We start from the raw sequence: 56385 nt of genomic DNA on the forward strand, positions 1-56385 counted from the left end.
CGGGCGGGTAGCAGCGCGGGTAGCGAGGCCGGTGCGGCGGTCGCTACGAGCGACCCCGATCCCGTTAAGTTATCCCCAGCCGGTTCGATGTCAGGCGCGCTAATCCGCTTGTGGATAAGGCGGGTGGGGGGAAGGGCGGCGCGTTGGGCCGCCTCTCGGTGTCGACAGAATTTCGGTAGAATATGGCTTTTCTTCATGGGCGTGGCTTCATGAGTATCGGTGAACTGATTCGGCTACTGAGCGATGGCCATTATCACTCTGGCCAGCAGTTGGGTGAGCGCCTAGGGGTTTCGCGGACGGCCGTCTGGAAGCAGCTCAAGAAGCTCGAGGCGATGGACCTGGCGCTCGAGGCAGTTAAAGGGCGTGGCTATCGTCTGGCCGACCCAATCGAGTCCTTGGATGGGGCGGCGATCGTCTCGTCGCTGCCGGCGGCTCCGAGGCGCCATCTGTCGCGACTGTTTATCGAAGATCAGCTGGACTCGACCAGTACCTTTCTGCGTGAGCGTTTCCGTCAGGGGGCCGGGCACGCAGAGGTCTGCCTGGCGGAGAGTCAGACGGCTGGACGAGGGCGGCGTGGCAAGGCCTGGAGCACGAGCTGGGGACGTAGCCTGATTTTTTCCCTGGGGTGGCGTTTCGAGGGTGGCGTTGCGGCTCTGGAAGGGCTGAGTCTCGCGGTCGGTGTCGTCATGGCCGAGATGCTCGAAGCCTTCGGTGCCGAGGTGGCATTGAAATGGCCCAATGACCTGCTGCTGTCGGTCGACGGCGAGTGGCGCAAGCTTGCCGGCATTCTGCTCGAAGTGACCGGCGATGTGGAGGGGCCCTGTGAGGTAGTCATCGGTATCGGTCTCAACGTGGCGCTGAGTGAAGCCGGCAGGGCGGCGGCAGGGCAGCCGGCGGGGGCGCTCGCCGACGTGCTGCAGCCCGTTCCCTCGCGCAATCAGCTGGCAGCTCGCCTGATCGATGCGCTGCTTTCCCTGTTGCCGGCGTTCGAACGGGAGGGATTCGTCGCCTGGCAGGCAGCCTGGAATCAGCGCCATGCCTATCGCGACCGACGCATACGGGTGCATCAGGGGCGTCAGAGTTTCGCGGGCGAGGCGAAGGATGTCGATGCCAGTGGTAACCTGCAGGTGGCAACGGAGAGCGGTATTCAGGCGCTGGCTGGTGGCGAGATCTCCATTCGGCCCGAGTGAACGCACCCAGGCTTCGGGCGTCGTAGCCTGCTCGAGAAAAAGATGGCAAAGGGGCTTGCATTCCCAACCTGCCTTTGCAACAATGCGCCCCGCTTTGAGCGCAAGGCCATCGTTGTGAAAGCCTGTAAATGTAGTAAAAACAGGTGCTTGACATCGATATGCGGCAGTGTAGAATCTGTCGCCGCATGGAGGGGTTCCCGAGTGGCCAAAGGGAGCAGACTGTAAATCTGCCGCGAAAGCTTCGAAGGTTCGAATCCTTCCCCCTCCACCAGATTTGGTGGTAGCAGTATCCGGTCTGTCTTGGCAAGCCGGGATAAGAGCGGGTAGGCGGGTATAGTTCAATGGTAGAACCTCAGCCTTCCAAGCTGATGGTGCGGGTTCGATTCCCGCTACCCGCTCCAATTCGGTGTTCGAATAAGCTCATGTAGCTCAGGGGTAGAGCACACCCTTGGTAAGGGTGAGGTCGACGGTTCAAATCCGTCCATGAGCTCCATTGTTGGCATCGTCTTGCAGTTGTGTGAAAAAGGCGAGCGAAGGCTCGCTTTTTTGGTGGCAAGAGAAAAATCGCGTGGGTTTGCTTTTACCTACCAATCTCCGCTATCATAGCGCCCTCCAAATTTCCGGGTGCTTCTCGGATGTTTAGATACAGGCCAGTAGCTCAATTGGCAGAGCAGCGGTCTCCAAAACCGCAGGTTGGGGGTTCGATTCCCTCCTGGCCTGCCAGTCTTCCCCAGGCTGGTAGATATTTGATACCTTGTCATGTTCGGTTTTCGCGCCTTGAGTCGAGGAGTTTTCATGAAGCACAACGCCGAGGTGCAGGAATCCCGCCACGATACCCCCAAATGGGTGCTCGTGGTGTTGCTGCTTGCCGTTGCGGTCGGTGGTAATGCCTGGTTTGCCGATCAGGCGCTGCTCTACCGTGTGCTGGGTGTCGTCGTTCTCTGCGGTGCTGCCGCTGCCGTTGCTCTGACGACCGCCAAGGGGCAGGCATTGATGGATCTGGCCAAGGGTTCCAAGCGCGAGATTCAGCGCGTGGTCTGGCCGACTCGGCAGGAAACCGTACAGACAACCTTGATCGTCCTGGCTGCGGTGCTGATCGTCGGTCTGTTGCTGTGGCTTATCGATACCGCCCTCGGTTGGGCGATGTCCGGAATCATTGGCTAGGAGTTTTCATGTCCAAGCGTTGGTACGTCGTTCACGCCTATTCCGGATTCGAGAAGCAGGTGATGCGTTCGCTCAAGGAGCGCGTCAAGCTCTATGACGTCGAGGACCAGTTCGGCGAGATCCTGGTGCCGACCGAAGAAGTGGTCGAGATGCGCGACGGCAAGCGTCGTCGCAGCGAGCGCAAGTTCTATCCCGGCTATGTGCTGGTCGAGATGGACATGAACGAGCAGACCTGGCACCTGGTAAACGAGACCCCTCGCGTGATGGGGTTTATCGGCGGCACGCCCGAGAAGCCGGCGCCGATCACCCAGAAGGAAGCCGATGCCATTTTGCGTCGGGTTCAGGACGGCACCGACAAGCCGCGGCCGAAGACGCTCTTCGAGCCGGGCGAGACAGTTCGCGTCGTCGACGGCCCGTTTGCCGACTTCAATGGCGTGGTCGAAGAGGTCAATTACGAGAAAAGTCGCCTTCAGGTCAGCGTGTTGATCTTCGGGCGTTCGACGCCGGTCGAGCTCGAGTTCGTCCAGGTGGTCAAAGACTGAATGGCATTCCGCTGCGTCGCGCCTTGAGTGCGTCGCGGTGTTCGTGCCGGCCGCTGGCCGGTTGAATATCGGGGAGCCGAAAGGCGTTCGTACCCTCTCAGGAGTCTCACATGGCTAAGAAAGTCCAGGCCTACATCAAGCTGCAGGTCGCAGCTGGCAAGGCCAATCCGAGTCCCCCCGTCGGCCCCGCGCTGGGTCAGCACGGCGTCAACATCATGGAGTTCTGCAAGGCGTTCAACGCAGCGACTCAGGATGTCGAGCCGGGTCTGCCCACGCCGGTCGTGATCACGGTCTACAGCGATCGTAGCTTCACCTTCGTCACCAAGACGCCGCCCGCTGCCGTGCTGCTGAAGAAAGCCGCTGGCATCAAGTCCGGTTCTGGCGTGCCGAACAAGACCAAGGTCGGCACCGTGACCCGTGAGCAGCTCGAAGAGATCGCCAAGACCAAAGAGCCGGATCTGACGGCTGCCGATCTCGACGCCGCCGTTCGCACCATCGCTGGCAGCGCCCGCAGCATGGGCCTCAACGTGGAGGGCCTCTGATCATGGCTAAGCTTTCGAAACGCGCTCAGATGATTCGCGAGAAGGTCGAGCAGGGCAAGGTTTACTCCCTCGAGGAAGCCGTCTCTCTGTTGTCCGACCTGTCGACCGTCAAGTTCAAGGAATCCGTGGAAGTCGCCATCAACCTGGGCGTCGATCCGCGTAAATCCGACCAGGTCGTGCGCGGTGCCACCGTGCTGCCCAACGGTACCGGTAAGGACGTTCGCGTCGCCGTATTTGCCCAGGGCACTGCCGCCGAGGCGGCCAAGGAAGCCGGTGCCGATATCGTCGGCATGGACGATCTGGCTGACGAGGTCAAGAAAGGTAATCTGGACTTCGACGTCGTCATCGCCGCACCGGACGCCATGCGCGTCGTCGGGCAGCTGGGTCAGATCCTGGGGCCGCGTGGCCTGATGCCGAACCCGAAGGTCGGTACCGTGACGCCGGACGTGGCGACTGCCGTCAAGAATGCCAAGGCTGGTCAGGTGCGTTTCCGTACCGACAAGAACGGCATCATCCATGCCTCCATCGGTCAGGTCGACTTCTCCGCTGATGCGCTCAAGGGCAACCTCGAAGCGCTGGTCAACGACCTCAAGCGTCTGAAGCCGAGCACGTCCAAAGGCATCTATTTCAAGAAGCTGACCCTGTCCAGCACCATGGGTCCGGGTCTGACCGTCGATCACAGCACCTACGCGTGATCGATCGCCGAGCAACAACTTTGCGGTCCCCGTGCGCTGTTTCGACAGAGTGGGGCGGGGCACCGTCAAAGACCGCAGGTGCCGATGTCTGAGTCGGCTTAATCTGTCCGGACCGCGTGTCCGGACTACCTGCGCAGATGGTGTGGCTCGCCGCTTGCGGTGTGCAGCCATCATCCAAGACTTCCGCTGCGGTTCGAGCGGAAGAGATGGTAACCACCGGGTAGCGACTATGTCGCCCCGGGCACGAAGGAGTAACCACTGTGCCACTAGCTCTCGAAGGCAAAAAAGCGATTGTTGCCGAGGTCAGTGACGCGGCCAAGGACGCTCTTTCCGTCGTAGTTGCCGACTCTCGTGGTGTCACTGTCAGCGCAATGACCGATCTGCGCAAACAGGCTCGCGAGAATGGCGTGCAGTTGCGTGTTGTCCGCAACACACTGGCACGCCGCGCCCTGGAAGGCACTTCATGGGAGTGCCTGAACGAGACCTTCACTGGCCCGACTCTGCTGGCCTTCTCCTACGAGCACCCCGGCGCTGCCGCGCGGCTGTTCAAGGAGTTCGCCAAGGGCGAGAAGGAATTCGAAGTCAAGGCGCTGGCCTACGAAGGCGAGATGATCCCGGCCGCCGATATCGATCGTCTGGCAACGCTGCCGACTTACGAGGAAGCACTGGCCAAGCTGATGTCCGTCATGAAGGAAGCTTCTGCCGGCAAGCTGGCTCGTACCCTCGCGGCTCTGCGCGACAAGAAGCAGGAAGAAGAAGCAGCCTGACCGGCACTTCGTTCCCGCTTTACGTCGACCGTTGAATCAACGAGCACCCCGCCATCTTGGGCTGGGGCTCCGCAAAGTTTAGGAAATTGAAAAATGGCACTTTCTCAAGAAGATATCATCAACGCCGTTGCTGAAATGTCCGTCATGGAAGTGGCAGAGCTGGTTTCTGCCATGGAAGAGAAGTTCGGCGTTTCCGCCGCTGCTGCTGTCGTTGCTGGCCCGGGTGCCGGCGGTGAAGCGGCCGCAGCCGAAGAACAGACCGAGTTCGAACTGGTTCTGACTGGCGCCGGTGACAAGAAAGTCAACGTCATCAAGGTCGTCCGCGAAATCACCGGTCTGGGCCTGAAAGAAGCCAAGGGTGCCGTCGACGGCGCGCCGGCCACGCTGAAAGAAGGCATGTCCAAGGACGATGCTGAAGAAGCCAAGAAGAAGCTGGAAGAAGCTGGCGCGTCCGTGGAGCTCAAGTAACTCCGTGTTCACGGCTTCACGCGCTGCGTAAGCGCCACGGCTGGTGGCGGGCCTACCCGCTGCCGGCCTTTTTCTGTTTTTGCTAGCCTGGCGTCAGGGCTTCTGGTCCCGCGTTACCGGTCCCAGGGCTGTAGCCACTAGATGAATTCCGACGGCGAGCTCCCACTTTGGGACGCTTGCCGTCAGCGCCTAACGGGGATGCCCCCGTTGGGGAGCGCCGACCACGCACCGGTCACCCATGGTGAACAAGCTGGGGAATACAGATGGCTTACTCATACACTGAGAAAAAACGCATCCGCAAGGATTTCGGCAAACTGCCTCAAGTAATGGATGTGCCCTACCTGCTGGCCATCCAGCTTGATTCCTACTACGACTTCCTCCAGCAGGACCGGGCGCCCGAAGAGCGTCTCGAGACCGGTCTCCATGCGGCCTTCAGGTCCGTGTTCCCGATCGAGAGCTTTTCCGGCAACGCGGCGCTCGAGTACGTGAGTTACCGCTTCGGCACCCCGGCGTTCGACGTCAAGGAGTGCCAGCTGCGCGGCGTGACCTACTCGGCACCGCTGCGCGTCAAGGTGCGCCTGATCATCTACGACAAAGAGTCGTCGAACAAGGCCATCAAGGATATCAAGGAGCAGGAAGTCTACATGGGGGAAATCCCCCTGATGACCGAAAACGGGACGTTCGTTGTCAACGGTACCGAACGTGTCATCGTCTCCCAGCTCCACCGCTCGCCGGGCGTGTTCTTCGATCACGACAAGGGCAAGAGCCACTCCTCCGGGAAGCTGCTTTACTCCGCGCGCATCATTCCTTATCGCGGCTCCTGGCTGGACTTCGAGTTCGATCCGAAGGACAACGTCTTCGTGCGTATCGACCGTCGCCGCAAGCTGCCGGCGACCGTGCTGATGCGTGCGCTGGGCATGAGCGCCGAAGAGATTCTCGAGACCTTCTTCGAGACCAGTACCTTCCACATCGAGCGCGACGGGATCTACGTCGAGCTGGTGCCTTCGCGTCTGCGCGGGGAAACCGCGACCTTCGATATCAAGGACAATGACGGCAATGTCATCGTCGAAGAGGGGCGTCGCGTCACCCAGAAGCACATCCGTCAGTTGGAAGGTGCCGGCCTCGAGCGCCTCCAGGTACCGATGGACTACCTGTTCGGCAAGACGCTGTCCAAGGATCAGGTCGACGCCAACACTGGCGAACTGATCTGCGAGTGCAACAGCGAGATCACGCCGGAGCTGATGGAAAAGCTGGGGCAGGGCGGCGTCACGCAGCTGGAGACGCTCTACACCAACGACCTGGATGCCGGTTCGTTCATCTCCGACACGCTGAAGATCGACACCACCCGCTCGCAGCTCGAGTCGCTGGTCGAGATCTATCGCATGATGCGCCCCGGCGAGCCGCCCACGAAGGAAGCCGCCGAGACGCTGTTCCACAACCTGTTCTTCACCGAAGACCGTTACGACCTGTCCGGCGTCGGTCGCATGAAGTTCAACCGTCGTCTGCGTCGCGAATCCGACACCGGTTCGGGCGTGCTCGACAACCAGGATATCCTCGATGTCCTGAAAGAGCTGATCAACATCCGTAACGGCTTCGGTGAAGTCGACGATATCGATCACCTTGGCAACCGTCGTATCCGCTGCGTCGGCGAGATGGCGGAGAACCAGTTCCGCGTCGGTCTGGTGCGCGTCGAGCGTGCGGTCAAGGAACGCCTCTCCATGGCGGAGAGCGAAGGCCTGATGCCGCAGGATCTGATCAATGCCAAGCCGGTGGCAGCCGCGGTCAAGGAGTTCTTCGGCTCCTCGCAGCTATCCCAGTTCATGGACCAGAACAACCCGCTCTCCGAGGTGACCCACAAGCGTCGTGTCTCCGCACTCGGCCCGGGTGGTCTAACTCGCGAGCGCGCCGGTTTCGAAGTGCGTGACGTTCACGCCACGCACTACGGCCGTCTGTGCCCGATCGAGACGCCGGAAGGTCCGAACATCGGCCTGATCAACTCGCTTGCGACCTACTCCAAGACCAACAGCTACGGCTTCCTTGAGACGCCGTACCGCAAGGTCGTGGACAGTCAGGTGACCGACGAGGTTGTCCATCTCTCCGCGATCGAAGAGGGCGATTTCATCATCGCTCAGGCTTCGGCTACCGTGGATGAAGGTAACAAGCTGGTCGACGATCTGGTCCAGGTACGTCACAAGGGCGAGACCACCTTCATGGCACCGGACAAGGTGACCCTGATGGACGTCTCTCCGCGTCAGGTGGTCTCCGTGGCCGCGGCGCTGATCCCGTTCCTCGAGCACGATGACGCCAACCGCGCCCTGATGGGGGCGAACATGCAGCGTCAGGCCGTGCCGACCCTGCGTGCCGACAAGCCGCTCGTCGGTACCGGCATGGAGCGCTTCGTGGCGCGTGACTCCGGCGTCTGCGCCGTGGCCCGTCGTGGCGGTGTGATCGATTCGGTCGACGCCAAGCGCATCGTCGTTCGTATCAACGAAGACGAGATCATCGGCGGTGAAGCCGGTGTCGATATCTACAATCTGACCAAGTACGTCCGTTCCAACCAGAACACGTGCCAGAACCAGCGTCCGATCGTCCGCCCCGGCGACAGCGTCGCGCGTGGCGACATCTTGGCCGACGGTCCGTCCGTCGACATGGGTGACCTGGCCCTGGGGCAGAACATGCGTCTCGCGTTCATGCCTTGGAACGGTTACAACTTCGAGGACTCCATCCTCGTCTCCGAGCGTGTGGTCGAAGACGATCGCTTCACCACGATCCACATCCAGGAACTGACCTGTGTCTCCCGCGATACCAAGCTGGGCGCGGAAGAGATCACCTCCGATATCCCGAATGTCGGCGAGTCGGCGCTGGGCAAGCTGGACGAGGCGGGTGTCGTCTACATCGGTGCCGAAGTCGGCGCCGGCGATATCCTGGTCGGCAAGGTCACGCCCAAGGGCGAGACGCAGCTGACGCCGGAAGAGAAGCTGCTGCGTGCGATCTTCGGCGAGAAGGCCAGCGATGTGAAGGACACCTCGCTGCGGGCGCCGACCGGCATGCGCGGTACCGTCATCGACGTACAGGTGTTCACCCGCGACGGCGTCGAGAAGGACTCGCGCGCGCTCTCGATCGAGCAGCAGCAGCTCGACGAAGTGCGTCGTGACCTGCAGGAGACCTACCGCATCGCCGAAGACGCGACGTTCGAGCGTCTTCAGCGCACGCTGGACGGCCAGGCGGTCAACGGCGGTCCGAAGCTCAAGAAGGGCGACGTGCTGAGCGAGGAGTACCTCGAGGAACTGCCGCGTCAGCAGTGGTTCAAGCTGCGCATGCAGGACGAGGCGCTCAACGAGCTGCTGGCCCAGGCCGACGAGCAGCTCGAAAATCGCCGCAAGGAGATGGACGAGCGCTTCGAAGACAAGAAGCGCAAGCTCACCCAGGGCGATGACCTCGCGCCGGGCGTGCTCAAGATCGTCAAGGTCTACCTGGCGGTCAAGCGTCGCATCCAGCCGGGCGACAAGATGGCCGGCCGTCACGGTAACAAGGGTGTCATCTCCGCGATCATGCCGATCGAGGACATGCCGTTCGACGACAACGGCCAGCCGGTCGACGTCGTGCTCAACCCGCTGGGGGTACCGTCACGCATGAACGTCGGTCAGATTCTCGAGACTCACCTGGGCATGGCGGCTCACGGTCTCGGCGTCAAGATCGACCGCATGCTGCGCGATGCCCGCGAACAGCAGCTGGGCGAGATCCGCGAGTTCCTGAAGCAGGTCTACAACACGCAGGAGACGCGTCAGGAGGATATCGACTCCCTCACTGACGACGAGATCCTGACGCTGGCCAAGAACCTGCGCGGCGGCGTGCCGATCGCGACACCGGTCTTCGACGGCGCCAAGGAGCACGAGATCAAGCATCTGCTCAAGCTCGCCGACCTGCCGGATTCCGGCCAGATGACGCTCTACGACGGCCGTACCGGCGAGTCGTTCGATCGTCCGGTGACCGTGGGCTACATGTATATGCTCAAGCTCAACCATCTGGTCGACGACAAGATGCACGCACGCTCCACCGGCTCCTACTCGCTGGTTACCCAGCAGCCGCTGGGCGGCAAGGCGCAGTTCGGCGGACAGCGCTTCGGGGAGATGGAGGTGTGGGCACTCGAGGCGTACGGCGCCGCCTACACCCTGCAGGAGATGCTCACCGTCAAGTCGGATGACGTCGAAGGTCGTACCAAGATGTACAAGAGCATCGTGGATGGCGACCACACCATGCAGGCCGGTATGCCGGAATCCTTCAATGTGCTGGTGAAGGAGATCCGCTCGCTGGGTATCGACATCGAATTGGAAAGCTGAGACCGGCACAGTCGATCGAAAGCGACGGTTTGCGGGGCCCGCGAGTGATTCGCGGCCCCGCTCATGACAACTCCGCAACGGAGCGATCCCATGAAAGATTTGGTGAAAGTCCTCAAGTCACAGGCGCAATCTGACGAGTTCGACGCGATCAAGATCACGCTCGCGTCGCCGGAAATGATTCGCTCCTGGTCATACGGCGAAGTTAAGAAGCCGGAGACCATCAACTACCGTACGTTCAAGCCAGAACGTGACGGGCTTTTCTGCGCCAAGATCTTCGGGCCGGTCAAGGATTACGAGTGCTTGTGCGGCAAGTACAAGCGCATGAAGCATCGCGGCATCATCTGCGAGAAGTGCGGCGTCGAGGTCACCAAGGCCGCCGTGCGCCGCGAGCGCATGGGCCACATCGAGCTGGCCTCGCCGGTCGCGCATATCTGGTTTCTGAAATCGCTGCCGTCGCGCATCGGCATGTTCCTGGACATGACCCTGCGTGACATCGAGCGCGTGCTCTACTTCGAGTCCTTCGTGGTCATCGATCCGGGCATGACCACGCTCGAGCGCGGTCAGCTGCTCAACGACGAGCAGTACTTCGAGGCGCTCGAAGAGTTCGGCGACGATTTCGATGCGCGCATGGGCGCCGAAGCCGTTCAGGCGCTGCTCAAGGATATCGATCTGGAAGAGGAGATCGATCGTCTGCGCGAGGAGATCCCGCAGACCAACTCCGAAACCAAGATCAAGAAGCTCTCCAAGCGTCTGAAGCTGCTGGAAGCCTTCTACAAGTCTGGCAACGCGCCGGCGTGGATGGTCATGGAAGTGCTGCCGGTGCTGCCGCCGGACCTGCGTCCGCTGGTCCCGCTGGACGGTGGTCGTTTCGCGACGTCGGATCTCAACGATCTGTATCGCCGTGTGATCAACCGCAACAACCGCCTGAAGCGTCTGCTTGATCTCAATGCGCCGGATATCATCGTGCGCAACGAGAAGCGCATGCTGCAGGAGTCGGTCGATGCGCTGCTCGACAACGGTCGTCGTGGTCGTGCCATCACCGGTTCCAACAAGCGTCCGCTGAAGTCGCTGGCCGACATGATCAAGGGCAAGCAGGGTCGCTTCCGTCAGAACCTGCTGGGCAAGCGTGTCGACTACTCCGGCCGTTCGGTCATCACCGTCGGTCCGACGCTGCGTCTGCACCAGTGCGGCCTGCCGAAGAAGATGGCGCTCGAGCTGTTCAAGCCGTTCATCTACTCCAAGCTGCAGGGCAGCGGCCAGGCGTCCACGATCAAGGCCGCCAAAAAGATGGTCGAGCGTGAGCTGCCGGAAGTGTGGGACATCCTCGCCGATGTCATCCGCGAACATCCGGTCCTGCTCAACCGTGCGCCGACCCTGCACCGTCTCGGCATCCAGGCGTTCGAGCCGCTGCTGATCGAAGGCAAGGCGATCCAGCTACACCCGCTGGTGTGTGCGGCCTACAACGCCGACTTCGACGGTGACCAGATGGCCGTCCACGTGCCGCTGACGCTGGAGTCCCAGCTCGAAGCGCGTGCGCTGATGATGTCGACGAACAACGTGCTGTCGCCGGCCAACGGCGAGCCGATCATCGTGCCGTCGCAGGACGTGGTGCTGGGTCTTTACTACATGACCCGCGAGCGCATCGGCGCCAAGGGCGAGGGCAAGGCGTTCGCCAACCTGAACGAGCTGGACCGCGCCTTCGCGACCCAGAACGTGTCGCTGCACGCGCGGGTCAAGGTCCGCCTGACCGAGCTGCTGTCCGAAGAGGATGACATCATCGGCGAGCTGGTCGAGCGTACCTCGATCAAGGAGACCACCGTCGGTCGCGCCCTGCTGTTCCGCATCCTGCCGAATGGCATGCCGTTCGAGCTGGTCGATCGCCCGATGAAGAAGAAGGCGATCTCCGGGCTGATCAACGAGGTCTATCGCCGTGCCGGCCTGAAGGATGCGGTCATCTTCGCCGACCAGCTGATGTATACCGGCTTCCGTCTGGCGACCTGGTCCGGGGCTTCCATCGGCGTCAACGACTTCGTCATCCCCGACGAGAAGAAGACGATCGTCGATGCGGCCGAGGAAGAGGTCAAAGAGATCGAGGACCAGTTCTCCTCCGGTCTGGTGACCGCGGGCGAGAAGTACAACAAGGTCATCGATATCTGGTCGAAGGCCAACGACAAGGTGGCCAAGGCGATGATGGCCGGTATCTCGAAAGAGACCGCCATCGATCGCGACGGCAACGAGGTCGAGCAGGACTCGTTCAACAGCGTCTTCATCATGGCCGACTCCGGGGCGCGTGGTAGCGCCGCGCAGATTCGCCAGCTCGCCGGCATGCGTGGCCTGATGGCCAAGCCGGACGGCTCGATCATCGAGACGCCGATCACGGCCAACTTCCGTGAAGGTCTGAACGTACTGCAGTACTTCATCTCGACGCACGGCGCGCGTAAGGGCCTGGCGGATACGGCACTGAAGACCGCCAACTCCGGTTACCTGACGCGTCGTCTGGTCGACGTGGCGCAGGACCTCGTCATCACCGAGGAAGACTGCGGTACCGAAGAAGGCCTGACGCTGCATCCGGTCATCGAAGGTGGCGACGTCATCGTCTCGCTGGCGCAGCGCGTGCTGGGTCGTGTCGTGGCGCAGGACGTGGTCGACCCGCAGACCGAAGAGGTGCTGATCGCCCGCGGTACGCTGCTCGACGAAGCCTGGTGCGAGCGGCTCGACACCATGGGTGTCGACGAGATCATCGTGCGCAGTCCGATCAGCTGTGAGACCGCTCACGGCGTCTGCTCCTCCTGCTACGGTCGCGATCTGGCGCGCGGTCACCAGGCCAATATCGGCGAAGCGGTCGGCGTCATCGCCGCACAGTCGATCGGTGAGCCGGGCACCCAGCTGACCATGCGTACGTTCCACATCGGCGGCGCGGCCTCGCGTGCCTCCGCGGTCGACAGCGTGCAGGTCAAGCATGGCGGTAGCGTCCGTCTGCACAATATCAAGTCGGTCGAGCGTGCCGATGGCAAGCTGATCGTGGTCTCCCGTTCCAGCGCCCTGGCCGTCGCCGACGACCACGGTCGCGAACGCGAGTATTACAAGCTGCCTTACGGCGCCGAGCTTTCCGTCAAGGAAGGCGACATCGTCGACGGTGGTCAGGTCGTCGCCAAGTGGGATCCGCATACCCACCCGGTCGTCGCCGAAGTGCAGGGTAAGGCGCAGTTCACGGACATGACCGAAGGTCTGACCATGACGCGCACCGTCGACGAGATGACGGGACTGTCGAACATCGAGGTGATCGAGGCCGCGGCGCGCCCGGCTTCCGGTCGCGACAAGCGCCCGATGATCATGCTGGTGGGCGAAGACGGTCAGCACGTGACGCTGCCGGGCTCCAATACGCCAGTGCAGTACCTACTGCCGGGTCGCGCCATCGTCTCGGTCGAGAACGGTGCCGAGATCGGTGTGGGTGAGGTCATCGCGCGTATTCCGCTTGAGGCGTCCGGCAACAAGGACATCACCGGTGGTCTGCCGCGCGTTGCCGACCTGTTCGAGGCGCGCAAGCCGAAGGAGCCGTCCATCCTCGCCGAGATCAGCGGTACGATCTCGTTCGGCAAGGAGACCAAGGGCAAGCGTCGTCTGACGATCACGCCGGAATCCGGCGATCCGCTCGAGATGCTGATCCCGAAGTGGCGCCAGATCGGGGTCTTCGAGGGCGAGACGGTCGAGAAGGGCGAGGTGATCTCCGACGGCCCGAGCAACCCGCACGATATCCTGCGGCTGCTGGGCGTGGCGGAGCTGGCCAAGTACATCACCGTCGAGATCCAGGACGTCTACCGCCTGCAGGGCGTCAGCATCAACGACAAGCACATCGAAGTCATCGTGCGTCAGATGCTGCGCAAGGTCGAGATCACCGACGCCGGCGATTCGACCTTCATTCCGGGCGATCAGGTCGAACTGGTGCGCGTGCTCGAAGAGAACGCGCGTCTCGAGAAGGAAGAGAAGTTCCCGGCCAAGTACGAACGTCTGCTGCTGGGTATCACCAAGGCATCGCTCGCCACCGAGTCGTTCATCTCCGCGGCCTCGTTCCAGGAGACGACTCGTGTGCTGACCGAAGCGGCGGTGACCGGCAAGCGCGACTATCTGCGCGGCCTGAAGGAAAACGTGGTGGTGGGACGTCTGATCCCGGCCGGTACTGGCCTTGCCCATCACGAAGAGCGGCGCCGCAAGCGCGAGGATTCGGAGCGCACGCTCGCCCCGTCGGCATTCGATGTCGAGCAGGAACTGGGCGCCCAGCTCACCGCGCTCGACGCCGATGACGACGACCTCTGAGTCGTGACCGTCGACGCCGCCCGCCCACCGTGGCGGGCGGCCTTGACGGGTCTCGCGACAACTGATTAGAATGCGCAGCCTTTATGTGTGGGGCGGTACAACCGTCGTGCGCGTAAGGCAAGGCAACCCATTGGAGTCAGCTAAAGACTATGGCAACGATCAACCAGCTCGTGCGCAAGCCGCGCAAGCGCCCCGTCGAGACTAGCGACGTGCCGGCGCTGCAGGCCTGCCCGCAACGTCGTGGGGTCTGCACCCGCGTCTACACCACTACGCCGAAGAAGCCGAACTCGGCTCTGCGTAAAGTGTGCCGCGTGCGTCTGACCAACGGCTACGAAGTCGCCTCTTACATCGGCGGTGAAGGCCACAACCTGCAGGAGCACTCCGTGGTCCTGATTCGTGGCGGCCGCGTCAAGGATTTGCCGGGTGTGCGTTATCACACCGTCCGCGGTGCCCTTGATACCTCCGGTGTCCAGAATCGTAAGCAGGGCCGTTCCAAGTACGGCACCAAGCGTCCCAAGGCTTAATGCCCGGACGCCTTATCAATCCACTGTCGGTCCGATAAGAGTAAGGTCGGCCAGCATCGCCCCCGTGGCGAGCACCTGTGCCGGGTTTACCTGAACGACCCTTAGCATCGAGGGCTTATCATGCCAAGAAGAAGAGTCGCCGCTAAACGCGAGATCCTTCCCGATCCGAAGTTCGGAAGTGAGCGTCTAGCCAAGTTTATGAACCATCTGATGATCAGCGGCAAGAAGTCCGTAGCTGAGCGCATCGTCTACGGTGCGTTGGACAGGGTTGCCGAGCGTAATAGCGAAGCGCCGCTGGACATCTTCGACAAGGCGCTGGAAGCCATCCAGCCGATGGTCGAGGTCAAATCCCGCCGTGTGGGTGGCGCGACTTACCAGGTTCCGGTTGAAGTCCGTCCGTCCCGCCGCCAAGCGCTGGCCATGCGCTGGCTGGTGGACGCCGCCCGTAACCGCGGTGAGAAGACCATGGTTCAACGTCTTGCTGGCGAAATGCTGGACGCCGCCGAAGGCAAGGGCGCTGCCGTGAAGAAGCGTGAAGATGTTCATCGCATGGCAGACGCCAACAAGGCCTTCTCGCACTACCGCTTCTAATCAACGGGGACTATCAACGTGGCACGCAAGACACCACTCAAGCGTTATCGCAATATCGGTATCGTTGCCCACGTCGACGCGGGCAAGACGACCACGACCGAGCGTGTCCTGTTCTATACCGGCCTGTCCCACAAGGTTGGCGAAGTCCACGAGGGCGCAGCCGTCATGGACTGGATGGAGCAGGAGCAGGAGCGTGGCATCACGATCACCTCCGCGGCGACGACCTGCTTCTGGCAGGGCATGAACAAGCAGTTCGATGAGCACCGCATCAATATCATCGACACCCCGGGACACGTTGACTTCACCATCGAAGTCGAGCGTTCCCTGCGTGTTCTCGATGGTGCGGTCGTCGTGCTGTGCGGCTCCTCCGGTGTACAGCCGCAGACCGAGACCGTCTGGCGTCAGGCCAACAAGTACGAAGTGCCGCGCATGGTGTTCGTCAACAAGATGGACCGTGCCGGTGCCGACTTCTTCATGGTTCTCGACCAGCTGAAGAATCGCCTGGGCGCCAACACCGTGCCGATCCAGATCAACTGGGGCGCGGAAGACGAGTTCAAGGGCGTCATCGATCTGATCCAGATGAAAGCCATCGTCTGGGACGAAGACAACTTCGGCATGAACTACGAGCTGGCCGATATCCCGGCCGACTTGCAGGAGACCGCCGAGACGTATCGCGAGCAGATGGTCGAGGCCGCCGCCGAAGCCAACGAAGAGCTGATGGACAAGTACCTCGAAGAGGGCGACCTGTCCGTCGAAGAGATCAAGGCGGGGCTGCGTGCGCGGACCCTGGCCAACGAGATCGTGCTCGTGACCTGTGGCTCCGCGTTCAAGAACAAGGGCGTTCAGGCCGTGCTCGACGGCGTCATCGAATACCTGCCGTCGCCGACCGAAGTCAAGGCGATCGAAGGTGAGCTCGACGACAAGGACGGCACGATCGCCACGCGTGAAGCGGACGACAGCGCGCCGTTCGCGGCGCTGGCGTTCAAGATCGCGACCGACCCGTTCGTGGGCACGTTGACGTTCATGCGCGTCTACTCCGGCGTGCTGAAGTCCGGCGACAGCATCTTCAACTCCGTCAAGTCGAAGAAGGAGCGCGTCGGTCGTATCGTCCAGATGCACTCCAACTCGCGCGAGGAGATCAAGGAAGTCTACGCCGGCGATATCGCCGCCTGTATCGGTCTGAAGGATGTGACCACCGGTGACACCCTGTGCGACCCGGATGCCAAGATCATCCTCGAGCGCATGGAGTTCCCGGAGCCGGTCATCTCGGTGGCCGTCGAGCCGAAATCCAAGGCCGACCAAGAGAAGATGGGCGTGGCGCTGGGCAAGCTGGCCCAGGAAGACCCCTCTTTCCGCGTGCAGACCGACGAAGAGACCGGTCAGACGATCATCTCCGGGATGGGTGAGCTGCACCTGGACATCATCGTTGACCGCATGCGTCGCGAGTTCAAGGTCGAAGCCAATATCGGTAAGCCGCAGGTCGCCTACCGCGAGACCATTCGTCAGTCGGTCGAGCAGGAAGGCAAGTTCGTGCGCCAGTCGGGCGGTCGTGGCCAGTATGGTCATGTCTGGCTGCGCATCGAGCCGCTGACCGAAGCGGACAAGGGCGAGGACGAAGAAGAAGTTCACTTCAAGTTCGCGTCCGAGATCGTCGGCGGTGTCGTACCGAAAGAGTACGTCCCGGCCGTCGAAAAAGGGGCCTATGAGCAGCTGAAGAACGGTGTCATCGCGGGTTACCCGATGATTGACGTCAAGGTCACGCTGTTCGACGGCTCCTACCACGACGTGGACTCTAACGAGACCGCGTTCAAGGTCGCCTCATCGATGGCGATCAAGGAAGGTGCTCGGAAGGCTAAGGCCGTGCTGCTCGAGCCGGTGATGAAGGTCGAGGTCGTGACCCCGGAAGATTTCATGGGTGACGTCATGGGTGACCTTAACCGCCGCCGTGGCCTTGTCCAGGGCATGGATGACTCCTCCACTGGCAAAGTCATTCGCGCCACGGTTCCGTTGGCTGAGATGTTCGGTTATGCGACCGATCTGCGTTCTCAGACCCAGGGACGCGCAAGCTACACCATGGAGTTTGCGAATTACGAAGAGGCGCCCTCCAGCGTCGTTGATGCCGTCATCAATCAGAACGGTTAACCGTTAGCTAACGTAAAGAGGTTATAGCAGTGGCTAAGGAAAAATTTGAACGCTCGAAAATGCACGTCAACGTCGGCACCATCGGTCACGTCGACCACGGTAAGACGACGCTGACGGCTGCTCTGACTCGCGTTTCCGCGGAAGTTTTCGGCGGTGACTGGCGTGAATTCGACACCATCGACAACGCGCCGGAAGAGCGTGAGCGCGGTATCACCATCGCGACCGCTCACGTCGAATACCAGTCCGAAGAGCGCCACTACGCGCACGTCGACTGCCCGGGACACGCTGACTACGTCAAGAACATGATCACCGGTGCTGCCCAGATGGACGGCGCTATCCTGGTCTGTTCCGCTGCCGACGGCCCGATGCCGCAGACTCGCGAGCACATCCTGCTGTCGCGTCAGGTCGGCGTGCCGTACATCGTCGTGTTCCTGAACAAGGCTGACATGGTCGACGACGAAGAGCTGCTCGAGCTGGTCGAGATGGAAGTTCGCGAACTCCTGAACGAGTACGACTTCCCGGGTGACGACACCCCGATCATCATCGGCTCCGCGCTGATGGCGCTGGAAGGCAAGGACGACAACGGCATGGGTACCACCGCCGTTGCCAACCTGATCAAGGCCCTGGATGCTTACATTCCGGAGCCGGAGCGTGCTATCGACCAGCCGTTCCTGATGCCGATCGAAGACGTGTTCTCCATCTCCGGTCGCGGTACCGTTGTGACCGGTCGTGTCGAGCGCGGCATCGTCAAGTCCGGCGAAGAAGTCGAGATCGTCGGTATCCACGACACCACCAAGACGACCGTTACCGGCGTCGAAATGTTCCGCAAGCTGCTCGATGAAGGTCGTGCTGGCGAGAACATCGGTGCGCTGCTGCGTGGTACCAAGCGTGACGACGTCGAGCGTGGCCAGGTCCTGGCCAAGCCGGGCAGCATCACGCCGCACACCAAGTTCGAAGCCGAAGTCTACGTGCTGTCCAAAGAAGAAGGTGGTCGTCACACCCCGTTCTTCAAGGGCTACCGTCCGCAGTTCTACTTCCGTACCACCGACGTTACCGGTACCTGTGAACTGCCGGAAGGTGTCGAAATGGTCATGCCGGGCGACAACGTCCAGATGGTCGTGACCCTGATCGCGCCGATCGCCATGGAAGACGGCCTGCGCTTCGCGATTCGCGAAGGCGGTCGTACCGTTGGCGCCGGCGTGGTCGCCAAGATCGTCGAATAAGTTTCGATGATTGCATAGAAAAGGGGCGCCCCGGCGCCCCTTTTTCTGTGTCTGTTTGACGGCCCCGATTGACACTCATTTGGGGCTCTCCTATAATGCGCGTCCTTTGAACGCGTGGGTCGACGGCTCGCGCCGTCAGCATCCAGTGGAGCATAAGGTAAATGCAGAACCAGAAGATTCGCATCCGGCTGAAAGCGTTTGACCATCGCCTGATCGATCAGTCGGCTCAGGAGATCGTGGATACCGCCAAGCGTACCGGTGCTCAGGTGCGTGGTCCGATCCCGCTGCCGACCAATCGCGAGCGTTACACCATCCTGATCTCTCCGCACGTCAACAAGGACGCGCGCGATCAGTATGAGATTCGCACGCACAAGCGCGTTCTCGACATCGTCGAGCCGACGGAGAAAACCGTTGACGCGCTGATGAAGCTCGATCTCGCCGCTGGCGTAGACGTGCAGATCAAACTCGACTGAAACCACACTAGACACTAGCGGAAGCTGCGTTCAACAGCGTCCGCCGCGTCGTGAGACGCCACACAATGTGCTAGTGGAATGCTCTGGAAAGGGCAGCCATAGCGGGTGATAGCCCCGTACACTATAGGAGACTGAACATGACTATCGGTTTGGTCGGTAAAAAGGCGGGCATGACCCGTGTTTTCACCGAAGATGGCGCATCCGTGCCCGTAACCGTGATCGAGGTTGAGCCCAACCGCATCGCAGGCGTTAAGACCATCGAGTCTGACGGCTACCGTGCTGTGCAGGTCACAACCGGCTCCCGCAAAGCCAAACACCTCTCCAAGGCGATTGCTGGTCAATACGCCAAGGCAGGTATCGAGGCTGGCCGTTCCCTGATGGAATTCCGTCTTGCCGAAGGCGACGAGAATCCGGAAGTGGGCGGTTCCTTCACCGTATCCCTCTTTGAAGCTGGTCAGAAAGTCGACGTGACCGGTACCTCCAAGGGCAAGGGCTTCCAGGGTGCTGTCAAGCGCTGGAACTTCCGTACCCAGGACAACAGCCACGGTAACTCTTTGTCCCACCGTGCGCCGGGCTCTATCGGCCAGTGCCAGACCCCGGGCCGAGTTTTCAAGGGCAAGAAGATGGCCGGTCAGCTGGGTAGCGAACGTGTCACCGTCCAGAGCCTGGAAGTGGTGCGTATCGATGCCGAGCGCAATCTGCTGTTGATCAAGGGCGCCGTGCCCGGTGCACCCGGCAGCAATGTCGTTGTGCGCAGTGCCGTGAAAGCTCGCTGAGGGGACTGAGACCGATGAATCTGAATCTCGCAGGTGCCGCTGGCACCGTCGAAGTGTCCGAAGAGACCTTTGGCAAAGACTTCAACGAAGCCTTGGTGCACCAGGTCGTTACCGCCTACCTGGCGGCTGGCCGTCAGGGCACTCGTGCTCAGAAGAACCGTTCCGACGTGCGTGGCGGCGGCAAGAAGCCGTGGCGCCAGAAAGGCACCGGCCGCGCTCGCGCCGGCACCATCCGTTCGCCCCTGTGGCGCAGCGGTGGCGTGACCTTCGCGGCTCGCCCGCAGGACTACACGCAGAAGGTCAACCGCAAGATGTATCGCGCGGCCATGCGTTCGATCCTGTCCGAACTGGTTCGCCAGGAGCGTCTGATCCTGGTCGAGGAACTCGCGGTAGACGCGCCGAAGACCAAGCAGCTGGTCGGCAAGCTCAAGGAGCTGAACGTCGAGAAAGGCCTGATCGTGACCGAAGAGGTCGACGAGAATCTTTATCTGGCCGCTCGCAACATTCCCCACGTCGACATCGTCGACGCTGCGGCCGCCGACCCGGTCAGCCTGATCGCCTTCGACAAGGTGCTGATGACCGTCTCCGCTCTGCGTAAATTCGAGGAGAAGCTGGGATGAACCAGGAACGCGTATACAAGGTTCTGCTCGGACCTCACATGACCGAGAAGGCCGCACGCGCCGCCGAGAACAATCAGTACGTGTTCAAGGTGGCTCAGGACGCGACCAAGCCCGAGATCAAAAAGGCCGTCGAGGCGCTGTTCGGCAAAAAAGTTGCCGGCGTTCAGGTGCTCAACGTCAAGGGCAAGACCAAACGCACTCGCTTCGGTACTGGTCTGCGCAAGGGTTACCGCAAGGCGTACGTGACCCTGGCCGCGGGCGAGACGCTCGAAGACTTCTCTGGCGCCGAGTAAGGCAGGAGTACGGATCATGGCAGTAGTCAAGACAAAACCCACATCCGCCGGTCGTCGTCACCTGGTCAAGGTCGTCAACGACGAGCTCCACAAGGGTCGCCCCTACGCGGCGCTGACCGAGAAGCAGGCGAAGTCGGGTGGTCGTAACAACCATGGCCGCATCACCACGCGTCACGTGGGCGGTGGCCATCGTCAGCATTATCGTCAGATCGATTTCAAGCGTACCAAGGACGGCATCAACGCCGTGGTTGAACGCATCGAATACGATCCGAACCGTAGCGCGAACATTGCGCTGCTGAAGTACATGGACGGCGAGCGTCGCTACATCATCGCGCCCAAGGGCCTGAAGGCCGGGGACGTGCTGGAGTCCGGCGTCAATGCTGCCATCAAGCGTGGCAACGCGCTGCCGCTGCGCAACATTCCGGTCGGTTCCACGGTGCATGGCATCGAACTGAAGCCGGGCAAAGGTGCGCAGATTGCTCGCAGTGCCGGTGCCAGTGCACAGCTGGTCGCGCGCGAAGGCAACTACGCGACGCTGCGTCTGCGCTCCGGCGAGATGCGTCGTGTGCTGTCCGAGTGCCGCGCTACGCTGGGCGAAGTGGGCAACTCTGAGCACAGCCTGCGTCAACTGGGCAAAGCCGGTGCGAAACGTTGGAGAGGGGTGCGCCCGACCGTTCGCGGTGTCGCGATGAACCCGGTGGATCACCCGCACGGTGGTGGTGAAGGCCGCACCAGTGGGGGTCGTCATCCGGTCAGCCCGTGGGGTATCCCCACCAAGGGCCACAAGACCCGCAAGAACAAGCGTACCGACAAGCTCATCGTTCGTCGCCGCAAGTCCAAGTAACAGACATTAAGAGGTAACGGCTGTGCCACGTTCACTGAAGAAAGGTCCCTTTATCGACCTTCATCTGCTGAAGAAGGTCGAAGTCGCCGCTGAGAAGAACGATCGCAAACCGATCAAGACCTGGTCGCGTCGTTCGATGATCCTGCCGAACATGGTCGGGCTCACCATTGCGGTACATAACGGTCGCCAGCATGTCCCGGTGCATGTTTCCGAGGAGATGGTCGGCCACAAGTTGGGCGAGTTCGCTGCTACCCGCACTTATCGCGGTCACGCTGCGGACAAGAAAGCCAAACGGTAAGCCAAGAGGATTAAGAGATGGAAGTCGCTGCTAAGTTGCGTGGCGCTAGCTTGTCCGCCCAGAAGGCCCGTTTGGTGGCTGACCAGGTGCGCGGTAAGCCGGTCGCCGAAGCGCTCGACGTGCTGACCTTCTCCCCCAAGAAGGCCGCCAAGCTGGTCAAGAAGGTGCTGCAGTCCGCGATTGCCAATGCGGAAGAAAACAACGGCATGGACATCGACGAGCTGCGTGTCTCGACCATCTGTGTCGATGAGGGCATGACGCTCAAGCGCATTCAACCGCGCGCCAAAGGCCGGGCGGATCGCATTCTGAAGCGTACCTGCCACATCACCGTCAAGGTAGCCGAGAAGTAGGAGTCGACCAGATGGGTCAGAAAGTCAATCCAGTCGGGATTCGTCTCGGCATCGTCAAAGATCACTCGTCGGTGTGGTACGCGGAACGCGGTGCCTACGCTGACAAGCTGAACAACGATCTGGAAGTGCGTCGTTTTCTCGAGGAGCGTCTGAAGAACGCTTCCGTGAGCCGCATCACCATCGAGCGTCCGGCCAACAACGCCCGTATTACGATTCACACTGCCCGTCCGGGTATCGTGATCGGTAAGAAGGGTGAGGACGTCGATCGTCTGCGCCAGGATGTCACCCGCATGATGGGTGTGCCGGTGCACGTCAACATCGAGGAAGTCCGCAAGCCGGAACTCGACGCCGCCCTGGTCGCGCAGAACATTGCCGGTCAGCTCGAGCGTCGCGTGATGTTCCGTCGCGCCATGAAGCGCTCCGTCCAGAACGCCATGCGTCTGGGTGCCGGCGGTATCAAGGTGCAGCTCTCCGGTCGTCTCGGTGGTGCGGAAATTGCGCGTACCGAATGGTACCGCGAAGGTCGCGTGCCGCTGCATACGCTGCGTGCCGACATCGATTACGCCACCTATGAAGCTCACACCACGTACGGCGTCATTGGCGTCAAGGTGTGGATCTTCAAGGGCGAGATCCTCGGGGGCATCGAAGAGGTGCGTGCCAAGCAGAAGCAGCAGGCTCAGGCACCCGCACCCAAGAAGAAAGGTTCCAGGTAAGGGGAGACTGATCGATGTTGCAACCCAAGCGTACAAAGTTCCGCAAGGTGCAGAAGGGCCGTAACCGCGGCCTGGCGCATCGCGGCAGCAAGGTGAGCTTCGGGGACTTCGGTCTCAAAGCCACCGACCGCGGTCGTATCACCGCACGTCAGATCGAAGCCGGTCGTCGTGCTATCACCCGTCACGTCAAACGTGGTGGCAAGATCTGGATCCGTGTATTCCCGGACAAGCCGATCACCAACAAACCTCTCGAGGTTCGTATGGGTAAAGGTAAGGGTTCCGTCGAGTACTGGGTGGCCCAGATCCAGCCGGGCAAGGTGCTCTACGAAATCGAAGGCGTCTCCGAAGAGTTGGCGCGTGAAGCCTTCTCTCTGGCGGCCCAGAAGATGCCCATCTCCACCACCTTTGTGAAACGGACGGTGATGTGATGAAAGCCAACGAAATGCGTGAAAAGTCAGTCGATGCGCTGCAGGAGCAGCTTCTCGAACTGCTTCGTGAGCAGTTCAACCTGCGCATGCAGAAGGCCACCGGCCAGCTGAGCCAGACGCATCTGCTCAAGCAGGTGCGTCGCGACATTGCTCGCGTCAAGACTGTGCTCAACCAGAAGGCAGGTGACCAATAATGGCTGAAGCAAGCAAAGCACGTACGCTCACCGGCAAGGTCGTGAGCGACAAGATGGAAAAATCGATTGTCGTATTGATCGAGCGCCGCGAGCGTCATCCGATCTATGGCAAGTACATGAAGCGCTCCACCAAGCTGCACGCCCATGACGAGGCGAATCAGGCACGGCTCGGCGATACGGTTTCCATTCAGGAAAGCCGTCCGCTGTCCAAGAAGAAAGCCTGGACGTTGGTCGAGGTGGTCGAGCAGGCCAAGGGCTGAGCCCGACAGCGCCTTCTGAACCAGTGCAGTCAGATTAGGTTTGGAGAAAACCAATGATTCAGACGCAAACAATGCTGGATGTCGCCGACAACAGCGGCGCGCGCCGGGTGCAGTGCATCAAGGTGCTCGGTGGTTCCCACCGCCGTTACGCGCGCGTTGGCGACATCATCAAAGTGACGGTCAAGGAAGCGATTCCGCGGGGCAAGGTCAAGAAAGGCCAGGTCCTCAAGGCCGTTGTCGTGCGTACGCGCAGCGGTGTCCGTCGTGACGACGGTTCGCTGATTCGCTTCGATGGAAATGCGGCGGTTCTGTTGAACAACACCAACGAGCAGCCGATCGGTACCCGTATCTTCGGGCCGGTTACCCGCGAGCTTCGTAACGAGAAGTTCATGCGGATCATTTCCTTGGCGCCCGAAGTGCTGTAAGGAGCGGAGCGGATATGCACAAGATCAAACGTGACGACGAAGTCATCGTCATCGCCGGCAAGGACAAGGGCAAGCGTGGCACGATCAAGCGCGTCCTCGAGAACGACCGTTACGTCGTTTCGGGCGTGAACATGATCAAGCGCCACACCAAGCCCAATCCTATGGTTGGCAACCCGGGGGGTATCGTCGAGCGTGAGGCTCCGATCCATGCGTCCAACGTGGCCATCTTCAACGCGGAGACCGGCAAGGCCGATCGCGTCGGCTTTCAGGTGCAGGAAGACGGTACCAAGGTACGTATCTACAAGTCGACGCAGAAGCAGATCGACGCCTAACGCGAGTCGGGTAGCAAAATGGCGAACTTGAAAGAACGTTATCAAAACGAGGTGATGGCTCAGCTGCGAGAGCAGTTCAGCTACGCCAACGTGATGCAGGTGCCCCGGATCACCAAGGTGACCCTGAACATGGGCATCGGCGAAGCGACCAGCGACAAAAAGCTGATCGACAATGCCGTCGGTGACCTGGAGAAGCTCTCCGGTCAGAAGCCGGTGGTGACCAAGGCGCGCAAGTCCATCGCGGGTTTCAAAGTCCGCGAAGGCTGGCCGATCGGCGTCAAGGTGACGCTGCGCCGCGAACGCATGTGGGATTTTCTGGATCGCCTGGTCAACATCGCGATTCCCCGCGTGCGCGACTTCCGGGGCCTGAACCCGAAGTCCTTCGATGGCCGCGGCAACTACTCCATGGGCGTCCGTGAGCAGATCATCTTCCCGGAGATCGAATATGATAAGATCGACCGGATTCGTGGTCTGGATGTGACCATCACGACCAGCGCCAACACCGACGAAGAAGGTCGTGCGCTGCTTCGCGCGCTGAACTTCCCGTTCAAGCAATAAGGGTGGATTCATGGCAAAGAAAAGCATGATTGAGCGTGAGCTCAAGCGCGCGAAGCTGGTCGACAAGTACGCCGCCAAGCGTGCCGCGCTCAAAAGCGTCATTTATGACGTCAACGCTTCTGACGAAGAGCGCTTCGACGCGCAACTGAAGCTGCAGTCGCTGCCGCGGGACTCCAGCCAGGTCCGTCAGCGCAACCGCTGCCGCGTTACCGGCCGTCCGCACGGTTACTACAACAAGTTCGGACTGGCTCGTAACAAGCTGCGCGAAGCGGCGATGCGTGGCGATGTCCCTGGACTGAAGAAGTCCAGCTGGTAAGCCACGTCGAGGAATTCAGGAGCGCAATGTAATGAGCATGCAAGATACTCTGGCGGATATGTTTACCCGTATCCGCAATGCGCAGATGGCCACCAAGGAGACGGTTACCATGCCGTCCTCCAAGCTCAAGGTTGAAGTGGCCCGCGTACTCAAGCAGGAAGGCTACATCACCGACGTAGCGGTCACCGAAGGCGCCAAGCCGGAGCTGACCGTGACCCTCAAGTACTTCGAGGGCAAGCCGGTCATCGAGCACATCCAGCGTGTATCCAAGCCGTCGCTGCGGATCTACAAGGGCAAGAGCGAAATGCCCAAGGTCGCCGATGGTCTGGGTGTCGCGATCGTGACCACCTCTCAAGGTGTCATGACCGATCGCGCGGCACGCCAGGCGGGTGTCGGTGGTGAAGTCATCTGCACCGTATTCTAGGAGTGAGTAATGTCTCGCGTAGCCAAGTATCCGGTTAAACTGCCCAGCGGCGTCGAGGTCAAACTCGACGGCGACCAGCTGTCCGTCAAGGGCAGCCAGGGCACGCTAGAGCTGACCGTACATTCCGACGTGAAAATCACTCAGGAAGACGGCCAGCTGACTTTTGCTCCCAGCGAGCAGGCCAAAAGCTGGGCCATGGTCGGCACGTTCCGTGCCCTGGTCCAGAACATGGTCACCGGCGCTTCCGAGGGCTTTACTCGGTCGCTGGAAATCAATGGCGTCGGCTATCGTGCCCAGGCAAGCGGCCAGACGCTGAATCTTACACTCGGTTTCTCCCACCCGATCGACTACAAACTGCCCGAAGGTGTCACGGCCGAAACGCCGAAGAACACCACGATCGTGCTGAAAAGCGCGGACAAGCAGAAGCTCGGCCAGGTGGCTGCGGAGATTCGTGCCTTCCGTCCGCCGGAACCTTACAAAGGTAAGGGTATCCGGTACGGCGACGAGCACGTCCGCCGCAAAGAAGCCAAGAAGAAGTAAGGCAGGGTTATGAACGCGAAGAAAGAATCTCGTCTCCGTCGTGCCCGCCGCGCGCGCGCCAAGATCCGCGATCTGGGTGTGAATCGTCTGTGCGTCAACCGCACACCGCGTCACATCTATGCGCAGATCATTTCGCCGGACGGCGGCAAGGTGCTGGCCAGCGCTTCCACGCTGGACAAGGTCCTGCGCGAAGGTGCCACCGGTAATGCCGATGCAGCTGCCAAAGTGGGTGCTCTGATTGCCGAGCGCGCCAAGGATGCCGGCATCTCTCAGGTTGCCTTTGATCGCGCCGGGTTCAGGTACCACGGGCGTGTCAAGGCATTGGCCGATGCCGCACGCGAAGGCGGTCTGCAATTCTAAAGGGTTTTACGATGGCGAATAACGAACAGAAGGGCGGAGATCTGCAAGAGAAGTTGGTGCAGGTCAACCGCGTCGCCAAGGTGGTCAAGGGTGGCCGTATCTTCGGTTTCACCGCCCTGACCGTCGTTGGCGATGGCAACGGCCGGGTCGGCTTCGGTCGCGGCAAGGCACGTGAAGTGCCGGTCGCGATCCAGAAAGCCATGGACCAGGCGCGTCGCAACATGGTCAAGGTCAGCCTTAGCGGCAGCACGCTGCAGTACCCGGTCCGCGCCCGTCACGGCGCGTCCAAGGTCTTCATGCAGCCGGCGTCCGAAGGTACCGGCATCATCGCCGGCGGCGCCATGCGTTCCGTACTCGAGCTGGCTGGTGTCCATGACGTTCTGGCCAAGTGCTACGGCTCCACCAACCCGGTGAACGTGGTTCGCGCGACCATCAAGGGTCTCGCGTCCATGCAGTCTCCGGAAGACATCGCCGCCAAGCGTGGCCTGTCTGTCGAAGAATTGGCGGGGTAAGCGATCATGGCAGAGACGATCAAAATCACCCAGACCCGCAGCACCATCGGTGTCCTGCAGAAGCACAGAGCGACGATGAAGGGCCTTGGCCTGCGTCGCATTGGGCACTCGGTCGAGCTGGAAGACACCCCCGCCGTTCGCGGCATGATCAACAAGGTGCGTTACCTTGTTCGAGTCGAGGGAGAGTAATCCATGAAACTCAATAGCTTAAGCCCGGCACCGGGTTCCAAGCATGCCGAGAAGCGCGTCGGACGCGGTATCGGCTCCGGTCTGGGTAAGACCGGTGGCCGTGGCCACAAGGGTCTGAAGTCCCGTTCTGGCGGCTCGGTCAAGCCCGGTTTCGAAGGCGGTCAGATGCCGCTGCAGCGCCGCTTGCCGAAATTCGGCTTCACGTCGCACAAGGCGATGGTGTCGCAGGAAGTTCGTCTGGCGGAGCTGGCCAAGGTCGACGGCGACGTTGCCGATCTCGACAGCCTGAAGAAGGCCAACGTGCTCCGGAATGCTACCGAGTACGCCAAGGTCATTCTCTCCGGCGAGCTGACCAAGGCGGTTACCGTGCGTGGCCTCAAGGTCACCAAAGGGGCGCGTGCTGCGATCGAAGCAGCCGGCGGCAAGGTAGAGGACTAAATGGCTAAGTCAGGAAACATGCCGGCGAACATGGGTAGTGGTCTCAGCGAGCTGTGGGCACGCCTGCGTTTCGTCTTCATCGCGATCGTGGTGTACCGCATCGGTGCCCACATTCCCGTACCCGGCATCGATCCTGACCAGCTGGCTGCCCTGTTTCGGGAGAACCAGGGCACCATCCTGGGCATGTTCAACATGTTCTCGGGGGGTGCGCTGCAGCGCATGAGTATCTTCGCGCTGGGGATCATGCCGTACATCTCCGCGTCGATCATCATGCAGCTTCTGACCGCGGTATCGCCTCAGCTCGAAGCGCTGAAGAAGGAAGGCGAGGCCGGGCGCCGGAAGATCAACCAGTACACCCGCTACGGCACGGTGTTGCTGGCGTTGATCCAGGCGTGTGGCATGTCAGTTGGTCTGGTCAGTCAGGGCGTGGCCTATTCCGGTGACATCAGCTTCTATTTCACCGCCGTCGTCACCTTCGTGGCCGGTGCGGTGTTCCTGATGTGGCTGGGTGAACAGATCACCGAGAAAGGCATCGGCAACGGTATCTCGCTGATCATCTTCTCGGGAATCGTGGCCGGACTGCCGAGCGCGATTGGTCAGTCGTTCGAGCTCGCTCGCAACGATGGCGCCTGGAATGTGCTGCCGCTGCTGGCTCTGGCGCTTCTCGGCATCGCGACGATCGCCTTCGTGGTCTTTATCGAGCGTGGGCAGCGCCGTATCACGGTGAACTACCCGCGTCGTCAGGTCGGCAACAAGATGTACGCCGGTCAGAGCAGCTATCTGCCGCTGAAGGTCAACATGGCGGGCGTCATTCCGCCGATCTTCGCGTCCAGCATTCTGCTGTTCCCGGGGTCCATCGGCCAGTGGCTGGGTCAAGGCGACGGGTTCGAGTGGCTGCAGGTTGCCTCGCAGCAGCTGGCGCCGGGTGCGCCGTTGTACATCATCCTGTTCGCCGCGGCCGTCCTGTTCTTCTGCTTCTTCTACACGGCGTTGGTGTTCAATCCCAAGGATGTCGCCGACAACCTGAAGAAGTCCGGCGCCTTCCTGCCGGGGATTCGTCCGGGAGAGCAGACCGCGCGCTACGTCGACAAGGTGATGACGCGTCTCACGCTGTTCGGGGCGCTCTACATCACGCTGGTGTCGCTGATGCCGCAGTTCCTGGTGGTGGCCTGGCAGGTGCCGTTCTACTTCGGTGGGACCTCGCTGCTGATCGTGGTCGTGGTAATCATGGACTTCATGGCCCAGGTTCAATCCCATCTCATGTCTCACCAGTATGAGTCGGTGATGAAGAAGTCGAACCTGAAAGGCTACGGTAGCGGCGGCCTGATGCGCTGAGCCTCCGCGAGAGAGCATTTGGAGAGAACGATGAAAGTTCGAGCTTCTGTAAAGAAAATGTGCCGTAACTGCAAGATTATTCGGCGCAACGGCGCGGTTCGCGTGATTTGCACCGAACCGCGTCACAAGCAGCGTCAAGGCTGATTGCGCCCGACACGCTGAACGAAAGCGGGCCATGGCATTCCCCTTGCCTCGTGAGAGGTTAAGGGGTATGCTATTGCGCCCTTTGTGGACGACTAACGAGCAAGCCGCTCAACATTCGGAGTAAGCTGATGGCCCGTATTGCAGGCGTCAATATCCCGGACAACAAGCATGCGGCGATCTCGCTGACCTACATCTACGGGATTGGCCACACACGCGCGCAGGATATCTGTGTCGCCGCTGGCATCGAGCCCACCACCAAGGTTCAGGAATTGTCTGGCGAACAGCTCGACATCCTGCGTACCGAGGTTGGCAAGTTCACCGTAGAAGGCGACCTTCGCCGTGAAGTCACGCTGAATATCAAGCGTCTCATGGATCTGGGTTGCTATCGTGGTCTGCGCCATCGTCGTGGTCTACCGCTGCGTGGTCAGCGTACTAAGACCAATGCGCGTACCCGTAAGGGACCGCGTAAACCGATTCGTAAGTAATTAACGTCTCGACGTTAAATATTAGGAAACATCAACATGGCTAACCCGCGTAGCAACCGTAAAAAGGTTAAAAAGCAGGTCGTGGATGCCGTTGCGCATATCCATGCCTCTTTTAACAACACGATCGTGACGATCACAGACCGCCAGGGCAACGCGCTTTCTTGGGCGACTGCCGGTGGTTCGGGTTTTCGTGGTTCTCGCAAGAGCACCCCGTTCGCAGCTCAAGTAGCGAGTGAACGTGCAGCGACTGCTGCAGCCGAGTATGGTGTGAAAAACGTCGACGTGCTGGTCAAGGGCCCCGGCCCGGGCCGTGAGTCCGCCGTGCGTGCATTGAATGCCGCCGGCTTCCGTGTGCAGAGCATCACCGACGCGACGCCGATCCCGCACAACGGGTGCCGTCCGCCGAAGAAACGCCGCGTTTAAGGAGACAGACTCATGGCTCGTTATCTTGGTCCCAAGTGTAAGCTGTCTCGTCGCGAGGGCACCGACCTCTTTCTGAAGAGCGGTGTGACTCCCTTCGAGAAGAAGTGCAAATCCGAGCAGATCCCGGGTGTGCATGGCCAGCGCCGTCAGCGTCTTTCCGACTACGGCTTGCAGCTTCGCGAGAAGCAGAAAGTGCGTCGTATCTACGGCGTACTCGAAAACCAGTTCCGCAACTACTACAAAGAAGCCGCGCGCCTGAAAGGGGCAACCGGTGAAGTGTTGTTGCAGCTGCTGGAATCCCGGCTGGACAACGTGGTTTACCGCATGGGCTTCGGCTCCACGCGCAGTGAATCGCGTCAGCTGGTCAGCCACAAGGCGATTGCGGTCAACGGCCGTACCGTCAACGTGGCTTCCTATCAGGTGCGTCCCGGCGACGTCGTGTCCGTGCGTGAGAAGGCCAAGAACCAGGCCCGTATCCAGCAGGCACTGTCCATCGCTGCCAACCGCGGCGACGTGACGTGGATCGACGTCGATTCGAAGAAGATGGAAGGCACTTTCAAGGCTGTCCCGGAACGCGGCGACCTGTCTGCCGACATCAACGAAAACCTGATCGTCGAGCTGTACTCCAAGTAAGCCTGAGGCCGGGCCGCTCACGCGGCCCGGCCTGGCACGGGAGTACCGATATTCGTTTGGCAGCCTGAGAAGGTGTTCATATGCAGCGTTCAGTGACTGAGTTTCTCCGTCCCCGCGACATCAAGGTCGAAGAGGTCAATGCACAGCACGCCAAGATCGTGCTGGAGCCCTTCGAGCGTGGTTTCGGCCATACCCTGGGGAATGCGCTGCGTCGCATCCTGCTCTCTTCGATGCCCGGCTGTGCCGTCGTCGAAGCGGAAATCGACGGCGTGCTGCATGAATACAGCGCCATCGAGGGTGTTCAGGAAGACGTCATCGAGATTCTTCTGAATCTCAAGGACGTGGCCATCAAGATGCACGGCCGCGACGAAGCCGTCTTGACCTTGAACAAGCAGGGCCCCGGTGTGATGACCGCCGGCGATATCGCCGTCGATCACGACGTCGAGATCGTCAATCCGGATCACGTGATCGCGCACCTCAACGATGGCGGCGAGCTGAAAATGCAGCTCAAGGTCGTGCGGGGTCGTGGTTACGAGCCCGCGGATGCGCGGCTCTCCGACGAGGACGAATCCCGTGCCATCGGTCGTCTGCAGCTGGATGCGACATTCAGCCCGGTTCGTCGCGTGTCCTACGCGGTCGAGGCGGCGCGTGTCGAACAGCGCACCGACCTGGATAAGCTGGTCATCGATCTCGAAACTGACGGCACCTTGGACCCGGAAGAAGCGATTCGTCGCAGCGCGACCATCCTCCAGGAACAGCTGGCCGCCTTCGTCGATCTCGAAGCTGACCGAGAGCAGGAAGTCGAAGAGGAAGAAGATCAGATCGATCCGATTCTGCTGCGCCCCGTTGACGATCTCGAACTCACGGTGCGTAGTGCCAACTGCTTGAAGGCCGAGAACATTTACTACATTGGCGATTTGATTCAGCGCACGGAAGTCGAGCTGCTCAAGACGCCAAACCTTGGCAAGAAGTCCTTGAACGAGATCAAGGACGTGTTGGCTTCGCGCGGTCTTTCCCTCGGCATGCGGCTGGAAAACTGGCCGCCGGCGAGTCTGAAGGACGATAAGGCCTCCGCCTGAGGGCGGTGCCCGGGTCGAAACCAGTGTGCCGACTCGAATCACCAGTTTGGTAAGGAATAGCAATCATGCGTCATCGTAAGAGTGGTCGTCATCTGAATCGGACCAGCTCGCATCGGCACGCCATGTTCAAGAACATGTGCACCTCGCTGGTCGAGCATGAAGTGATCAAGACTACCCTGCCTAAGGCCAAGGAGCTGCGTCGTCATATCGAGCCGCTGATCACCCTGGCAAAGCAGGATAGCGTGGCGAATCGCCGTCTGGCGTTCAGCCGCACCCGCTCCAAGGAAGCTGTCGGCAAGCTCTTCAACGAGCTTGGCCCGCGTTACGTCAATCGCCCGGGCGGCTACGTCCGTGTGCTGAAGTGCGGCTACCGCACTGGCGACAACGCGCCGATGGCCTACGTCGAGCTGGTTGATCGTCCGGTCGTCGAGGAAGCTGCCGGCGACGAATAAGTCGCCGCGCTTCCCGCGCCAAAACCGGCTGCCCGATATTTCGGGCAGCCGGTTTTTTTATGGCGGAAAGTTGGGTGGCGTCGCATCACACGGTTGGACCTTGGCACTATCCGCAACCGTGGTGAGGCGAGCGCTTGCTGAGACAGGTGGAGGCAGGAAGTCTGGCTGAACGGGCGACGACGCCTGACGCGTCGTCGCCGAGCGACTCAGGCGCGCTTGACGCGAGTGTCTTGCGTTGGCAGCAGCGGCGACAGAAAGCGGCCGGTGTGCGAGGCGTCGAGCGCCGCGACCTGCTCCGGTGTGCCTTCGGCAATGATTTGTCCGCCACCGGAGCCGCCTTCCGGCCCCAGGTCGATCAGCCAGTCGGCGGTCTTGATCACGTCGAGGTTGTGCTCGATCACCACCACGGTGTTGCCGTGATCGCGCAGTCGATGCAGTACGCCGAGCAGCTGACGGATGTCCTCGAAGTGCAGTCCGGTGGTCGGTTCGTCGAGAATATAGAGCGTCTGGCCGGTATCGCGCTTGGCCAACTCCCGTGCCAGCTTCACTCGCTGCGCCTCACCGCCGGAGAGCGTGGTCGCACTCTGGCCCAGGCGGACGTAGGAAAGACCGACATCCATCAGCGTCTGCAGTCGGCGCGCGATCGCCGGCACCGGGCTGAAGAACTCGAGCGCCTCCTCGATGGTCATTTCGAGGACCTCGTGGATCGTCTTGCCCTTATAGTGAATATCCAGCGTCTCGCGGTTGTAGCGCTTGCCCTTGCAGACATCGCACGGCACGTAGATATCCGGCAGGAAGTGCATCTCCACCTTGATCATGCCTTCGCCCTGGCACGCTTCGCAGCGGCCGCCCTTGACGTTGAAGCTGAAACGTCCCGGCTTGTAGCCGCGAGCGCGTGCCTCCTGGGTGCCGGCGAACAGCTCGCGGATCGGCGTGAAGATACCGGTATAGGTGGCCGGATTGGAGCGAGGCGTGCGTCCGATCGGGCTCTGGTCGATATCGATGATCTTGTCGAGCTGATCGAGCCCCTCGATGCTGCGGTAGGGCGCCGGTGACAGCGTCGTGGCTCGGTTCAGCTCGCGGGCGGCGATTGGCATGAGGGTCGAGTTGATCAGCGTCGACTTGCCCGAGCCGGAGACGCCGGTGACGCAGACGAACAGACCCAGCGGTAGCGACAGATCGACATTCTGCAGGTTGTTGCCGCTGGCGCCGCGCAGATGGAGCTGCTTGTCCGGGTTGACCGGAATCCGGTGCGGCGGTACCTCGATGCGGCGTTTGCCCGAGAGGTACTGACCGGTCAGGGAGTGGGACGTGGCCTCGACCTCGGCCGGCGTGCCCTGGGCGACCACTGTGCCGCCATGAACGCCAGCGCCCGGGCCGATATCCAGCACGTGGTCCGCGGCACGAATGGCATCCTCGTCGTGTTCGACCACGATGACGGTGTTGCCGAGGTCCCGCAGGCGCGTGAGCGTGCGCAGCAGGCGATCGTTGTCGCGCTGGTGAAGGCCGATGGAGGGTTCGTCGAGGATGTACATGACCCCGACCAGGCCGGCGCCGATCTGGCTGGCCAGGCGTATGCGTTGCGCTTCGCCGCCGGAAAGCGTGTCGGCGCTGCGCTCCAGCGTCAGATAGTCGAGCCCGACGTTGACCAGGAACTCGAGTCGCGCATGGATCTCGTGCACGATCTTGGCCGCGATCTCGCCCTTGCGCCCTGGCAGCGTGAGCGCGTGGAAGTAGTCCCAGGCCTCGCCCACCGGCATGCGCGCGAGAGCCGGCAGATTGTGGTTGTCGACGAAGACGTGGCGCGCTTCGCGCCGCAATCGGCTGCCGTCGCAGGTGGGGCAGGGGCGCACGGCGAGGTACTTGGCCAGATCGTCACGGACCATGGAGGATTCGGTCTCGCGGTAGCGCCGCTCGAGGTTGGGCAGTACGCCCTCGAAGGGGTGTTCGCGAGTGACCTTGCGTCCGCGGTCGTTGACGTAGCTGAAGGCGATCTCGTCCTTGCCGCTGCCGTTGAGTACGATCTCGCGCTCATGTCGGGCCAGCTCGTTCCACGGCGTGTCCAGCGCGAAGCGGTAGTGCTCCGCCACGGCCTGCAACTGGCCAAAATAGTAGATGCTGCGGCGATCCCAACCCTTGATCGCCCCCTCGGCCAGAGACAGTTCCGGATGGCTGATCAGCTTGTCGGGGTCGAAGTACTGGCGCACGCCGAGCCCGTCGCAGGTGGGGCAGGCACCGGCCGGGTTGTTGAACGAAAACAGCCTCGGCTCGAGCTCGGAGAGCGAGTAGCCGCAGATGGGGCAGGCGAAGCGCGACGAGAAAGCCAGATCCGCTCGTTCGTCATCCATGAAATGGATAATGGCGGTACCGTCCGCCAGCCCCAACGCGGTTTCGAAAGACTCTGCCAGGCGCTGCTGCAGATCCGGGCGTACCTTGATGCGATCCACGACCACGCTGATATCGTGCTTGCGCTTCTTGTCGAGCGTCGGCAGGTCATCCAGCTCCACGGTTTCGCCGTCGATGACCGCGCGCACGTAACCCTGGGCGCGCAGCTCCCCGAGCAACTGCTGGTGTTCGCCCTTGCGCCCGTTGACGACCGGCGCCAGGAGCATCAGGCGGCTGCCTTCCGGCAGTTCCATCACCTGGTCGACCATCTGCGAGACGGTCTGCGCTTCCAGCTCCTCGTCGTGATCCGGGCAGCGTGGCGTGCCGGCCCGCGCGAACAACAGACGCAGGTAGTCATAGATCTCGGTGATGGTGCCGACGGTCGAGCGCGGATTGTGCGAGGTCGATTTCTGTTCGATCGAGATCGCCGGTGACAGCCCCTCGATGTGATCGACGTCCGGCTTCTCCATCATCGAGAGAAACTGGCGGGCGTAGGTGGAGAGCGACTCCACGTAGCGCCGCTGGCCCTCGGCATAGAGCGTGTCGAAGGCGAGCGAAGATTTTCCGGACCCCGACAGCCCGGTTACCACGATCAGCTTGTCGCGTGGCAGTTCGACATCGATGTTCTTCAGGTTATGGGTGCGAGCGCCCCTGACCAGAATGCTGTCCATGACTACCTCATGATGCGACGCGGGAAACGACCAGTATAGGTCGCGGGCCAATCTGGCAGCAAAGCCGGTTGCTTTCACTGGCGCGAAGCGGGGGGTAAAATACGCCGCTCATCCCGAACCATCCTCGGCACTGCCGAGTTCATCTGACGTTGTGATCCCCCATGAGTTCTCGTTTTCTCGGTACCGAACGGCGTGCCATCGTTGGCCTTGCCGGGCTGTACGCCTCGCGCATGCTGGGCCTGTTCATGGTCCTGCCGGTGCTGGCGCTATACGCCGACCATCTGGACGGCGCCACCCCCTTTCTCGTCGGCCTGGCGCTGGGCGGCTACGGCCTGACCCAGGCTATCCTGCAGATCCCCTTTGGCTTGCTCTCTGACCGAGTCGGCCGCAAGACCGTAATCGCCGGGGGGCTGCTGCTGTTCATCATCGGCAGCATCGTCGCCGCCACCGCCACCTCGATCAACGCGATCATTATCGGCCGCTGCCTGCAGGGTAGCGGCGCGGTCGCCGGCGCGATCATGGCGCTGCTGGCCGATCAAACCCGCGAAGAGATTCGCACGGCGGCGATGGCGACCATCGGGCTGTCGATCGGCGTCGCCTTCGCCGTGGCGATGGTCTGCGGCCCGCTGATCGCCGATCTGGGGGGGCTCGCCGGTGTCTTCTGGTTCACCGCCGGGCTCTCTGTCTGCGGTCTACTGATCCTGTGGAAGCTGGTGCCGGCGGCGCCGCGCCAGCGGCCGCACCGGGATGTCGGCCTCGACCGCAGCCAGCTGCGGGCTACGCTCGGCCGCGGCGACCTGCTGCGTCTCGATTTTTCGATCTTTGCGCTGCACCTGATTCTGACCGCCTGCTTCACCGCGCTGCCGTTCCGGCTCGAGGCGCTGGGCTTTGCCCCGGCTCACCACGGCTGGGTCTATCTGCCGGTGATGGCGCTCGCTTTTATCGGCATGGTGCCGCTGGTGATCGTCGCGGAGAAGTATCGTCGGATGAAGCCGATCTTCATCGGTGCCGTGGCGGCAATGACGCTGATCCTGCTCGGCTTCGGCGAGCTGGCGCAGGACCGAATTACCCTGGTCGGCCTGCTCTGGGGCTTCTTCGTGGTCTTCAATCTGCTGGAGGCGACGCTGCCGTCGATGATCAGCAAGCTGGCGCCCGCCGGTGCCAAGGGTACCGCCATGGGAATCTACTCCACCAGTCAGTTCCTGGGTGCGTTTCTCGGTGGCACGCTGGGGGGCGCGCTATCCCAGTCGCTGGGGATCCAGAGTGTATTCCTGGGGGCGGCAGTGATCGCCGCGGTGTGGCTGGCAGTGGTCTGGAAGATGCCGGCGCCGCGCCATCTCTCCAGCGAAATCATCGCGCTCGACGCGCATTCAATGGGCATGATCGATACACTACTCGAACGGTTTGCCTCGGTTGCCGGGGTCGAGGACGTCGTGGTCGTGCCCGAGGAACGGGTCGCCTATCTCAAGGTCGACCGTCAGCGTCTGGATGCCGAGGCGCTGGCAAGTATTGCAGGCAATCAATGGCAACGAACCGACGCCTGAAGGCGTCGCAACGCAGGAATGCGAGGAGACAACGATGGCCCGAGGTGTGAACAAAGTCATCCTGATCGGCAACCTGGGACAGGATCCGGAAGTCCGCTTCCTGCCGTCGGGTAATCCGGTGTGCAACCTGCGCATCGCGACCACGGACAGCTGGACCGACCGCCAGAGCGGTCAGCGTCAGGAACGGACCGAATGGCACAGCGTGGTGCTGTTCAACAAGCTGGCGGAAATCGCCCAGCAGTACGTCAAGAAGGGCTCGCGTCTCTATATCGAAGGGCGTCTGCAGACGCGCAAGTGGCAGGGGCAGGATGGCCAGGATCGTTACTCGACCGAGATTGTCGCCAACGACATGCAGATGCTCGACTCTCGCAGTGGTCAGGGTGGCGGCGCCGACTACGGCCAGCAGCCGCAGAACCAGTACGGCGGCGCGCCGGCACCGCAGCAGGGCGGCTACGGGCAGCAGCCGGCCTATGGCAACCAGCCGCAGCAGCAACCGCAGCGTCCGCCGCAGGGGCAGCCCGCGTCGCAGCCCAACCAGCAGAATCCGAACTACGGCGCCCCCAACCCCGGCAGCTTCGACGACTTCGACGACGAGATTCCGTTCTGAGTCGGTGACACGCTCCGACGTTCGGCGTCTTCAAAGCCCTGCACTCGCAGGGCTTTTTTGTGGGCGAGGGGGTAAAGGGCGGAAAGCGGAGAAAGGGGACGCGCGACAGCATCACTGACCGTCTCAAGGCGTCGTTAGCGCCAGTGTCGTGACGATCACATTTGTCAGCCATGGCGGAATTTTGCGTACGAATTTTTCTTGGAGAAGTGTGCGAGATATCGGACTGTTTTCCTTTCATTCCTGTGCGGCTGTCGGTCCTGCTTTCTTATGAGACTGGCTGCTTGCTGCCAATGTGTTCTTAGGTATCTCAACAATCGTGCCGAACCCCGGTTCTGGAGGGAAGTGCGACGGGAAACTCTTCTTTATTGTTTCAGTATGTCTCATTTCTTTTCATTGTGAACTAACGTAAATAATGCTCTCCGCGACGCTGGCACCGGTTTGCCGGAAGCGAACGCTTGCCCTAAGGTCGCTTCGCTTTTGCGACTGCCCGGACGCGTGGGGCTGTGCGCAACCGCACAACTTCATGAACCTAACGGTGGCCGCTGTTTCGAATGTGTATTTGCCGCATTCGCGATCGGGCCGTGGGAGTCCTCGGCAATCGAGTCTTCTCCGGTGCCTATCGCGCCCGTTTCCGGACGCATCACAAGATTCGCCTCTCGCTGACAATTGCCAGTGTCGTCCTATGGCATGCGGGGCTCTCGCAGGCCAATGATCGCTTTCCCGATGGCCGGCTGCCGCCCATCGATGCGCCGGCCGCCGCCTACGGTGACGATGTCCGCCATGGCTCGGACGGCCATCCCAATGCCGATGACCTCGCGGGCATTGCCGAGCGCGAGCGCCAGGCCGGTAGGCCCGGGCTGGCGCTTCAGCTGGCCCAGCGGGTACTCGACGACGCGCCTGACAACCCGCAAGCGATCCGTACCCGCATTTCCAGTCTTGCCAATCTTGGTGCCTATCAGCGTGCCGAGACGCTAACCCGACAGCAGCGGCCCGACTTCAGTGCGTCGGTCGAGGCGCGACTGCGTGCGGATAGCAGTGTCAGTCGCGTTCGCAACGCTGTCCAGGAGCAGGCCCGACACGAGCGCCGGCAGCGCTACGCCGGTCGGGATCGAGCACTCGAGGCATCGCTCGCCCGCTTGAACGCCAATCTGGAGCGATTCCCCGCGCAGAGCCAAGCCTATCGACGTACGCGCTTTGACCGGCTCGTGGTGCTGCGTCAGCTACGACGTTTCGACGCGATGATCGCCGATTACGAGGCGCTGGCCGCGCAGGGCATCGAGGTACCCGCCTATGCGCTGGCGCCGGTGGCCGATGCCTACCTCGCTCGACGTCGACCCGCGCACGCCGAGGCGCTTTATCGGCGTGTTCTCGAGGCCGACCCTCAGGCGCCGCTGGCAGTACGTACCGGCTACTACTATGCGCTGATCGAGAGCGAGGATTACGAGGTGGCGGCCAAGGTTCTCGCCGAGCTCGATGCCAATACGCCGATATGGCGCTCGCGATTGAACCCGAAGACGCCACCGGTCCCCAACTGGGAACGCAGTGAAGTCGATCGTTTGCGAGTGCTCGATGCCTCGTATCGCAATCATGAAGCGCAGGCGCTGACGCGAGCGCAGCGTCTCTACCGCCAGGCGCCACGCAATACCGATGTGATCAACGGCCTGGCGACCGCACAACGTGCCCGTGGCTGGTATGAAGAAGCCCAGGCGACCGCCGAGTTGGCCGCCGCCTACGCACCGAGCGATCGGGCCACACGGCTCGGCATCGCCGAAAACGCTCAGGACCTCGAAAACTTTCCGCGCTGGCAACACACCATCGAGCCCTTGGCGGCCCAGTTCCCCACCGACAGCGCCATTCGACGCAATCATAGGGAATGGCGGGATCGACAGCACTTTTCCCTCGAAGGGCAGGGCAATGTCGGCCGTTCCGACGGCGGCAATGCCGTCAACGGCAGCCGGGATAGTGAGTACCAACTGCGCTTGAACTCGCCCTGGAGCGAAGGCGGCTACCGGGTCTACATCGAGCAGACCTATCAATGGAGCGACTACGAAGAGGGCGCCGAGCGCTACGACCGCCAGGGCGTCGGTGTCGAACGTCAATGGCTGCGCCGGCATTGGTGGGCGGCGCTGAGTGGCGAGCGCTTCAGCGACGATATCGGCCTCGAACTTGGCTGGTCGCAGTGGCTCGACGATCGCTGGCAGTACCAGCTGCGCACTCAGACCCAGTCGCCGGAGACGCCGCTGCGAGCCGAGCGTGACGATCTCGACGGCCGCCTCTATCAGGGGCAGCTGACCTGGCGGCAGAACGAATCCCGCGAGGCAACGCTGACGCTTGGTGCGCTCGATATCAGCGACGGCAACCTGCGTAGCGACGTCGCCGCCGATCTCACCCAACGAATTCAGGCCAGCGCCCACCACCAGACGCAGCTAATCGGCTCGCTCTCCGCCGAGCACAACAGCCAGACCGATACCGACTACTACAACCCGCAAGACACCCGCACCGCGGGGCTGACCCTCGAACACGACTGGCTCACCTGGCGACGCTACAACCACTCGCTGACGCAGAACGTGTCGCTGGGTGCGGCTTCGGAGTGGGAAAGCGGTTATGGCAGCGCACCGGGCTATGACGCGCTCTACGGTCACACCTGGCAGCTGACGCGCACCTGGTCGATCAACTATGGCATCGGCTGGGGCAGTCGCGAGTACGAAGGGGAGCGCGAGAAGCGCTGGTACGGACAGTTGGGTTTCGAGGGAGTGCTGTGATGCGAATACCCCAAAACCTGGCGACGACGACGCTGTTGCTGATAGCGCTGCTGACGTGGACAAGCGGCGTGTGGGCCGGAGAAAAGGACCGCTGGGCGACGGTGACTACGTCTGATCAGGGGCCCGGTGGCACCGTGCAGATCCCCGCCGGCCATTTCGTCACGCTCGGCTTTCACGACGTTCGCGACGATACCCAACCGGCAGTGGATCGCGACCCCTACGTCGTCAGTACCCAGCGGCTGGCGGCGCTGTTCGACTGGCTGGCGGCCAACGACTGGCATCCGATTTCACTGGACGATGTGAAAGCCGCTCGAGATGGCGGGGCGTCGCTACCGCACAACGCCGTGCTGCTGAGCTTCGACGACGGTTTGGCCAGTTTCTACAGCCGGGTCTTTCCGCTGCTGCAGGCGTTCGACTACCCGGCGCTGTTTGCCGTCGAGACCGGTTGGATCGAGACAGTCGGTCGCGGCGATACCATCGCGGCGGACGATACCGATCCGGTCGCGGCACAACCGGAAGAAGGGGCGATCGTTCGCAGCGACAGTGCGTCGGCGCCGACCAACGAGGTGCGCTACAACGGTCGCGAGCGCGGCCAAGCCGGTTTCGTCGATTGGGCTCAGGTGCGTGAGATGCAGGGGTCCGGACTGGTGGAAGTGGCCTCCCACACCGACGATCTCCACCACGGCTTACTGGCCAACCCTCAGGGCAACGTCGAGCCGGCGGCGCTGGTGCGGGAATACGACGGGGTCAGCGGTCGCTATGAAAGCGATGCCGATTACCGGCAGCGGGTTCGTGACGACCTGAAGCGCAGCGCCGAGATCATCGAGCACCATACCGGCATCCGCCCGCGCACGCTGGTCTGGCCCTACGGGGCGACCAATGGCGAGACCGAGTCGCTGGCGCGCGAGGCCGGCTATCGCTACACCTTCAGTCTCAACGATCAGCGGATCTCGACGCCCGAAAGCGGTCCGGATTTCGGCCGCTTTCTGATCATGGACGACCCGGATCCGGTCGCCGTCGAGAGCCAGATCGCGCAGACGGTCGCCCCGCCCCGGCGCGTGCAGCGCGCGGTGCAGGTGGATCTCGATTATATCTATGATCCCGATCCGGCCCAGGTGAATGCCAATCTGAGCGCGCTGCTTGATCGCATTCAGGCGCTGCAGGTGCGGACGGTCTATCTGCAGGCGTTCGCCGATTCCGACGGCGACGGTACCGCGTCCGAACTCTACTTCCCCAATACCATGCTGCCGATGCGTGCCGATCTCTTTAACCGGGTCGCCTGGCAGCTCAAGACACGCGCCGGCGTCGAGGTCTACGCCTGGCTACCGCTGCTCGCCTTCGATCTGCCGGACGACGCACGCCAGCAGCGCCTTGCCGTTCGCGCACGCGGTGCCGGTGGTGAGAGTCACGTCGCCGATCGCGATTACCGCCGCTTGAGCCCGTTCCGGCCGGCGTCGCTGGCGATCGTTCGAGGCATCTACGCCGACCTGGCGCGTAACACGCCGGGCATCAACGGCATCCTGATCCACGATGACGCCTATCTGGCCGCCGACGAGGATGCCCAGGCCTGTGCCCCCGAAGCGCGATGGCCCGGCAGTGAGCGAGCGATCACAGACTGCGATCTGAGCGCTCGCGACAAGACCCGTGCGCTGATCGATTTCAGCCATCGAGCGGTCGATGGCGCCCGCGAATACGTCAATCTCAGCAACCGCTTCCGGGTCGCGCGCAACCTGTATCCGCGCGTCGTGCTCGATCCTGCGGCCGAGGCGCGCTTCGCCCAGGCGCTGGGGCCGTTTCTGGAAAGCTATGACGAAGTGGCGCTGATGGCGATGCCCTACCTCGACGACGCGGAGATGGCGCGTGACGCCGACACGGCAAGCGAATGGCTGGATGGGCTGGTCGACCAGGTGATGCGCCATCCCCAGGGCCTGAACCAGACAGTATTCGAGCTGCAGTCCTACGACTGGGCGCGCCAGCGCTGGATCGAACCATCGCGTTTCAAGGGCTGGATGCGGCAGCTGGTGCGACGCGGGGCCTTGAATCTCGCTTACTACCCGGACGACTTCATCAGCGGCAAGCCGGCCTTTCAGCCCACCTTCGAGGGCATGAGCCTCAATGAATTTCCCTATTCAACCTCGCATCTCCGGAGTCAGCCATGATCGTCGATATCGAAGCGTGGCTCGCGGCCATCGATTGGCGGAACGTGATGTTCGGATTCGCCTTCTACTATCCGATCTTCATGGCGTGGATGTGGATCATCGGCGGACTCTGGTTCTACCTGCGTCGCGAGCGCGGCAAGGACATGACACCGCGCCTCGAGACACTGGGGCCGGACGCGCCGCACGCCAGCATCATCATCCCCTGCTTCGATGAGGCGGAGCAGGTCGAACAGACGATCGACTACGCGCTGGCGACGCGCTATCCGGATTTCGACGTGATTGCTATCAACGATGGCAGTCACGACGATACCGGCGAGATTCTCGATCGTCTGTCCGAGAAGTACGCACGCCTGCGCGTGATCCATTTCGCCACCAACCAGGGCAAGGCGGTGGCGCTGCGGGCGGGGGCGCTGGCCGCGCCATCTGACTATCTGGTGACCATCGATGGCGATGCGCTGCTGCATCCGGATGCGGTCTACTGGATGATGCAGCACCTGACCGGCGGGCCGCGGGTCGGCGCGGTGACCGGCAATCCGCGCATTCTCAACCGGTCGAGCCTGCTGGGCCGGATCCAGGTCGGCGAGTTCTCCTCGATTATCGGTCTGATCAAGCGCGCTCAGCGCACCTACGGCCGAATCTTCACCGTCTCCGGCGTGATCACCGGTTTCAATCGCGCTGCGCTGGACAGCGTCGGCTACTGGCGTGCCGACATGGTAACCGAGGATATCGATGTCTCCTGGCGTCTGCAGATGCAGCACTGGGATATCCGCTACGAGCCGGAAGCGCTCTGCTACATCTATATGCCGGAGACGTTCAGGGGGCTCTGGAAACAGCGGCTGCGCTGGGCGCAGGGCGGCGTCGAGGTCATGCTGCGTTACGGTCCGCGTCTGCTGGCCTGGCGCCAGCGCCGGTTCTGGGGCGTGGCCCTGGAATATTTCACCAGTCTGATTTGGGCCTACGTGATGCTGGCGATCATGGCGCTGTTCGTCGTCGGTCTCGTGGCCCCCCTGCCGCCGCGCTGGCACGTGGCCACGCTGCTGCCGCAGTGGAATGGCCTGCTGCTGGGCGCGACCTGCCTGATCCAGTTCCTGGTCAGTCTCGGTATCGACCAGCGTTACGAACGCGCCGGCTTTCTACGTCAGTACTGGTGGGTGATCTGGTACCCGTTGATCTACTGGCTGCTGTCGACGCTGACGGCCGTCGTCGCGCTGCCAAAGACCCTGCTGGCATCGAAACGTCAGCGAGCCCGCTGGCAGAGCCCGGATCGTGGTATCCGCCCGTGACACCTCGAAAAGGAGGCAAATAGACATGAGCCGAGAACGTCATCAGAGCCCCTGTGCCCGGTTACCCGAGATCATTCGTCGCCCCGATCTGCAGTCGCGACGTCAGCGCGGCCTGTGCGCGCTGGTTGCCTGCCTCGGCTGGCTGCTGTGGCTCTATCTCTTCCTGCCGTTATCGACGTTGGTTGCCTGGATCGCCGGGATTCAGCGCTTCGACGCCTATGTGATCGAGAGTCGCGAGCACAGCTGGAGTTCACTGACGGTTTACGCGCTCACCATTGCACTGGCCGGCTGTGCGCTGCTGCTGTGGGCGTTTTACAACTACCGTCGCTTTCGTCATGTCGACCGCCGCAGCCCCGCGACGGCGGTGACGACGGAGAAGCTGGCGCTCTCGTTCGGTATTGCTCAACACTCGGTCGACATTCTGCAGGATGACCGCTCCCTGACGCTCGAGCACGATGCGCGTGGCAATATCGTCGGCATCGTGCCGCGAACCCAATCTGCGGCCTCCCTAGGCGTGCCCGCGAGCTGACATCACCTACAGGCCAGAGGTGGTGGGTAGATGAATCGGCGTTTCGGCCAGGCCGCCGATATCGGTCACGATCTCGAACAGGGCGCCGGCCAGCGGTTCGTCGGGGCAACCGGTCGCGGCCGAGGTGACGAACAGACGCTCGAGATTGTCGCCGCCGAAGGCGCACGAGGTCGGGCGCGAGACCGGTAGCGAGACTTCACGATCCAGTTGTCCGTCGGGGCGATAGCGGGCGACACGAGCGCCATCCCACAGGGCGATCCAGAGATTGCCCTCGTGGTCGCAGGTCATGCCATCGGGGAAGCCGCGGCCGCTCGGCAAGCGGATCAGCTCGCGCTTGCCGGAGAGTTCACCGGCGTCGTTCAGATCGAAGGCGAATACGGTCTGGCGCGCACTGTCGTTATGGTAAAGTGTGCGACCATCGGGCGCGATCGCGGGGCCGTTGGTGATGGCGTAGTCACGGTCGACTTCGCTCAGACCGCGACCGTCGAGACGGTAGAGGTAACCGTTGGCATGCGTTTCGGCGTTGTCCATGGAGCCGAACCAGAGACGTCCCTCCCGGTCACTCTTGGCGTCGTTGAGGCGATCGCCTTCGGGCAGCCAGTCGATAGGCGTGAGGCGTTTGCCAGGGTGCGGGCCGGTCGCGTCCAGGCTCAGCTCGACAATCCCCGAGCGCAAGCCGGCGACGAAGTCACCGCCCTCCCGGGGCAGCAGCCAGCAGCAGGCTTCGTCCAGTGTCCAGCTCTGGCGTTCATCGCTGTCGGGGTGCCAGGCGTGGAGGCGGGCCCGACGAATGTCGACGAACAGCAGCGCGCGGTGTTCGGGGGACCAGACCGGCCCTTCGCCGAGTTCGGCGTTGGCAGGCCAGATGACAGTCGCGTCCTGGGGCATGAACGAAGCTCTCCTGAATCGGTGCATGGGGAAAGGAAGCGTTGGCCTGATCCGAAGCGTCTCTTCAATACCAGACCCTTCAATGTTAGCCCCTTCAGTGTTAGACAATAGTGCCCTGATCGCGCGTCGAGCGCAGTTCCCCAAAAGGGTAAGGATTCCATAGCGATGCAGCGTGTCGAGGTAGCAACGTGAAGTGTCTGTTGATGCAGCCGGAACACTGTTTGAGTCTGGCGTTGGTGCAGTCGACGGCCGCGCGCGGGGACATCGCGTATGAGCCGGTGACGTCGCTCGCGGCGATGACGCCACTGCTGTCGCCGGTGCCGGATGCGATCCTGATGCCGCCGCTCGCCGATCCCGGGCGCTGCGAACCGGCCGAGGTCTACGCTCACGCCGATCAGGTCGAGGCGCTGCTCGATATCTGTCAGGCGCGTCACATTCCGCTGATCTGGTGTGTCTCGGATGCGCTCTACGAGGAGGGCGCCGACGGCACCATCGATGAGGCGGTGGCGCCCCGTCCGCGTGACGAGACGATGCGTCGACTTGTCGAGGTAGGCGAGCGTGTGCGCCGTCATCCGCAGCACGTGGTGCTGCGCCTGGGGCCGCTGTTCGGTTTGGTGGGCGACGATGCCTGGCTGAGCGGCCTGGTCGACGCTTTGCTGCGCGGCGAGACGCTGCGCGCGCCGCAGGATCTGGTGCTCTGTCCGACCTCTGCCCGGTCGGTCGCGCGCGCGCTGACCGGCATGCTGCTGCAGTTTGGCAGCGGCGCGCATGCCTGGGGGACCTATCACCTTTGCGGTACCGAACCCGTCAGCGCCTACACCTTCGTGTCGACGGTGCGGACCCAGCTGGCGACACGCCTGGAAGGGGCTGGCGCCAATGCTGAACTCGGCGAGCTGCAGGCGCTGAATCAGCACCATGACACGCCGTTGCGGCGGGTACTCAACTGCCGCCGATTACTGGATGTGTTCGGCATTCATCAGAAATCCTGGCGACTCGAGCTCGACCTGATGCTCGACGACTGGAGTCAGCAACACTTCTCGCAGGACGCGGACGCGCCGCGGGGTAGCAACGAGGCAGCGGCCGACGCATGAAACCTCTTCGTAGTCTGATCTTTTATCTCGGTTATTTTCTGGCAATCCTGGTGTCAGGACTGCTGATGCTGCCGCTCGGCATGGCGCTGCCACTGCGCGCGCGTTTCAAGCTGTTCAATTGCCACAATCGCTTCATCGTGCGCTGGCTGTCGCTGACTTGCGGCATTCGCTACCGCCTGCGCGGGCAGGCGAACGTGCCGCCGGGGCCCTGTGTGGTTCTCGCCAATCATCAGAGCGAATGGGAAACCGTCTATCTGCAGCTGCTCAAGTCACCGATCTGCACGGTGCTGAAGAAGGAGTTGCTTGAGATCCCGCTGTTCGGCTGGGGCGTAAAGCTGCTCAAGCCGATTCCGCTGGATCGCTCGAAACCCGCCACGGCGATGCGTCAGGTGCTGTCGCACGGCAAGCAGCGTCTGGATGAGGGGCTCTCGGTGCTGATCTTTCCCGAGGGGACGCGAGTCGCGCCCGGTCAACGGCGGCGCTTCAACAAAAGCGGGGCGGTGATCGCTTGTCGTGCGGGAGTGCCGGTGCTGCCGGTCGCCCACAATGCCGGCGAATTCTGGGGGCGGCACTGGGTCAAGCAGCCCGGCACCCTGGATCTGGTGGTGGGCGAGCCGGTCGAAACCGCCGGTCGTCGCCCGGAGGATGTCCTGGCCGAAGTCGAAGCCTGGATTCAAGCCACGCTCGACGAGATCTCAGGGGTGCCGCGCCCGCCGCAACCGGCACGCGAGGCGCCGGCCGAGCTGCCCTCCTGAGGCGAACGGGCCGTCCAGGTACGCTTCGACTTCTAGGCCCCGCCTTGATTTGACTTCGCGCCGACCTGACTGTGCGGCGACCCGACATGCAAAAGGCGCCCCGTGGGGCGCCTTTTGTCGTTCGGTCAGCTCGATGCGGTCGAGCCGCGTCGTCGGTCAGTCGGTGTAGCGGTCCAGTACCAGACAGGCGTTGGTGCCACCGAAACCGAAGCTGTTGGAGAGCACGCGCCGAATATCGACCTCGTCACGCCGCTGGCGAACGATATCGAATCCGCTGGCCTGGTCATCGAGGTTGTCGATGTTGGCCGAGGCACAGAGAAAACGATGTTCCATCATTAGCAGGGAATAGATCGCTTCCTGCACGCCGGTCGCGCCCAGCGAGTGTCCGGTCAGCGATTTGGTCGAGCTCATCGCCGGGGTCGAATCGCCGAAGACGCTGCGAATCGCCTGCAGTTCGGCGACATCTCCCACTGGCGTCGAGGTGCCGTGGGTATTGATGTAGTCGACGCTGCCGTCGAGGCCAGCCAGAGCCTGCTGCATGCAGCGCGCCGCGCCTTCGCCCGAGGGGGCCACCATGTCGTGGCCGTCGGAAGTTGCGCCGTAGCCGGTGATTTCGGCGTAGATCTTGGCACCGCGCGCCTTGGCGTGCTCCAGCTCCTCGATCACCAGCATGCCGCCGCCACCCGCGATGATGAAGCCGTCACGGTCGACATCGTAAGGCCGAGAGGCCTTGTCCGGCGTGTCGTTGTAGTGCGTGGTCAGGGCACCCATGGCATCGAACAGGCACGATAGCGTCCAGTGCTCCTCTTCGCCGCCACCGGCGAAGACCACGTCCTGCTTGCCCAGCTGGATCTGCTCGACGGCGCTGCCGATGCAGTGCGCCGAGGTGGCGCAGGCCGAGGAGATCGAATAGTTGACGCCCTTGATCTGGAACGGCGTCGCCAGGCAGGCGGAGACGGTGCTGCCCATGGTGCGCGTGACCCGATAGGGACCGACGCGGCGCAGGCCTTTCTCGCGCATGACGTCCGCGGCTTCGACCTGATTGGCGCTGGAAGCACCGCCGGAGCCGGCGATCAGACCGGTACGCGGGTTGGAGATGTCGCTCGGCTCGAGCCCCGAATCCGTGATCGCCTGCTGCATGGCGATGTAGGCGTAGGCGGCCGCATCGCCCATGAAACGCAGCTGCTTACGATCGACCAGCGATTCGATATCGATATCGACAACGCCGGCGACCTGGCTGCGGAATCCCAGCTCGGCATACTCCGGTTTGAAGCGAATGCCAGAGCGTCCCTGGCGCAGAGAGTCGAGCACCTGTTGGGCGTCGTTGCCCAGGCAGGAAACGATACCCAGGCCGGTGACTACCACTCGTCTCATGGAAGCCTCCCGCTCAGAAATTCTCAGTATTGGTGAACAGGCCGACACGCAAGTCCTTGGCCTGATAGATATCCTGGCCATCCACCGACAGCGTGCCGTCGGCGATGCCGAGGATCAGACGGCGCGTGATCACGCGCTTGATCTCGATATGATAAGAGACCTTGCCCGCATTCGGCAGGATTTGGCCGGAGAACTTGACCTCGCCGCAGCCGAGGGCGCGTCCGCGACCAGGGTTGCCCAGCCAGCCGAGATGGAAGCCGACCAGCTGCCACATCGCGTCCAGACCGAGGCAGCCCGGCATTACCGGGTCACCGGGAAAATGGCACTGGAAAAACCACAGGTCGGGGTGGATATCCAGTTCTGCGATGATCTCGCCTTTCTGGTATTTCCCGCCGTCCTCGTTGATCTCGGTAATGCGGTCGAGCATCAACATGTTGGGCGCGGGCAGTTGGGCGTTGCCGGGGCCGAACAGTTCCCCCCGGCTGCATTTCAGCAGATCGTCGTGGCTGAAAGAGTGCTGTCTGGTCACTAGATCGTTCCGAGAATCGAAAAAGAGTGTGCCTTGGTCGGGCCGAGGCGCGGCCAGTCTAATAGTTGCGCGCGCCGAATGCACGTCGCCGGGTCCGAGGCCCATCCGGGTGTCGCCGCTAGGCAATGGCGCTGCGTTTCCGGGAGCATCGCGTCGGCCAGCGTTACTCGCATGCCGGCATCCCGGCTGTGACCGTGGCGGCGAGCGAGCCTTTCCGCCGCATCGCTGTCCTGTGGGCGGCAGGCCTTGAAGCCTAGACCGGTGCCCCGGATGGCGCAATGACGGGGGCTGGACTTGCCCTGTTGATCGTCGACGGGGCATGATGCTGGCGGGAACGAGAAAATGATGCCCTCGTCTCCGCGGCCGCTACAGTGGCTCGAGCCCGGCATCGTGCCTGACGGCAATCCAATAACGACGATAACCGACAATCTATGTGGCCATCCTTTTCGCTGAATCGACCGCTGGTCTGGTTGGGACTGGCGGCGTTGACCGCGGCCAGTCTGTTGCCGCTTCTGCCGCTGCGCCTGGCTGCGCTTAGCCTTGTCGTGCTGGGTCTGCTCGACGCCTGGCGCCAGATTCGACGCGAGCACCAGCGCCGGCGCCTGAGCGAGCAGGCCCTCGAGCTTTCCCAGGACGGGATGATGATCAGCGATGCCGACAATCGTATCGTCACCGTCAACCCCGCCTTCACGCAGATTACCGGCTACACCCTGGAAGAGATCCGTGGCATGGATCCGTCCGCCCTCTCCTCGGGGCGCCAGGACAAGGCCTTCTACGACCGCTACTGGCAGACGCTGAAGACCACCGGGCGCTGGGAAGGCGAGATCTGGAACCAGCGCAAGCATGGCGATCAGTATCCGGAATGGCTGCGCGTCCAGGCCTGGCACGACCCCAAGGGGCGGGTCACCCACTATGTCGGCCTGTTCACCGATATCAGTCGACACAAGGCGCGGGAGCAGGACCTGCGTCGCATCGGCTTCGAGGACCCGCTGACCGGACTGCCCAACCGGCGTCGCCTGCATGATCTGCTGGCTTCGCGGTTGCGTCATCTGCGTGCCGGCGAGGGGCTGGATCTGGCCCTGATCGATATCGACGGCTTCAAGGCGATCAACGACAGTCTGGGTGTCGACAGCGGCGACCGCCTGCTGGCGCGCTTCGGCCAGCGTCTCGCGGCTCAGGTGGCGGGGGGCATCGTCGGTCGCCTGGGCGGCGACGAGTTTCTGGTCATCCGCACCACGACTTTTGACGATCATGAAAAGTGGGTATCGAGCCTGCGGCAGCACCTGAGCGAGCCGTTCGAGATCGAAGGCAGCTCGCTGCGCCTCGGTCTGACCATCGGTAGCTGTCGCGCACCGGAGGATGGTCGGGAGGCCAATGTGCTGTTCCAGCGTCTGGAGTCGGCGCTCTACAGCGCCAAGCGCCACGGGCGCAATCACGACCGGCGTTTCCGGCCGTCGCTGGAGGTCGAGAGCGACCGCCACCTGACCATTCTCAACGAGCTGCGTCAGGCGCTGGCGCAGGGATCTCAGCTCGAAGTCTACTATCAGACCCAGCATCGTCTCGACGACGGCGAAATGGTCGGCATGGAAGCGCTGCTGCGCTGGCACCATCCCGACTATGGGATGGTGCCCCCGACCGAATTCATTCCGCTGGCCGAACGTCATGGCCTGATGCCGGCGCTTGGCGGCTGGGTCATCGACCAGGTGGTCGCGCAGATCTCGCTGTGGCGCGGCAAGGGGCTGGGGGTGCTGCCGGTGTGGGTCAATCTGTCGGCGCTGCAGCTGATCCAGGGCGATCTGGAATCACGCCTGCTCTCGACGCTCAGACAGTATCGCGTTCCGACGCCGCTGCTTGGGCTGGAGTTGACCGAGTCGGTATTGCTCGACGAACGGGCCGGCGACATTTCGCCGAGACTGGAGGCGCTGCGTCGCGAAGGTCTCCAGATCGCGATCGACGATTTCGGTACAGGCTACTCATCGATGGCCTATCTGAAACGTCTGCCGGTGGATAAGCTCAAGCTCGACCGGGAATTCATCCGGGCCCTGCCGCACGACAATGCCGATGCCGCCATCACCTCCGCGGTGCTGGCGATGGCTCAGGGGCTCAACCTAGACGTTATCGCCGAGGGTGTGGAAACGACCGAGCAGCGTGACTTCCTGCTGGCCCGCGGTTGTCGCCACGTGCAGGGCTATCTCTATGCTCGCCCGCAGCCGGCGAGTGCCGTCGAGGCGCGCCTGCGCCAGATCGAGGTACCGGCACTCTCCTGAGTGTCCGGTACTCTCCCACGTGCGTCGCATGGCGTGGCGCCCGTACCGAGTTCGGGCTCTGGCTGGCCGTTGTCGCCGGTGCTGTTGTACCGCGATCGCGGGTCCCGCCGATAGCACGGTCTCATTCGAGATTCTTGAAGGCATCCAGCGCACGCTGGCGTGCCTGCTTGTGATCGACGATCGGGTCAGGGTAGCCGAGCTGGCGCCGTTGTGTCGCATTCGGCTGATGGCGGGCCTTCGCTTCCAGTTGCTCGAAGGCCGGCAGCCAGCGGGCGATGAACGCCCCCTCGGGATCGAAGCGCTGCGATTGGGTCGTCGGGTTGAAGATGCGGAAGTAAGGCGCCGCATCCGTACCGGTCGAGGCTGCCCACTGCCAGCCCCCATTGTTCGAGGCGAAGTCGCCGTCGACGAGGTGCTGCATGAAGAATGCCTCGCCGCGCCGCCAGTCCAGCAGTAGATGCTTGCTCAGAAACATCGCTGTCACCATGCGCAGGCGATTGTGCATCCAGCCTGTTTCCACCAATTGGCGCATGGCGGCGTCGACCAGCGGAAACCCGGTCTTGCCCTCGCACCAGGCCTGGAAATCCTTGTCACTGTAACGCCAGGCAAGCTTGTCGGTGGCAAGCTGGAAGGGGCGGTGCCGACAGACGCGGGGAAAGCCCGCGGCGATGTGCTGATAGAACTCCCGCCACACCAGTTCGTTGACCCAGCTGGCCAGTCCGGCGTCGCCGTCAGCCAGGTGCCCGCCATTGTCGCTCATCACCGCTTGCAGGCATTGACGGAAAGAGATCATGCCGGTGGCGAGATAGGCCGAGAGCCCGCTGGTACCGGCCACGGCGGGCAGATCGCGCTGCGACTGGTAACGCCGCGCCCGCTGGCGCAGGAACTGTGAGAGTCGGTCGGCGGCTGCCTCCTCGCCCGCCGGCCAGCGGTTGTCATCGATCAGCGGAGAGCGGTCCTTTTTCGGCAGTTCGGGGATGGGATCGCTGTCCGTCGGCGGCCGCTGCTTCGCCGGCGTATCCCGGATGGCCAACTGTTCGGCCGAGATGCGCTGATGCCAGGCTTTCGAGAATGGTGTGAAAACCTTGTAGAAATCGCCCTGACCCGTGCGCAGATCCCCGGGTTCGAACGCAATCAGGTCGGTGTAGTCGTGAACGGTGATCGCCGCCTGCTGAAAGCGGTCACTGACGGCCTCGTCGCGCGCCCGCTCATCGAGAGGGTATTCGCGGTTGAAGTGCAGAGCCTCGACCTCGTGCTCACGCGCGATCTCGAGCAGGGCGGCGGGGGCCGCGTCGAAATCCTGGACATCGCGATAGAGCAGGGGAATGCCGAGGTCGTCGAGTGATTCGCGCAGTGCTTGAACGCCGGCATGCACAAAGGTGAGGCGGGCCTCGCCGTGACCATGAGCCCGCCATTGGCGGCGGCAGGCGAGAAAGACGGCGACGACCGGGCCGCGCTCGGCGGCAGCGCTGAGCGCGGTGTTGTCCCGGAGTCGCAGATCGTTGCGGAACCAGACCAGCTGGGTCGAAGGCATGACATTTCCCTGTCGGCGAAAGTGAGGCGGCGTGATCGGGCGGCTCGGGCCCGCGCGCGTCCTTGCGTCGTCGGGTCGGGTGGATGCTGCAAGCCGCCGGTTATGCCTGCGGGTCGGCGTCGATCATCGAGCGCAATCGGCTCAAGGCCTGACTCATGTCTTCACCGAGAATGGCGACGGCGGTGTTCTCCACGTCGCTGGCGCGAATGCGTGCGACCGGCCCTGCCAGGCAGATCGGCACTTCAGTCTGATCGGCCAATCTTGGTAGCTGGCGCCGGATAACATCGCTGCGCTCGGCGTGTCCGCTGGCCAGGAGCAGGGCGCGTACACCAAGCCGCTCGATCGCCAGCGGAAATTCGCTCAACGGTAACTCGCCATCGAGCAGTTGCACGCGATAGCCCGACGCGGATACCGCCAGCCCCATCAGCAAGGCCCAGAAGCCGCTACTGTCGTCGGGCAGGCGCGCGATCATCACTTCATCGGCGTTGCTGAGCTGATTCGCATGGTAGATACGGGTGCCGATGCGCGTGCGCAAGAAGGTCTCCAGCAGGCGTCGCTGCAGCGATGCCCCGAACTGATCGCCCCAGCGCTCCTCCAGCTGCTGGATCACGGGCTGCCAGAGTTCGGAGATGCACAGGCTGACTGGATAGAGCGCCAGACTCTGGTTGAACAGCACTTCCAGGCGTCCCAGATCCAGTACATCGACTGCGTGAATCACGTGCTGGCGCTGGCTGGCCCAGTCGCCCATCTGGGGAGCCGGCGTCTCGACCGCTTCGGGCTGATCGAGCAGTTCACGTACCTGGCTGACGGGGACTCCGCGGTTAAGCCACTGCAGAATGCGCTCGACGCGCTCGATATCGTCGCGTGCGTAAAGTCTGTGCCCCTTGGGTGTTCGCTGCGGGCGGATCAGGCCGTAGCGGCGTTCCCAGGCACGTAATGTGACGGAGTTGACACCAGTGAGGCGCGAAACTTCACGAATTGGATAGAGCGGCGCGGCACTGGAATCCAAGGCCTTGAAAGTCATGCAAATCCTCCTGCGAGGTCTCTGCGTGCGCCGTCTCGTCGAATAGAGGTCTTGTCGGTGTTGCGAATCTTCACCACGAGCTACAGGTCCACTGTGCGTGCCAACGGGGTCGGGCTGGAAAGTCGGTTGTCAATTCTGCCCTGCCAACGCGCTGGCGTCATCCGGCATCGGTGGTGTCGTGTCGCTCGAGGTCGCAGACTTCGACGAGCCGTAACGAGCATGAAAGTAATGTCTATACATTCAGGATGGTGTATTGCGTTGTACAGATCAAGGGTTTTGTACAATTTGCATGTAACATCTCTTGGCTCATACCGGACAGCGATTCGGCTAGGAACGCCATGCGCGGGTGTCTCTGGCACCGCCCTGATGCGGTCTTGGCGTGGTAGATGGCCACGATCGGCGAGCATCTCGACGACAACAAGGGATGGCCCTTCCTGCATCCAGTCAGCACCATTCCTATCCGGACAGCGCCGCGAGTGGCTGCTACGGTGAAAGTTATACAGTCTTCGTAAAACAGCTTCGTATAACAGGGGGGATCCGTCATGCGCTTGTTGATCACGGGCGGTACAGGCTTTGTCGGTCGTCGTCTGGTCGAGCGGGCGCTCGCCGCCGGCCACGAGCCGATGGTGGTATCGCGGGATCCCGAGCGGGCCCGCTCGCGGTTGCCCGAAGGCGTCAAGATCGCTGCCAGTGCGACGGCGTTGGCCGAGGCGCGTCCGCAGGCCATCGTCAACCTCGCCGGAGAGCCGATCGCGGATCGCCGCTGGAGCGAAGCGCAGAAGGCTCGTCTGATCGCATCGCGCTGTGACACGACCCGCGACGTGGTCGAGCTGTGTCGGCAGTTGGACGCGGTCGGCGCGGCCCCCGGTGTTCTGGTCTCGGGGTCCGCGATGGGCTTTTACGGCGATCAGGGTGAGCGCGATGTGACCGAGGAGACGCCGCCTCACGAGGAGTTCGCCCATCAGCTGTGTCAGCGCTGGGAGTCGGAGGCGCAAAAGGCCGAGGCGTATGGCGTGCGTGTCGCGCGGCTGCGCATCGGCCTGGTGCTGGATGCCGGCGGCGGCACGCTGGCGAAGATGTTGCCGGCTTTTCGACTGGGTCTGGGGGGGCGGCTGGGCGACGGTCGCCAGTACATGCCCTGGGTGCACCGTGAGGATCTGGTCGGCATGCTACTGTTTCTGCTCGAGCGCGATGACCTTGGTGGGGCTTTCAACGGATCGGCGCCGAACCCGGTGACCAATGCCGAATTTACCCGCGCGCTGGGCCGGCATCTGCACCGACCGACCCGACTGTGCGTACCGGCACCCCTGCTCAAGTTCGGTCTCGGCGAGATGTCGAGGCTGCTGCTGACCGGCGCCCGCATGCGCCCTGCACGGCTGCAGGACGCCGGATTCACTTTCCGCTACGCGACGCTCGACGAGGCGCTGGCAGCCATTTTCGCTCAGCGCTGATCGTTGTCCACGGTCACGATCACGCGCACGGCGTCCAGCCGCAGCGTGGTGCCCTCGATGGCGGCATCCAGCGCGCCCCGTTCTTCGCGCAAGGCTTCGAGTTCGGTCTCGCGAATGGCGCCGTTATGCGCGGCGAGGGCCTGCAGCCGGCTCAACTCGCCATCCAGGGTGTCGCGCATCTGACGCTGAGCCTTTTCCACCAGCGTCGGCAGTTCGCGCTCGGCCTCCTGCTCGCCACGCTTGAGCAGGTTGCGCAGCTGGTCATGGCGGGTCTTGAGCAGCTCGCGCGACACGCCTTTCTTGACCCGTTGCAGGTTGCGCGACAGGCCGCTGAACGTGACCTTGTCCGACAGGTTGCTGCCGCTCTCGTCGAGCAGGACGCGAATGCCGGTATCGGGCAGGAAACGGCCCAGCTGCAGGTGTTTCGGCGCCGGACAGTGGGTGCGGAAGATCAGCTCTGCCATCAGTCGGCCGCCGGGAATGCCGGGATGCTTCAGCAGCGCCAGCGCGGTGTTGCCGAGGCTGGAGTCGAGCACGCGTTCCAGCACGCCGGTGACCAGCGGATGTTCCCAGGAGAGCCGCTGGACATCGTCGCGCGCCAGCGCCCGCGGACGCGAGTAGGTGGCGGTAAAGCCTTCGTCGTCCTTGGCCAGCCCCGGCAGGCTGTCGAGCATGTGCGAGCCGGGGGCGAGATGCATCAGACCGTTGCCGAGATCGCGGCTGTCGATACCGAAGATATCCAGCGCCTGGTCGACGTAGCGCGGCAGCGCGGCATCGTTGTCCAGCTCGACGACTTCGCGGATCACCGCATCGGCGCGTGCCGGGCGGCAGGCGTTCCACTCCAGTAGGCGATTGCGGCCCGCCTCGCGCTCGGCCAGGCGGGCGTCGTTGAAGGTGCGGGTCTCTTCGATCACCGCCTCCAGGCCGCTGGCATCGTCGAGGCACTCCGCGAGCGCTTCGCCGAAGGCATCGAGCACGTCGCCGCCGGCCGCATGCGGTGCCTGGAAGGCATCGAGGCCGTCGCGATACCAGCGCAGCAGCGTCTCGACCGGCGCCTCGGCGAGCAGCGGTACGTGGATATCGATCGGATGCCGTTGGCCGATACGGTCCAGGCGCCCGATACGCTGCTCCAGCCG

The 56385-nt window shown here is 62.4% G+C and carries 58 protein-coding genes and 4 tRNA genes (1 of these 62 only partly in view); 55 read left to right on the top strand and 7 right to left on the bottom strand.

The annotated features are described in order from the left end of the window. The first annotated feature begins 209 nt into the window (after positions 1 to 209). The 45 genes from MC381_RS17595 (at position 210) to rplQ (ending at position 32396) form a co-directional block, all read left to right on the top strand. Positions 210 to 1190 carry a biotin--[acetyl-CoA-carboxylase] ligase gene (locus MC381_RS17595; RefSeq protein WP_251979074.1) on the top strand — a complete coding sequence of 327 codons (981 nt, stop codon included), beginning with the start codon at positions 210 to 212 and terminating at the stop codon, positions 1188 to 1190. A gap of 187 nt (positions 1191 to 1377) precedes the next feature. Continuing rightward, positions 1378 to 1461 (top strand) — tRNA-Tyr (locus tag MC381_RS17600). A gap of 56 nt (positions 1462 to 1517) precedes the next feature. Further along, positions 1518 to 1591, top strand: a tRNA-Gly gene (locus tag MC381_RS17605). A gap of 17 nt (positions 1592 to 1608) precedes the next feature. Continuing rightward, positions 1609 to 1683, top strand: a tRNA-Thr gene (locus tag MC381_RS17610). A gap of 154 nt (positions 1684 to 1837) precedes the next feature. Beyond that, positions 1838 to 1913: transfer RNA gene (locus MC381_RS17615), tRNA-Trp, on the top strand. Positions 1914 to 1985: 72 nt separating this feature from the next. Next, positions 1986 to 2354, top strand: coding sequence for a preprotein translocase subunit SecE (gene secE, locus MC381_RS17620; protein ID WP_251979075.1), 369 nt, complete (start codon positions 1986 to 1988; stop codon positions 2352 to 2354). A gap of 8 nt (positions 2355 to 2362) precedes the next feature. Beyond that, positions 2363 to 2896, top strand: coding sequence for a transcription termination/antitermination protein NusG (gene nusG / locus MC381_RS17625; protein ID WP_251979076.1), 534 nt, complete (start codon positions 2363 to 2365; stop codon positions 2894 to 2896). A gap of 110 nt (positions 2897 to 3006) precedes the next feature. Continuing rightward, a complete protein-coding gene (gene rplK, locus MC381_RS17630) occupies positions 3007 to 3438 on the top strand; it encodes a 50S ribosomal protein L11 (RefSeq protein ID WP_035470345.1) in 432 nt (143 codons plus the stop codon). Positions 3439 to 3440: 2 nt separating this feature from the next. Continuing rightward, on the top strand, positions 3441 to 4133 hold the full coding sequence (gene rplA / locus MC381_RS17635) for a 50S ribosomal protein L1 (protein ID WP_251979077.1): 693 nt from the start codon (positions 3441 to 3443) through the stop codon (positions 4131 to 4133). A 260-nt stretch (positions 4134 to 4393) separates the two neighbouring features. Then, positions 4394 to 4900: a 50S ribosomal protein L10 gene (gene rplJ, locus MC381_RS17640; RefSeq protein ID WP_251979078.1), complete on the top strand. Its 507-nt coding sequence runs from the start codon at positions 4394 to 4396 to the stop codon at positions 4898 to 4900. Between the two features lie 93 nt (positions 4901 to 4993). Next, the gene (gene rplL, locus MC381_RS17645; protein ID WP_251979079.1) at positions 4994 to 5368 is read left to right on the top strand and encodes a 50S ribosomal protein L7/L12; all 375 of its coding nucleotides are present in this window, start codon (positions 4994 to 4996) and stop codon (positions 5366 to 5368) included. A gap of 263 nt (positions 5369 to 5631) precedes the next feature. Then, positions 5632 to 9708, top strand: coding sequence for a DNA-directed RNA polymerase subunit beta (rpoB, locus tag MC381_RS17650; protein WP_251979080.1), 4077 nt, complete (start codon positions 5632 to 5634; stop codon positions 9706 to 9708). A 90-nt stretch (positions 9709 to 9798) separates the two neighbouring features. Further along, positions 9799 to 14022 carry a DNA-directed RNA polymerase subunit beta' gene (gene rpoC / locus MC381_RS17655; RefSeq protein WP_251979081.1) on the top strand — a complete coding sequence of 1408 codons (4224 nt, stop codon included), beginning with the start codon at positions 9799 to 9801 and terminating at the stop codon, positions 14020 to 14022. A 149-nt stretch (positions 14023 to 14171) separates the two neighbouring features. Next, positions 14172 to 14546, top strand: coding sequence for a 30S ribosomal protein S12 (rpsL, locus tag MC381_RS17660; protein ID WP_251979082.1), 375 nt, complete (start codon positions 14172 to 14174; stop codon positions 14544 to 14546). Between the two features lie 120 nt (positions 14547 to 14666). Further along, the gene (rpsG, locus tag MC381_RS17665; RefSeq protein ID WP_251979083.1) at positions 14667 to 15137 is read left to right on the top strand and encodes a 30S ribosomal protein S7; all 471 of its coding nucleotides are present in this window, start codon (positions 14667 to 14669) and stop codon (positions 15135 to 15137) included. A gap of 18 nt (positions 15138 to 15155) precedes the next feature. Then, a complete protein-coding gene (gene fusA / locus MC381_RS17670) occupies positions 15156 to 17279 on the top strand; it encodes an elongation factor G (protein ID WP_251979084.1) in 2124 nt (707 codons plus the stop codon). Between the two features lie 29 nt (positions 17280 to 17308). Next, complete coding sequence (gene tuf / locus MC381_RS17675; protein ID WP_251979085.1) at positions 17309 to 18502, top strand: elongation factor Tu; 1194 nt, start codon at positions 17309 to 17311, stop codon at positions 18500 to 18502. 161 nt (positions 18503 to 18663) lie between these two features. Continuing rightward, a complete protein-coding gene (gene rpsJ / locus MC381_RS17680; RefSeq protein ID WP_035470365.1) occupies positions 18664 to 18975 on the top strand; it encodes a 30S ribosomal protein S10 in 312 nt (103 codons plus the stop codon). Positions 18976 to 19112: 137 nt separating this feature from the next. Next, entirely contained in the window at positions 19113 to 19751 is a 639-nt protein-coding gene (gene rplC / locus MC381_RS17685; protein WP_251979086.1) for a 50S ribosomal protein L3, read from the top strand. Positions 19752 to 19765: 14 nt separating this feature from the next. Beyond that, on the top strand, positions 19766 to 20371 hold the full coding sequence (gene rplD, locus MC381_RS17690; protein ID WP_251979087.1) for a 50S ribosomal protein L4: 606 nt from the start codon (positions 19766 to 19768) through the stop codon (positions 20369 to 20371). Next, positions 20368 to 20664 carry a 50S ribosomal protein L23 gene (gene rplW / locus MC381_RS17695; RefSeq protein ID WP_110648499.1) on the top strand — a complete coding sequence of 99 codons (297 nt, stop codon included), beginning with the start codon at positions 20368 to 20370 and terminating at the stop codon, positions 20662 to 20664. Before rplD ends, rplW begins: the two co-directional genes overlap by 4 nt. A 16-nt stretch (positions 20665 to 20680) precedes the next feature. Continuing rightward, the gene (gene rplB / locus MC381_RS17700) at positions 20681 to 21508 is read left to right on the top strand and encodes a 50S ribosomal protein L2 (RefSeq protein ID WP_251979088.1); all 828 of its coding nucleotides are present in this window, start codon (positions 20681 to 20683) and stop codon (positions 21506 to 21508) included. Positions 21509 to 21530: 22 nt separating this feature from the next. Beyond that, complete coding sequence (gene rpsS, locus MC381_RS17705; RefSeq protein ID WP_035470375.1) at positions 21531 to 21806, top strand: 30S ribosomal protein S19; 276 nt, start codon at positions 21531 to 21533, stop codon at positions 21804 to 21806. A 17-nt stretch (positions 21807 to 21823) separates the two neighbouring features. Next, positions 21824 to 22156 (top strand): 50S ribosomal protein L22, encoded by a 333-nt coding sequence (gene rplV, locus MC381_RS17710; protein ID WP_035470378.1) that lies wholly within the window; start codon positions 21824 to 21826, stop codon positions 22154 to 22156. 11 nt (positions 22157 to 22167) lie between these two features. Further along, on the top strand, positions 22168 to 22869 hold the full coding sequence (rpsC, locus tag MC381_RS17715) for a 30S ribosomal protein S3 (RefSeq protein ID WP_251979089.1): 702 nt from the start codon (positions 22168 to 22170) through the stop codon (positions 22867 to 22869). A gap of 14 nt (positions 22870 to 22883) precedes the next feature. Continuing rightward, entirely contained in the window at positions 22884 to 23297 is a 414-nt protein-coding gene (gene rplP, locus MC381_RS17720; RefSeq protein ID WP_035470382.1) for a 50S ribosomal protein L16, read from the top strand. Next, positions 23297 to 23491 (top strand): 50S ribosomal protein L29, encoded by a 195-nt coding sequence (gene rpmC, locus MC381_RS17725; RefSeq protein ID WP_251979090.1) that lies wholly within the window; start codon positions 23297 to 23299, stop codon positions 23489 to 23491. The genes rplP and rpmC overlap by 1 nt, the downstream gene beginning before the upstream one ends. Beyond that, positions 23491 to 23751 carry a 30S ribosomal protein S17 gene (rpsQ, locus tag MC381_RS17730; protein ID WP_251979091.1) on the top strand — a complete coding sequence of 87 codons (261 nt, stop codon included), beginning with the start codon at positions 23491 to 23493 and terminating at the stop codon, positions 23749 to 23751. Before rpmC ends, rpsQ begins: the two co-directional genes overlap by 1 nt. 53 nt (positions 23752 to 23804) lie before the next feature. Beyond that, on the top strand, positions 23805 to 24176 hold the full coding sequence (gene rplN / locus MC381_RS17735; RefSeq protein ID WP_251979092.1) for a 50S ribosomal protein L14: 372 nt from the start codon (positions 23805 to 23807) through the stop codon (positions 24174 to 24176). Between the two features lie 14 nt (positions 24177 to 24190). Further along, positions 24191 to 24508 carry a 50S ribosomal protein L24 gene (gene rplX, locus MC381_RS17740; RefSeq protein ID WP_251979093.1) on the top strand — a complete coding sequence of 106 codons (318 nt, stop codon included), beginning with the start codon at positions 24191 to 24193 and terminating at the stop codon, positions 24506 to 24508. An 18-nt stretch (positions 24509 to 24526) separates the two neighbouring features. Continuing rightward, positions 24527 to 25066 (top strand): 50S ribosomal protein L5, encoded by a 540-nt coding sequence (gene rplE / locus MC381_RS17745; protein WP_251979094.1) that lies wholly within the window; start codon positions 24527 to 24529, stop codon positions 25064 to 25066. Between the two features lie 10 nt (positions 25067 to 25076). Next, positions 25077 to 25382 (top strand): 30S ribosomal protein S14, encoded by a 306-nt coding sequence (gene rpsN / locus MC381_RS17750; protein ID WP_189446143.1) that lies wholly within the window; start codon positions 25077 to 25079, stop codon positions 25380 to 25382. Positions 25383 to 25413: 31 nt separating this feature from the next. Beyond that, positions 25414 to 25806 (top strand): 30S ribosomal protein S8, encoded by a 393-nt coding sequence (gene rpsH / locus MC381_RS17755; protein ID WP_251979095.1) that lies wholly within the window; start codon positions 25414 to 25416, stop codon positions 25804 to 25806. A 9-nt stretch (positions 25807 to 25815) separates the two neighbouring features. Beyond that, positions 25816 to 26346, top strand: a complete 531-nt coding sequence (gene rplF, locus MC381_RS17760; protein ID WP_251979096.1) for a 50S ribosomal protein L6 — start codon at positions 25816 to 25818, stop codon at positions 26344 to 26346. A 9-nt stretch (positions 26347 to 26355) separates the two neighbouring features. After that, positions 26356 to 26706, top strand: coding sequence for a 50S ribosomal protein L18 (gene rplR, locus MC381_RS17765; RefSeq protein WP_251979097.1), 351 nt, complete (start codon positions 26356 to 26358; stop codon positions 26704 to 26706). A gap of 11 nt (positions 26707 to 26717) precedes the next feature. After that, entirely contained in the window at positions 26718 to 27218 is a 501-nt protein-coding gene (rpsE, locus tag MC381_RS17770; protein WP_035470394.1) for a 30S ribosomal protein S5, read from the top strand. Positions 27219 to 27224: 6 nt separating this feature from the next. Next, positions 27225 to 27407 carry a 50S ribosomal protein L30 gene (gene rpmD, locus MC381_RS17775; protein ID WP_251979098.1) on the top strand — a complete coding sequence of 61 codons (183 nt, stop codon included), beginning with the start codon at positions 27225 to 27227 and terminating at the stop codon, positions 27405 to 27407. A 3-nt stretch (positions 27408 to 27410) separates the two neighbouring features. Beyond that, positions 27411 to 27845, top strand: coding sequence for a 50S ribosomal protein L15 (gene rplO / locus MC381_RS17780; protein ID WP_251979099.1), 435 nt, complete (start codon positions 27411 to 27413; stop codon positions 27843 to 27845). Further along, positions 27846 to 29180, top strand: coding sequence for a preprotein translocase subunit SecY (gene secY / locus MC381_RS17785; protein WP_251979100.1), 1335 nt, complete (start codon positions 27846 to 27848; stop codon positions 29178 to 29180). 30 nt (positions 29181 to 29210) lie between these two features. Continuing rightward, positions 29211 to 29324 carry a 50S ribosomal protein L36 gene (gene rpmJ / locus MC381_RS17790; protein WP_031384759.1) on the top strand — a complete coding sequence of 38 codons (114 nt, stop codon included), beginning with the start codon at positions 29211 to 29213 and terminating at the stop codon, positions 29322 to 29324. 128 nt (positions 29325 to 29452) lie between these two features. Next, positions 29453 to 29809 (top strand): 30S ribosomal protein S13, encoded by a 357-nt coding sequence (gene rpsM / locus MC381_RS17795; RefSeq protein WP_251979101.1) that lies wholly within the window; start codon positions 29453 to 29455, stop codon positions 29807 to 29809. 36 nt (positions 29810 to 29845) lie between these two features. Then, complete coding sequence (gene rpsK / locus MC381_RS17800; protein WP_009723883.1) at positions 29846 to 30232, top strand: 30S ribosomal protein S11; 387 nt, start codon at positions 29846 to 29848, stop codon at positions 30230 to 30232. A 12-nt stretch (positions 30233 to 30244) separates the two neighbouring features. Next, entirely contained in the window at positions 30245 to 30865 is a 621-nt protein-coding gene (gene rpsD, locus MC381_RS17805) for a 30S ribosomal protein S4 (protein ID WP_251979102.1), read from the top strand. An 80-nt stretch (positions 30866 to 30945) separates the two neighbouring features. Next, positions 30946 to 31944 carry a DNA-directed RNA polymerase subunit alpha gene (locus MC381_RS17810; protein ID WP_251979103.1) on the top strand — a complete coding sequence of 333 codons (999 nt, stop codon included), beginning with the start codon at positions 30946 to 30948 and terminating at the stop codon, positions 31942 to 31944. Positions 31945 to 32009: 65 nt separating this feature from the next. Continuing rightward, on the top strand, positions 32010 to 32396 hold the full coding sequence (gene rplQ, locus MC381_RS17815; protein WP_251979104.1) for a 50S ribosomal protein L17: 387 nt from the start codon (positions 32010 to 32012) through the stop codon (positions 32394 to 32396). A gap of 206 nt (positions 32397 to 32602) precedes the next feature. On the opposite strand, the gene uvrA is transcribed toward rplQ, so the two are convergent. After that, positions 32603 to 35452: an excinuclease ABC subunit UvrA gene (gene uvrA / locus MC381_RS17820; protein WP_251979105.1), complete on the bottom strand. Its 2850-nt coding sequence runs from the start codon at positions 35450 to 35452 to the stop codon at positions 32603 to 32605. A 161-nt stretch (positions 35453 to 35613) separates the two neighbouring features. On the opposite strand from uvrA, the gene MC381_RS17825 reads away from it, so the two are divergent. The 6 genes from MC381_RS17825 to pgaD all read left to right on the top strand — a co-directional run bounded on the left by MC381_RS17825 (position 35614) and on the right by pgaD (position 44336). Then, a complete protein-coding gene (locus tag MC381_RS17825; RefSeq protein WP_251979106.1) occupies positions 35614 to 36996 on the top strand; it encodes an MFS transporter in 1383 nt (460 codons plus the stop codon). A 34-nt stretch (positions 36997 to 37030) separates the two neighbouring features. Then, on the top strand, positions 37031 to 37603 hold the full coding sequence (locus tag MC381_RS17830) for a single-stranded DNA-binding protein (RefSeq protein WP_251979107.1): 573 nt from the start codon (positions 37031 to 37033) through the stop codon (positions 37601 to 37603). 581 nt (positions 37604 to 38184) lie between these two features. After that, positions 38185 to 40365, top strand: a complete 2181-nt coding sequence (pgaA, locus tag MC381_RS17835; protein ID WP_251979108.1) for a poly-beta-1,6 N-acetyl-D-glucosamine export porin PgaA — start codon at positions 38185 to 38187, stop codon at positions 40363 to 40365. Next, positions 40365 to 42524 carry a poly-beta-1,6-N-acetyl-D-glucosamine N-deacetylase PgaB gene (pgaB, locus tag MC381_RS17840; protein WP_251979109.1) on the top strand — a complete coding sequence of 720 codons (2160 nt, stop codon included), beginning with the start codon at positions 40365 to 40367 and terminating at the stop codon, positions 42522 to 42524. The genes pgaA and pgaB overlap by 1 nt, the downstream gene beginning before the upstream one ends. After that, positions 42521 to 43807, top strand: coding sequence for a poly-beta-1,6-N-acetyl-D-glucosamine synthase (gene pgaC, locus MC381_RS17845; protein WP_251979110.1), 1287 nt, complete (start codon positions 42521 to 42523; stop codon positions 43805 to 43807). Before pgaB ends, pgaC begins: the two co-directional genes overlap by 4 nt. A gap of 25 nt (positions 43808 to 43832) precedes the next feature. Further along, entirely contained in the window at positions 43833 to 44336 is a 504-nt protein-coding gene (pgaD, locus tag MC381_RS17850) for a poly-beta-1,6-N-acetyl-D-glucosamine biosynthesis protein PgaD (RefSeq protein WP_251979111.1), read from the top strand. Between the two features lie 6 nt (positions 44337 to 44342). Here pgaD and MC381_RS17855 read toward each other — a convergent pair whose 3' ends face one another. Next, on the bottom strand, positions 44343 to 45224 hold the full coding sequence (locus MC381_RS17855) for an SMP-30/gluconolactonase/LRE family protein (protein ID WP_251979112.1): 882 nt from the start codon (positions 45222 to 45224) through the stop codon (positions 44343 to 44345). 188 nt (positions 45225 to 45412) lie between these two features. Between MC381_RS17855 and MC381_RS17860 the strand changes: the two genes are divergently transcribed. Further along, a complete protein-coding gene (locus MC381_RS17860) occupies positions 45413 to 46315 on the top strand; it encodes a sugar nucleotide-binding protein (RefSeq protein ID WP_251979113.1) in 903 nt (300 codons plus the stop codon). Continuing rightward, positions 46312 to 47070 carry a lysophospholipid acyltransferase family protein gene (locus MC381_RS17865; protein ID WP_251979114.1) on the top strand — a complete coding sequence of 253 codons (759 nt, stop codon included), beginning with the start codon at positions 46312 to 46314 and terminating at the stop codon, positions 47068 to 47070. The genes MC381_RS17860 and MC381_RS17865 overlap by 4 nt, the downstream gene beginning before the upstream one ends. 156 nt (positions 47071 to 47226) lie before the next feature. Here MC381_RS17865 and fabB read toward each other — a convergent pair whose 3' ends face one another. Both fabB and fabA read right to left on the bottom strand, forming a co-directional pair. Beyond that, on the bottom strand, positions 47227 to 48444 hold the full coding sequence (gene fabB, locus MC381_RS17870) for a beta-ketoacyl-ACP synthase I (protein ID WP_251979115.1): 1218 nt from the start codon (positions 48442 to 48444) through the stop codon (positions 47227 to 47229). Between the two features lie 13 nt (positions 48445 to 48457). Beyond that, on the bottom strand, positions 48458 to 48973 hold the full coding sequence (gene fabA / locus MC381_RS17875; RefSeq protein WP_251979158.1) for a 3-hydroxyacyl-[acyl-carrier-protein] dehydratase FabA: 516 nt from the start codon (positions 48971 to 48973) through the stop codon (positions 48458 to 48460). 431 nt (positions 48974 to 49404) lie between these two features. Here fabA and MC381_RS17880 point away from each other — a divergent pair, with 431 nt between their 5' ends. Continuing rightward, complete coding sequence (locus MC381_RS17880; RefSeq protein ID WP_251979116.1) at positions 49405 to 51240, top strand: putative bifunctional diguanylate cyclase/phosphodiesterase; 1836 nt, start codon at positions 49405 to 49407, stop codon at positions 51238 to 51240. Positions 51241 to 51361: 121 nt separating this feature from the next. Here the strand turns inward: MC381_RS17880 and phrB are convergent, their stop codons facing one another. Beyond that, positions 51362 to 52774 carry a deoxyribodipyrimidine photo-lyase gene (gene phrB, locus MC381_RS17885; RefSeq protein ID WP_251979117.1) on the bottom strand — a complete coding sequence of 471 codons (1413 nt, stop codon included), beginning with the start codon at positions 52772 to 52774 and terminating at the stop codon, positions 51362 to 51364. Positions 52775 to 52874: 100 nt separating this feature from the next. Next, complete coding sequence (locus tag MC381_RS17890; RefSeq protein ID WP_251979118.1) at positions 52875 to 53798, bottom strand: MerR family transcriptional regulator; 924 nt, start codon at positions 53796 to 53798, stop codon at positions 52875 to 52877. A 542-nt stretch (positions 53799 to 54340) separates the two neighbouring features. Here MC381_RS17890 and MC381_RS17895 point away from each other — a divergent pair. After that, the gene (locus tag MC381_RS17895) at positions 54341 to 55249 is read left to right on the top strand and encodes a TIGR01777 family oxidoreductase (protein WP_251979119.1); all 909 of its coding nucleotides are present in this window, start codon (positions 54341 to 54343) and stop codon (positions 55247 to 55249) included. On the opposite strand, the gene rapA is transcribed toward MC381_RS17895, so the two are convergent. Continuing rightward, positions 55240 to 56385, bottom strand: the 3' end of a protein-coding gene (rapA, locus tag MC381_RS17900; RefSeq protein ID WP_251979120.1) for an RNA polymerase-associated protein RapA. The gene runs 1794 nt beyond the window's last position; only the last 1146 of its 2940 coding nucleotides appear in the window; its start codon lies off the right edge, out of view — the gene reads right to left on this strand; its stop codon occupies positions 55240 to 55242. The genes MC381_RS17895 and rapA overlap by 10 nt on opposite strands.

The sequence above is a fragment of the Salinicola avicenniae genome (assembly GCF_023736115.1).
Lineage (GTDB): Bacteria > Pseudomonadota > Gammaproteobacteria > Pseudomonadales > Halomonadaceae > Salinicola > Salinicola avicenniae.

Coding starts and splice junctions, on each gene's coding strand:
- rplF (WP_251979096.1), top strand. CDS start 25,816: ATGTCTCGCGTAGCCAAGTATCCGGTTAAACTGCCCAGCGGCGTCGAG.
- rpsK (WP_009723883.1), top strand. CDS start 29,846: ATGGCTAACCCGCGTAGCAACCGTAAAAAGGTTAAAAAGCAGGTCGTG.
- phrB (WP_251979117.1), bottom strand. CDS start 52,774: ATGCCTTCGACCCAGCTGGTCTGGTTCCGCAACGATCTGCGACTCCGG.
- rpmJ (WP_031384759.1), top strand. CDS start 29,211: ATGAAAGTTCGAGCTTCTGTAAAGAAAATGTGCCGTAACTGCAAGATT.
- MC381_RS17890 (WP_251979118.1), bottom strand. CDS start 53,798: ATGACTTTCAAGGCCTTGGATTCCAGTGCCGCGCCGCTCTATCCAATT.
- rpsL (WP_251979082.1), top strand. CDS start 14,172: ATGGCAACGATCAACCAGCTCGTGCGCAAGCCGCGCAAGCGCCCCGTC.
- rplL (WP_251979079.1), top strand. CDS start 4,994: ATGGCACTTTCTCAAGAAGATATCATCAACGCCGTTGCTGAAATGTCC.
- rplQ (WP_251979104.1), top strand. CDS start 32,010: ATGCGTCATCGTAAGAGTGGTCGTCATCTGAATCGGACCAGCTCGCAT.
- rplA (WP_251979077.1), top strand. CDS start 3,441: ATGGCTAAGCTTTCGAAACGCGCTCAGATGATTCGCGAGAAGGTCGAG.
- secE (WP_251979075.1), top strand. CDS start 1,986: ATGAAGCACAACGCCGAGGTGCAGGAATCCCGCCACGATACCCCCAAA.
- MC381_RS17880 (WP_251979116.1), top strand. CDS start 49,405: ATGTGGCCATCCTTTTCGCTGAATCGACCGCTGGTCTGGTTGGGACTG.
- rpsH (WP_251979095.1), top strand. CDS start 25,414: ATGAGCATGCAAGATACTCTGGCGGATATGTTTACCCGTATCCGCAAT.
- rplO (WP_251979099.1), top strand. CDS start 27,411: ATGAAACTCAATAGCTTAAGCCCGGCACCGGGTTCCAAGCATGCCGAG.
- MC381_RS17595 (WP_251979074.1), top strand. CDS start 210: ATGAGTATCGGTGAACTGATTCGGCTACTGAGCGATGGCCATTATCAC.
- rplD (WP_251979087.1), top strand. CDS start 19,766: ATGAATCTGAATCTCGCAGGTGCCGCTGGCACCGTCGAAGTGTCCGAA.
- rpsN (WP_189446143.1), top strand. CDS start 25,077: ATGGCAAAGAAAAGCATGATTGAGCGTGAGCTCAAGCGCGCGAAGCTG.
- rpsG (WP_251979083.1), top strand. CDS start 14,667: ATGCCAAGAAGAAGAGTCGCCGCTAAACGCGAGATCCTTCCCGATCCG.
- rplV (WP_035470378.1), top strand. CDS start 21,824: ATGGAAGTCGCTGCTAAGTTGCGTGGCGCTAGCTTGTCCGCCCAGAAG.
- rpoC (WP_251979081.1), top strand. CDS start 9,799: ATGAAAGATTTGGTGAAAGTCCTCAAGTCACAGGCGCAATCTGACGAG.
- rplN (WP_251979092.1), top strand. CDS start 23,805: ATGATTCAGACGCAAACAATGCTGGATGTCGCCGACAACAGCGGCGCG.
- rpsJ (WP_035470365.1), top strand. CDS start 18,664: ATGCAGAACCAGAAGATTCGCATCCGGCTGAAAGCGTTTGACCATCGC.
- rpsM (WP_251979101.1), top strand. CDS start 29,453: ATGGCCCGTATTGCAGGCGTCAATATCCCGGACAACAAGCATGCGGCG.
- MC381_RS17855 (WP_251979112.1), bottom strand. CDS start 45,224: ATGCCCCAGGACGCGACTGTCATCTGGCCTGCCAACGCCGAACTCGGC.
- MC381_RS17825 (WP_251979106.1), top strand. CDS start 35,614: ATGAGTTCTCGTTTTCTCGGTACCGAACGGCGTGCCATCGTTGGCCTT.
- secY (WP_251979100.1), top strand. CDS start 27,846: ATGGCTAAGTCAGGAAACATGCCGGCGAACATGGGTAGTGGTCTCAGC.
- uvrA (WP_251979105.1), bottom strand. CDS start 35,452: ATGGACAGCATTCTGGTCAGGGGCGCTCGCACCCATAACCTGAAGAAC.
- MC381_RS17865 (WP_251979114.1), top strand. CDS start 46,312: ATGAAACCTCTTCGTAGTCTGATCTTTTATCTCGGTTATTTTCTGGCA.
- pgaC (WP_251979110.1), top strand. CDS start 42,521: ATGATCGTCGATATCGAAGCGTGGCTCGCGGCCATCGATTGGCGGAAC.
- rplP (WP_035470382.1), top strand. CDS start 22,884: ATGTTGCAACCCAAGCGTACAAAGTTCCGCAAGGTGCAGAAGGGCCGT.
- rpsD (WP_251979102.1), top strand. CDS start 30,245: ATGGCTCGTTATCTTGGTCCCAAGTGTAAGCTGTCTCGTCGCGAGGGC.
- rplR (WP_251979097.1), top strand. CDS start 26,356: ATGAACGCGAAGAAAGAATCTCGTCTCCGTCGTGCCCGCCGCGCGCGC.
- rplC (WP_251979086.1), top strand. CDS start 19,113: ATGACTATCGGTTTGGTCGGTAAAAAGGCGGGCATGACCCGTGTTTTC.
- pgaD (WP_251979111.1), top strand. CDS start 43,833: ATGAGCCGAGAACGTCATCAGAGCCCCTGTGCCCGGTTACCCGAGATC.
- rpmC (WP_251979090.1), top strand. CDS start 23,297: ATGAAAGCCAACGAAATGCGTGAAAAGTCAGTCGATGCGCTGCAGGAG.
- pgaB (WP_251979109.1), top strand. CDS start 40,365: ATGCGAATACCCCAAAACCTGGCGACGACGACGCTGTTGCTGATAGCG.
- rplE (WP_251979094.1), top strand. CDS start 24,527: ATGGCGAACTTGAAAGAACGTTATCAAAACGAGGTGATGGCTCAGCTG.
- rpmD (WP_251979098.1), top strand. CDS start 27,225: ATGGCAGAGACGATCAAAATCACCCAGACCCGCAGCACCATCGGTGTC.
- MC381_RS17810 (WP_251979103.1), top strand. CDS start 30,946: ATGCAGCGTTCAGTGACTGAGTTTCTCCGTCCCCGCGACATCAAGGTC.
- nusG (WP_251979076.1), top strand. CDS start 2,363: ATGTCCAAGCGTTGGTACGTCGTTCACGCCTATTCCGGATTCGAGAAG.
- MC381_RS17895 (WP_251979119.1), top strand. CDS start 54,341: ATGCGCTTGTTGATCACGGGCGGTACAGGCTTTGTCGGTCGTCGTCTG.
- rpoB (WP_251979080.1), top strand. CDS start 5,632: ATGGCTTACTCATACACTGAGAAAAAACGCATCCGCAAGGATTTCGGC.
- rplB (WP_251979088.1), top strand. CDS start 20,681: ATGGCAGTAGTCAAGACAAAACCCACATCCGCCGGTCGTCGTCACCTG.
- rpsC (WP_251979089.1), top strand. CDS start 22,168: ATGGGTCAGAAAGTCAATCCAGTCGGGATTCGTCTCGGCATCGTCAAA.
- rpsQ (WP_251979091.1), top strand. CDS start 23,491: ATGGCTGAAGCAAGCAAAGCACGTACGCTCACCGGCAAGGTCGTGAGC.
- rplK (WP_035470345.1), top strand. CDS start 3,007: ATGGCTAAGAAAGTCCAGGCCTACATCAAGCTGCAGGTCGCAGCTGGC.
- rpsE (WP_035470394.1), top strand. CDS start 26,718: ATGGCGAATAACGAACAGAAGGGCGGAGATCTGCAAGAGAAGTTGGTG.
- rplW (WP_110648499.1), top strand. CDS start 20,368: ATGAACCAGGAACGCGTATACAAGGTTCTGCTCGGACCTCACATGACC.
- rplX (WP_251979093.1), top strand. CDS start 24,191: ATGCACAAGATCAAACGTGACGACGAAGTCATCGTCATCGCCGGCAAG.
- MC381_RS17830 (WP_251979107.1), top strand. CDS start 37,031: ATGGCCCGAGGTGTGAACAAAGTCATCCTGATCGGCAACCTGGGACAG.
- fabB (WP_251979115.1), bottom strand. CDS start 48,444: ATGAGACGAGTGGTAGTCACCGGCCTGGGTATCGTTTCCTGCCTGGGC.